A 41,465-nucleotide genomic window follows, 5' to 3' on the forward strand; every position below is an offset into this window, starting at 1 on the left:
GCAGCGCGCCCTGCGCGTGCAACGCACGTGCGCAGTCTTCGGCCTGCACCAGCAGCAGGCCCAGCCGCGGTCGCCACGTGTCGCTGTCCAGCTGGTGCTCCACGTCGCGGCCCAGCAGGCGCCCCCACCAGCCGGTCTGCCGGCGCAGCTGGTCGGGATCCGCCGACTGCAGCGTCCGCGCGATCTGTGCCAGCACCGCAATCAACCCGTGCCCGCCAGCGACGTCTGCGGCGGGACATGCCACATCACGTGCGGCCATTGCCTGCAGCAGCACGTCGCCGTATCGCGACAGCACCGCCGCGTCGGCGGCCACCGTGGCCGGCGGTGTTGGCAGCGCAGGCAAGGCGGGCGTGCTCATGCAGGGGGGTCACCGCCGCCGCGCTCCCAACGGGGCGGCAGGCTCGATTCGCCATAGAAATGACGCATCAGCGCCTCATCCAGGGCGCGCTCCTCCGGCGTCGCGGCGCGCTTGGGGCGGGCGCCGATGCGTGGGGCCGGCCCGTTCTCCATCTGCTGACGCACCCAACCGGCCAACAGCGCCAAGGTCTCCCCCGTGCGCTGCTGCTGCTGATGCGAGTCGCCGAGCAGCTGCACCAGCGGTGCCAACCCGGCCTGCAGTCCGTCGGCGAGCGGTTCGGCCAGCGGCGGTGCCGCTACCGGCGCCACCGGCACGGCGGCGGCCGGCACCGGTTCCACGCGTGCGGCCGACAGCCGTTCCAGCGCGGCCAGCAGTGCCGGCCAGGGTGCCGGTTCCGCGGCGGCCACCGGTGACGGCGGCGGCAGCTGCAGCGCGCTGGCGATGTCGGCCAGCTGCGCCACCACGCGGCCGCCGACATCGGCGTCGCCGGCCCCCATCGCCTTGTTGCGCAGGAAATCACGCTTGATCTGCTGCCAGCGCTGCGCCTGCTCCGCGTCGAGCGTGGCGCGCAGTTCGCTTAGCTTGAGCAGGTTCTCCTCCGCGCCAGTGGTCAACAGCTGCGCTTCGCCCGTGTAGTGGTCGGAGAGCAGCTGCTGCAGCTCGGCATCGTTCATCACCGGCGAGATCTTCTCGGCCAGCTTGTTCATGTTGCGGTAGCTGCCCTGCAACCGGAACGGCGGCTCGGTACGGTAGCGGTCGTCCTGCGCGGCGCTGGCGATGTACTGCTGGTTGACCCGGTAAACCACATCGCGCACACGCAGCATGCGCTGCAGGGTGGCGACGATCTCGTTGATCTCCGCACCGCTGTAGGCGTGGCTGAGCGCGTTGGTCGACACCTCCTTGCCCATCGCACGGTCCACCAGCAGGTACAGGTCGGCCATCTCGCGGGTGGCCAACGGTGCCAACACCGGGTTGGAGGTGAGGCTGTTTTCGATGTAGCTCAGGGTGAAGGCATCTTCCATGCCGCCCAGCACGTCGCCCAGGTTGTAGATGTCGGCGCGGTTGGCCAGCATGTCTGGAATCTTGAACACCTCGCCAGACTCGGTGTACGGGTTGCCGGCCATCACCACGCAGAACTTCTTGCCGCGCATGTCGTAGGTGCGCGTGCGACCCCGCCACACGCCTTCGATGCGGCGGGTGCCGTCGCAGAGTGAAATGAACTTCTGCAGGAACTCCGGATGGGTGTGCTGGATGTCGTCGACATACAGCATGGTGTTGTTGCCCATCTCCAGCGCCAGGTTGAGCTTCTCCAGCTCCTGCCGCGAGGTGGCGTCCGGGGCCTGTGCCGGATCCAGCGAACGTACCTCGTGGCCCAGCGCCGGGCCGTTGATCTTCATGAAGACCAGGCCAAGGCGGTGCGCCACGTACTCCATCAGCGTGGTTTTGCCGTAGCCCGGGGGCGAGATCATCATCAGCAGGCCCATCAGGTCGCTGCGCTTGTTCTCGCCCACGGTGCCCATCTGCTTGGCGAGGTTGTCGCCGATCACCCCGAGGTAGACATCGTTGATCAGCTTGTTGCGGACGAACGACGACAGCGGGCGCGCCTTGAACTCGGACAGCCGCAGGCTGTCGCGCTCGCGGCCGATGATGCGCTGGCGTACCCCCTGGTAGGCCTGGAAGGCCGGCACGAAGGTATCCACATGGTGCTGGAAGCGCGCCAGGAAATCGTCCAGCGACAGCGACAGGCGCCCCTGCACCACCCGCGCATGTTCGCCCAGCAGGCCGTCCACCTGCACCAGCAGGGCGACGTCGCTGGGGCGGTGCCGCACCGAGCGCTGCACGAGCAGCAGCGCGGCCGCTTCGTCGACATAGCCGGCATGGTCGGCGAACGCCGGCAGCCGGCACAGTGCGCGCAGCCATTGCCCCGCCAGTGCCCAGCGCAGCGCCAGGGGGTCCTGCTCGCGCTGCAGCGCGCGTTCGAACGCCTCGCGCTGCCCCGCCGCCTGCAGGTGCTGGGACAGTGCCTCCAGCAGCGCATGCGCATAGCGGCTGGTGCTGAACACCGGTTCGCCTGCCGACAGCTCCGCGCCCAGGTAGGCCGCGGCCGCCTGCGGATCGGACGTGTCCAGCGCCAGCTGCCGCGCGTCAACGAAGGCGGACAGCGCGGTGGTCATTTCCGCGCGCAGCGCCTGCTGGCCCTCGCGCGAGCCAAACAGCTGGGCGATGGCGTCAGCGCCGGCCTGGCGTGCCGGCCACTGCGCCACAGCGTCGCTACGCTGCTGCGCCGCCCAGAACAGCAGGGCCAGCGCACGTGCACGCGGCGCGTGCAGCAGGGTCCCGGCCGCCTGCTGCAGCGGCAACAACGCGCGCAGGATCAGGCACGCGTCGTGATCGTGGATGCCGCGTTCGTAACCTTCGCGGTAGCGGGGCGCGGCGAAGTCGCGCACGATCCGCTCCAGCGCCTCGGGCTCGGCCGTCGCATGCTGCAGCGCCGCCAGCTCCAGGCCATCGCGGCCGTCCATGGCCGCCTGCAGGACGCTGCCGGCCAGGTATTCGCCGCGGTACAGCGCCGCCGATTCCGAATCCAGCCCGACCTGCCAGTACGCCTTGAGCGCGGCAAGCTCCGGGTCGTGCAGCGTCTCCAGGAAGTCGGTGCCGGTCAGGTGGATGGCGAGCTCGTCGCCGCGCGGCAGCAGGGTCAGGTCCAGCGGCTGGGTGTTGACGCTGAAGCGATGGCGCGGCCCCAGCCGCACCACGTTGCCGCCGGCCTCGAACAGATCGCTGCGATCGCGCAGCGCGCGCACCGCCTGGTCACGCACGCCCTTCAGGCGCGACTCGATGTCGTCGGCCTTGACGCTGTCGCGCAGCTCGCGCAGACGCTCGGCCAGTTCGCGCAGTTTCAGTACCAGCGGGTCGCCGGCGAAAAAGGCATTGAGCTCGTCGGCGCTGGCGAAGCGCTCGGTACGCTTGGCCAGGCCGTCCAGAATGCGGCTGGCCGCGTCCAGGACCGAACGGGCCTTGCGCTGGCGCTCGTCGAGCAGCGCCTGCTTGTGGGTTTCAAAGGCCTCGATCAGCTCCTCGCGCTTGGCCAGGATGTCGCCCAGGAACTGTTCGTGCTCACCGAACTGGCTCTCCAGCTCCTCCAGCTGCACCAGCAGCCGCGACATCTGTTCGTCGGCACGCTCGGGATCGGTGGCCATCGCCAGCGCGCTGGTAATGGCCTGCGAGAACAGCGCGAACTGGGCCGCGAACTGGGCCACGGCCTCGGCCGAACCCAGGCTGCGCCGCCGCTGCTCGGCGCGGGCACGGGTCTGGTTGAGGCGGGCATAGACGGCGGAGATGGCCTCGACCACACGCGTACGTGCGGTGGCATCGTCCACTTTCAGCCCGGCCATCAGGCCAGACAGCATGTCCAGGTCGGCCGCCATGTCGCGCATGCCGGCCAGTTGTTCGTCCAGCACCCGCGCGCTCTGCGCCTGCTGCGCCGCCTCGTCCAGCACCTGCAGGCGGTCGACCAGCGGGGCCAGCGCGGCGTCGCCGGCAAGGAAGCTGCCGGTGGCCGCACCGATCGCATCGTGCGCCTGTTGCAGCGCCGCGGTCATCGCATCGATCAGGTCGGTGTCGATGTAGCGGAAGTCGCGGATAGTCAGCAGATGCCCACGTTGGGTGGAGATCGCATTGAGCGCCTCGACGAAGGCCTGCACCTCGGTCCAGTTCTCCGGCTGCAGGCGCGCGAGCAGGGCCTTCTGGCTCGACTGGGCCTGCGCCATGGCCTGCGCCGACTGCTGCCGGATCGACTGGACCTTCTCGTACTCGTCCAGGACCGACTCGCCGGTACCGCTGATCTCACGCAACAGGCCGGCGGCGCCATCGCACTGCGCGTCGTCCAGCCAGTGGTGCGCATCGAACAGGCGCCGGGTGTCCTGCACAAGCCGCTGGTAGCGCTGCACGGAGACGTCGTCGCCTTCGATGGTGCGGGCCAGGTCGAACAGGTTGGAAATGCCGCGAACCAGTTCGGCATTGCCGATCCGGCCCATGAAGGTGTTGCCCGGCGGCCGGCTGGCGGCGAACTCGTCGCTGCTGAAGGGGGTCTGCCAGACCTGCATCGGGTGGATGCGGGTCGGCTCGGTGCCTTCGGCATGGAACAGCACCATGCGCCCGTCGTGCATGAAGGCGTAGCCATGGCCGAACACCGGCACCTGCAGGATGCGCTGGATGGTGTTGTACACGAACAGCGCCGAGCGCCCGCCTTCGCGCTCATAGAAGATGTACAGCACGTCTTCGCCGTTGGGCGAACGGATGGCGCGCTTGAACTGCATGCCCTGCATGGCCGCGTCGAACGCCTTGTGCTCGCCGCTCTGCAGGTAGTAGCCCCCGGGGAAAATGATGCCGTGGTCTTCGGGCAGCTGCACGCAGGCCTGCACGATCGCATCGTTGCGCACCAGGGTGCCGGTGAGCGTGTTGTAGATCAGGCCGCGCCAGACGGTCTCGCGGTACGGCAGCACCTTGAGCAGGACCAGCGAGCCCACCCGGGCGAAATCGAACTGGGCGTCATCCAGCGACTGGGTGCTGTCGTCCACCGGCTCGCTGTAGATGCCCTGCCCGCTTTCGGTGTTGTTCTCGACCTTGATGGTGAGGTCGCCACCGGTGGTTTCGACGAACAGGGTGTCGAGGATGTTCAGGTGCGCATGGCGGCCGTTGACGGCCATGTCACGCGTGGCACGGGTCCATTCGAAGTCGAACGGCGGCGGCAGCGCAATGTCACGTTCGCCGCGCGCGTCCAGGTAGGTCAGCGCACCGTCGCGGGCCAGCGCCCAACGGAACACGCGCACGTCGCTGCTGCGCTCGCCGATCTGGAAGGCGGCCAGCAGCTTGTCGCCAATGACGATCAGCTGCAGCAGGCGCGCATGCTTGTAGTACGCATACAGCTCGCTGAAGTCGTGGACGAAGCCGGGTTGGGCCAGGAAGCTGCCCTTGGCTTCGACCGGCACCACGTCGTAGCCCTCGCCGGTCTGCACCAGCCGGTACAGGCCGAACACATCTTCGACCCGGGTCTGGGTCTTGAGACCCAGAAAAACGTTGTAGCCGAACAGCAGCAGATCGGGGCCGACCTGCACGATGTCGCGGCCAACACAGTTGTTCTCGCTGCGGATGCGGAAGCGCCCGATGACCTCCAGGCGGCTGTCGCCGAACTCGGCCAGCCGCTGCCGGTTCAGGGCATCGGCAAGCCCGCGCAGGCGGGTGCCCTGCTCGCCCAGGCGGCGGCGCAGCACTTCATAGGCACCGCCCTGGGCAACGGCCTGGTCGACGGTGGCAGTGGCAGTGGCATCCGGCGACGACGGCTCGGGACGGTTGGCGTTCTCAGACATCGGCTTCCTTCCGGCTCACGGACAACCGGCCGGACAGGCCGGCCGGAGGTGGTGCGGCGGTGGCCCGTGGGCCACCGGCTGTTTTCAGCGGGCGTCGACCACGGTCGCCGACACCGTCTCGACCGCGACGGCGGCCTCGTCGGTGATCTGGCGCGGGCCTTCTTCGCGTGGGGCGACGCCGAGATAGCGCTGCATCAGGTCCTGCACGATCGGGCTCTTGCCGGCCAGGCCCTCGATCGACTTGCCCAGCGACACGGCCTTGATCAGGCTCTCGAACATGCCGCCGTCGCCGCCCACCAGGTCGATGTCGGCATTGCGCAGCGCGCTGGCGATGACGCCGGCGTTCTCGCGCGAGACTTCCTTGCCTGCCTCGATCGAGGCCAGTGCCTGCTTGAGGCTGTTGTCGAGCATCATGCGGAACTCCTCATGACCGCGCGCGGTGTCGCTCAGCGAGGCAATGGCCTCGAACTTGCGCACCAGGCCTTCGGCTTCGGCCAGCAGCTTCTTCTGCACGACGCCGGCCTCGGCGCCGCCCACCGACTCGGTCGCGGTGGCGCGGGCACGGCCCATCTGTTCCTCGCCCTGGGCCTGCGCCTGCAGGGTCTCGGCGAGCACGCGGGCCTCGTTGGTGCCCTGCTTGAGGTGGGCCTCGGCCTTGGCCTCGATCACGCGGGCCTCGGCGATGCCAACCTTTTCGATGGCCAGTGCCGATGCCTCACGCACCTGCGCCTCGGCCAGGCCGGGGGCGGCCTGTTCGGCACGGGTACCGTCGGCAAGCAGGCGCTTGGCCTCGGCCTGCTTGCCGGCCGCTTCGTGTTCGGCCTGGGCCAGCGTGGTGATCTCCACGGCACGGTGCTTGGCGGCGGTCTCGGCGGCCTGCGCCTCCTTCACCTGCCGCACCAGCTGTTCCTGCGCCTTGCCTTCGGCGTCCAGGATCAGCACCTGCTTCTGGCGGTCGGCCTCGGAGACTTCGCGCACTTCCTTGATGCGCTCTTCTTCCTGCGCCACGGTCTTGTCGATGGCGATGCGTTCGCGGGTGATGTTGGCCACGTCCATCTTGCCGGACTCGACCACCTTGTCGCGCTCCACGCCCTGCAGCTGCACTTCACGCTGGGTGGTGACCTGCTCCAGCTGCCGCGCGCGCTCGACGCGCTCGGATTCGATGGCCACGGCGCGCTGGCGGTTCTGTTCGGCCACTTCCACTTCGCGCATGCGGTTCTGTTCGCGGATGTCGATGACTTCCTGCGCTTCGATGCGGGCCTGCTCGGAGAGCTGCCGCTGTTCTTCCTGGACCTTGGCGGTCTCGGCTTCTTCGCGCGCACGGATGGTGTCGATCTCGCGCTTCTGGCGCGCCTCGGCCTCGGCCTGCTGGCGCTCGAGCGCCAGCAGCGCCTCGCGCGCCTCGACATTCTTCTTGGTGATGGCCAGCTTCTCGTTCTGCTCCAGCTCGTTGGTGACCACGTTCTGGGTAGCGGTGAGCTCGGTGATCTTGCGGATGCCCTGGGCGTCGAGGATGTTGTTCTGGTCCAGCAGCGACTTCGGGGTCTGCTCCAGATAATCGATGGCGACATCTTCCAGCGCGTAGCCGTTGAGGTCGTTGCCGATCACGGCAATGATCTCGTCGCGGAATTCCTGGCGCTTCTCGAACAGCTCGGTGAACTCGAACTTCTTGCCGACCGTCTTCAGCGCCTCGGAGAACTTGGCATTGAACAGCTCGTCCACGGCGTGCTTGTCCGAGGCGCGGTCGGCGCCGATGGCCTTGGCCACGCGCAGCACGTCGGCCTGGGTTTCATTGACGCGCAGGTAGAAGGCGACGGCGATGTCGGCACGCATGTTGTCGCGGCAGATCAGACCTTCCTTGCCACGGCGGTCGATCTGCAGGGTGATGAGGCTGATCCGCATGAGCTCGGCGCGGTACAGCACCGGAATGATCAGCGCGCCGGTGAAATGCACCTTGGGCTGGGCGCTCATGTCGTTGACGATCAGCGCCACGCCTTGGTCGACCTTGCGGTAGAAGGCCTTGAACAGGCCGGCCAGGCCGAGCAACAGCACCAGCAGGGCGCCAACGCCGATCAGGAAGGGGGCCAGGGTCGCAACACTCATCAGTGGATCTCCTTGTCGCCCGCGAGCAGGCTGTCTTGGAACGAAAGCGCGGGGTGGCCGTGTTCGCGGGCCACCAGGTAATGGTTGTGTTCGGGCAGGTAGTCGAGCAGCACCACGCGCTCACCGCGCGGCAAGGCAGCGCCATCCTCGCGCAGGCGCACCTGCAGGATGAGCCCGGCGCCGCCATCGTCGACGGTGGCGTAACCGGTCTGCGCGGTGACCTGCGGCGACGCGACCACGCCGACGCGGCCCAGCAGCGAGGTCTGGGGAACCGGACGCAGGCGCAGCAGCAGGCGGCGGATGGGACGCAGCAGGACGACGGTGATCGGCACCGCAGGCACCAGCGCCAGCAGCGCGGTGGCGCTGCCGGCCAGCCAGCGCATGGCGTCCGGCAGCGGCTGCAGCAGGAACAGGTGCACGAAATAGGTGGCGGTCCAGCCGAAGAAGGCCAGCAGCGCGATCACCAGCATGACCGGTGCGCCGCCCAGGCCCAGGCGCGAGAACATGCCGGAGATGCCATGCAGGCCGTCGTCACCGACGTGCAGGTCCATGCCGTCGCCGCCAATGCCGTCATCGACCACGCCGCACGCGGCCAGCAGCCAGTACACCATCGCGAACGCCAGCACGATGCTGTACGGCAGCGTGGGAAACGTCAGTGCAACATTGAGGAATTCCGCCATTCCACTACTTCCCTGCATCGATGCCGCCCCCGCGGCGTCCTGCGCAACGCACTCCGGCGTTCCGCGACTACGCGCCGTGACGGCCGCGCCCTGTCCTGTCGATGCTACGTGAAATCGGGGTTAGCGCCCATAGGGGTTTTCCGACGCGAAGCGCTCCCGACCAACGGTCGGGAGCTGCCGCGGAGCAGGCGCGTGGCGCCTAATCGGCCTCGTGGCAGTCGGCCCTGCGGACCTCTTCGACGAATTTGCGCATCTTGTAGCCGTCCTTGATGCCCGGCTCGATTTCGATGCCGCTGGAGACATCCACGCCCCACGGCAAGGTGGCGACGATGGCGTCGAAGACGTTGTCCGGGGTGATCCCGCCCGCCAGCAGGAACGGGCGGTGCAGGCCGGTGGGCAGGCGGGTCCAGTCGAACGCCACGCCGGTGCCGCCACCGCCGCCCGGGGCATGGCTGTCGAACAGGAAACCGGCCGCGCTGGGATAGCGCAGCTGCAGCTGGCGGGCGTTGACTTCTTCACGCCCGCCCATCGCCACCGCCTTCAGGTAGGGCATGTTGAAGCCGCGGCAGAACGATTCGTCCTCGTCGCCGTGGAACTGCAACAGGGTGGGACGGACCGTGCGCAGCACCTCGCGCACCTCTTCCTTGCTGTTGTCGCGGAACAGCGCGACCACGTCGACCATCGGCGCGATCGCCTGGCGCATGGCGCGGGCCTCGGCGGGGGCGACGCGGCGCTTGCTCTCCCGCGCGAAGATGAAACCCACCGCATCCACGCCGAGCTCGCCGGCCAGGCGTACATCGCCGGCGCGGGTCATGCCGCAGAACTTGATGCGGGTGCGGTAGAAAGAGCGGCTCATAAAGTGACCTCGGCGGGCAGATGCCAGTTGTCGGGGTATAGCGGACCAACAAACACCAATCCCTGCGGCGGCGCAGTGGGGCCGGCCACGGTGCGGTCCTGGCCAGCCAGCAGCTCGGCCATCCAGGACACCGGCTTTTCCCCCGTTCCGATCAGGATCAGTGAACCGACGATATTGCGCACCATGTGATGAAGGAATGCATTGGCCTGAACGCAGACCTCCACCACGTCGCCCTGGCGGGTCACGCTGATCGCCTGCAGGTCGCGCCGCGCATGCAGTGCCTCGCACTGGACGCTGCGGAACGCGCTGAAGTCGTTTTCCCCCAGCAGGGCCTGCCCGGCCGCGTGCATGCGCGCGGCATCCAGCGGGCGGCGCTCCCAGCTCAGGGTCTGCCGGTACAGCGCCGGGCGGATGGTCCGGTTCAGCAGGCGGTAGCGGTAACGGCGTGCCCGGGCGGAGAACCGCGCGTGGAAGTCGTCGGCCACCGGCACGCACCAGCGCACCGCGATGGAGCGCGGCAGCCGGGTGGTGGTGCCCAGGGTCCAGCCGCGCGGGTCGCGCACCACGTCGGTCTCGAAATGCACCACCTGGCATTCGCCATGCACCCCGGCGTCGGTACGCCCGGCGCAGACCACCTGGATGGGCGCGTCGGCCACCGACGACAGGGCGTCCTGCAGACTGGCCTGCACGCTGGGGCAGCCGCTCTGGCCCAGCTGCTGCCAGCCCTTGAATTCGCTGCCGTCGTATTCCACGCCCAGTGCGTAGCGCATGGTCAACCTCTCACCCCAGCCGCGCCAGCAGCTCGCGGGCCTGCAGCTGGCTGTGCAGGTCGCCGGCGGTCGCCACTTCCTGCAGCAGGGTGCGCGCGGTGTCGGCGTCGCCCAGGTCCAGGTAGGCGATCGCCAGTTCCAGGCGGTCGCGGCCCGGCGCACCCAGCGGCGCGGCAACGGGGGCAGGCGCCTCGGCGACATCCTCGGCAGCGGCAGCGGACACCTCGGGGGTCTCTTCCGGGAACTCGAACACGCCGCGGTAGGACGGCTGCTCGGCCGCCTCCAGTGCGTGCGCCGGCACCGGGTCCAGGTCGGCGACGCGCGGCTCGGCGGCGTCGATCAGCGGCTCGGCGGCGAATGCCTCGCCCCGACCGGGCTGCGGCTCCAGGGTGAACATCGGCTCGCGGCGGCCTTCCTCTACGGCGCGCTCGTTGGCGAGGACGTAGTCCGGGGCATCGCGCAGGTCGTCGCCCTCCTCCTCGACGTCCTGCTGCGCGGCCAGTTCGTCCACGTAATCGGCGGCGGGCACCGCAGCGGCCAGACTGACGGCGTCCAGCCCCTGGCGGCGCAGCGGCGGCAACGGCGACGGCTTGCGGCGGCGGGCCAGTGCCCAGCCGGCGACCACCAGCAGCAGCACCCCCAGCCCCAGCCAGTACCAGCCCCCACCGCCGGCCTCGCGCGCGGCCGGCGCATCGCCAAGGCGTTGCTGCGCGGCGGCCAGGTCGCTGTCCTTCATTGCGATCAGCGAGGCCTGCTGCTGCTTGAGTTTCTCCAGATCGGCCACGCGGTTGCGCAGTTCCTGGATCTCGGCGTCGCGGGTGGCCACATCTTCCTTGGCCTGCCGCAGTTGTTCATTGCCCAGCATGTCACCCTCGCTGCCGGCGGCAGTGCCGGTGGTTGTCCCTGCATTGTTGTCGGTGGCGGCGACCGCCGGGGCGATCTCCAGGCGTCCGCCGCTGGCGGCTGGCGCGCTGGCCGCAGCCAGCGCAGGCGCGGCCGGCGTGGCAGCGACGCCGCTGCTGGCCGGCTGCGGAATCGCCGAACGGGCCTGGCGCCACTGCGCGGCATGCTCGCGCACGATGGCGGCAGCTTCACTCGGATCGATGGGGGCGCCGGCGTCACTGCCCGGGCTGCGCAGCACCGCGCCCTGCTTGAGCAGGTTCACGTTGCCGCGGATGAAGGCATCGGGGTTGGCGCGCAGCAACGCGATCATGGCCTGGTCGCGGCTGAGACCCTGCTCACGCGCCATGCCGCCGGCGATCTGCGACAAGGTCTGGCCGCGCTGCACGGTGATGCTGCCGTCGGCAGCCGCCGTCGGTGCAGGCGAAGCCGTGGCCTGGCGGCGCGACGGCGCGGCATTGCGCGGCGGCACCGGACTGGTGCGAGAGGGTGTGGTCTCGGCGGCCACGGGCTCGGTGGGTGCCGGGGCCGGCTCGGGCTCCCGCACGATCGCGTTGGACATCGCGCCGGCCGGGGCGACGATCTCGGGCTCGGCCACCGCCAATGCGCTGTCCGGCGCATCGACCAGCGCCGAATACTCCCGGACCAGGCGGCCCTGGCCCCAGTCGGCTTCGATCAGGAAATTCAATGAGGGCGTGGTGACCGGGGCCTGCGAGCTCACCCGCACCACGGCACGCCCATCGGCGTTGCGGGTCAGTTCGAACTGCAGTTCGCTGACCAGCCCGGTCGGGCGGTCCAGCCCTACCCGTGCAAACGTCACCGGCGAGGCCAGCGCCACGCGCAGGTTCTGCAGCTCGGCCGGGTCGGCCGAGATCACCGGGATTTCAGCCAGCAATGGCTCGCCGGGTTTGGAAAGCACCCGGATATCGCCCAGCCCGAGGGCCATGGCGGAACTGCTGGCCAGGGCCAGCAGCAGGGTCGACGCATACTTGATCGGACGCAATGCGCCCGGAACCCGGTTCTTCATGGCGGGCAATATAGCGATTCCCGACCAATACAGCCACGCAGGAATCCCGGCCACGCACGACGTGGCGCTACGCATGCCCACCGGGAAGGAGGTACCACGCCCTGCGCGGTACCTTCGTCCGTCAGCCTTCGGCAGCCACCAGCTCGGCCAGCTGCACCGCATTGAGCGCGGCGCCCTTGCGGATGTTGTCGGACACGATCCACAGGTTCAGGCCGCGCGGATGCGACAGATCCTCACGGATGCGGCCGACGTAGACCGCATCATTGCCCGAGGCGTGCGTCACCGGGGTCGGGTAACCGCCGGCTTCGTGCCGGTCGACCACTTCCACACCCGGCGAGCGCGACAGCAGCTCGCGTGCGGCATCCGGGGTGACCTTGTCGCGGGTCTCGATGGTCACCGCTTCGGAATGGCCGTAGAACACCGGCACGCGCACGGCGGTGGGATTGACCAGGATGCTGTCGTCGCCAAGGATCTTGCGGGTCTCCCAGACCAGCTTCATCTCTTCCTTGGTGAAGCCGTTGTCCTGGAAGTCGTCGATATGCGGGATCAGGTTGAACGCGATCTGCACCGGGAAGCGCTGCGGATCGATTTCCTGGAAGCTGAGCAGCTGGCCGGTCTGCTTGCCCAGCTCCTCCAGCGCGGAGCGACCACCACCGGACACCGACTGGTAGGTGGCCACGTTGATGCGCTGGATGCCGTACTGGCGGTGCAGCGGGGCCAGCGCCACCAGCATCTGCATGGTCGAGCAGTTCGGATTGGCGATGATGCCGCGCGGACGGTTCTTCAGCGCCTCCGGGTTCACTTCGGAGACCACCAGCGGCACGTCATCGTCGTAGCGGAAGGCCGAGGAGTTGTCGATCACCACCGCACCTGCGGCGGCGAACTTCGGGCCGAACTCCTTGGAGACGCTGCCACCTGCCGAGAACAGCGCGATGTCCACGCCGGCCGGGTCGAAACTGGCCAGGTCCTGGACCTTGACCTTGCTGCCTTGGAAGTCGATCTCGCCGCCGGCCGAACGCGAGGACGCGAGCAGGCTCAGCGTGGCGATCGGGAAGTTGCGCTCGGCCAGGATGGCCAGCATGGTTTCGCCGACGGCGCCGGTAGCACCGACGACTGCGACGTGGAAACGACGATCAGGGTTGTTCATGGAAACCTCGTTTGATGGTTTGCCGACCAACAGTCGGCACTACCGGGATGTATACCGACCAACGGTCGGTACCTACCGTGGTGAAGAGGGGACACGCGCTGCGGATTGGGTTCGGGGAACCTCACGTGATGACCGCGCGGTTCCCTATCGTTTTGCGTCGTCGATTTTTTTCGCGCCCACGGCCTGGCCACCGGCTTTCACGGCAGCAACGGCGTCGGCGTTGATCGCGCTCGGCGGGTGGCCGGCGTGCGGCCCCTGCCCCAGCGCGGCAGTCAGGTTGTCCACCGCCAGCTGCACCATGGCCCGGCGCGTGGCCTGGCTGGCGCTGCCGATATGCGGGGTCAGCACGATGTTGTGCAGGGCCAGCAGTTCCGGGCGCACCGTCGGCTCGCCTTCGAATACATCCAGCCCGGCGGCGGCCAGGCGGCCATGGGCCAGTGCGTCGGCGAGCGCCAGCTCGTCGACGATGCCACCGCGCGCGATGTTGACCAGGGTGGCGGTCGGCTTCATCTTCGCCAGTGCATCGGCATCGATGATGTGATGCGAGGAGGCGTTGTACGGCAGCACCAGCACGAGGTGGTCGGCCTGCGCCAACAGGCTGTCCAGGTCCACGTACTGCGCGCCGACCTCGGCCTCGGTCGCCTCGGGCAGGCGCGAGCGGTTGTGGTAGAGCACGCGCATGCCGAAGCCGTGCGCGCCGCGGCGGGCAATGCCCTGGCCGATACGGCCCATGCCGAGGATGCCCAGCGTGCTGCCGTGGATGTCCGCGCCCAGCATGGTCTGGAAGGACCACTGGCCCCACTGCCCGTCACGCAGCCAGCGCTCGGACTCGGTGATGCGGCGGGCGGTGGCCATCAGCAGCGCAAAGCCAAGATCGGCCGTGGTTTCAGTCAGGACATCCGGTGTGTTGCTGGCCAGGATGCCGGCCGCGCTGAGCGCGTCGACATCCAGATTGTTGTAGCCCACGCCGACATTGGCGATCGCGCGCAGCTGCGGCGCGTTGGCGATCTCGGCCGGGCCGATGCGCTCGTTGAGGGTGATCAGCGCGCCGTCGACGCCGGCCAGCCGCTCGGCCAGCACCTGCGGCGTGTAGCGGGTGACATCGGCGGTCATGGTCAGGTCGAAATGCTGCCCGAGCTGCTCGATGACATCATCGAACAGCGGCTGGCTGACCCACACCTTTGGCCGCGTCTCAGCCATCGATCGACCCTGGAATGCGCGGGGTGATGTCGCCGACATCGCCGCACTGGGCGCGGTGGCGCAGCGCCTGGTCCATCAGCACCAGCGCCATCATCGCCTCGGCGATGGGGGTGGCACGGATGCCCACGCAGGGGTCGTGGCGACCGGTGGTGATCACCTCCACGGCGGCGCCGCTGGCGTCCACGGTCGCGCCTGGCAGGCGCAGGCTCGAGGTCGGCTTGAGTACGATCGACGCCGTGACCTGCTGCCCGGTGGAAATGCCGCCGAGGATGCCGCCGGCATGGTTGCTGGCGAAGCCCTCGGGCGTGATCAGGTCGCGGTGTTCGGTGCCCAGCTGCGCGATGCTGGCGAAGCCGTCGCCGATTTCCACGCCCTTCACCGCATTGATGCTCATCAGGGCCGCCGCCAGCTCACCATCGAGCTTGCCGTAGATGGGTTCACCCCAACCGGGCGGCACGCCATCGGCGACCACGTTGACGCGCGCACCGACCGAATCGCCGGACTTGCGCAGCGCATCCATGTAGCTTTCCAGCGCCGGCACCTGTTCGGCCACTGGCCAGAAGAACGGGTTGTCTTCCACCGCCGACCAGTCATGCCCGGTCGGGGTGATCTCGCCCAGCTGCGAGAGGTAGCCTCGCACGGTCACGCCGAAGCGCTGCAGCAGCCACTTCTTCGCAATCACGCCGGCGGCCACGCGCATGGTAGTCTCGCGCGCGGACGAACGGCCACCGCCGCGCGGATCGCGGATGCCGTACTTCTGCCAGTAGCTGTAGTCGGCATGCCCGGGACGGAACTGCTGGGCGATGTTGGTGTAATCCTTGCTGCGCTGGTCGGTGTTGCGGATCAGCAGGGCGATCGGGGTACCGGTGGTGCGGCCCTCGTACACGCCCGACAGGATCTCGACCTCGTCGGCCTCGCGCCGCGCGGAGGTATGCCGGCTCTTGCCGGTGGCGCGGCGCTGCAGGTCGTGGGCGAACTCGTCGACGCTGATCTCCAGCCCCGGCGGGCACCCGTCGATCACGCAGCCGATCGCCGGACCGTGCGATTCGCCGAAGGTGGTGACCGTGAGCAGTCTGCCGAAGCTGTTGGAACTCACGGCCGCTGCGCCGCCAGTTCGGTGATGCGGGCGCTGTGGGCGATCAGTTCGCGGCACTCGACGGCGAAGATGCCCATCTGGCCGACCTTGAACTCGACCCAGGCGAAGTCCACTTCGGGCAGCAGCTTGATCAGGTGCTGCTCGGACTCGCCCACTTCGCAGATCAGCAGGCCGTCTTCGCTGAGGTGCAGCGGGGCGTCGCGCAGGATCTTCAGGACCAGGTCGAGGCCGTCGTCGCCGGCACGCAGGCCCATCTCGGGCTCGTACGAGTATTCCTTCGGCAGCGCGTCGGTCTCGTCGTTGGTGACGTACGGCGGGTTGGTGACGATCAGGTCGTAGTGACGGCCGGTAAGACCGTTGAACAGGTCGGACTTGAGCAGGGTGACGTTGTGCGCCCGCAGGCGTTCCTTGTTCTCTTCGGCCAGGCTCAGCGCATCGTCGCTGAGGTCCACGCCGTCCACCTCCCAGTTGGGGTAGTAGTGGCCCATGGCGATGGCGATGCAGCCCGATCCGGTGCACAGGTCGAGGGCGCGCTGGACGTCACGACCGGCCAGCCAGGGCTCGAAGCCGGTCTCGATCAGTTCGGCGATGGGCGAACGCGGCACCAGGGCGCGGCTGTCGCTCTTGAAGCTCAGCCCCGCGAACCAGGCCTCACCGGTAAGGTAGGCGGCCGGCAGGCGCTCGCTGATGCGGCGCTCGAACAGGGCCAGCACCTCGGCCTTCTCCGGCGTGGTCACCCGCGCCGCACCGTAGGCCGGGCCCAGGTCATGCGGCAGGTGCAGGGCATGCAGGACCAGCTGGGTGGCTTCGTCCAGGGCATTGTCGTAGCTGTGCCCGAACGTCAGCCCGGCGGCGTTGAAACGGCTGGTGCCGTAGCGGATCAGGTCGATGATCGTATGGAGTTCGGCGGCCGTTTCGGCAGTCATGGCAAGGCAACAGACAAAGTGGTCCCCGATTATAGGCGCTGCGGCGCAGCACGGCATCCGTTGCAGCCGAAACGGTGAGACCGGGGCCCCATCCCCTATCATGGTGGCCCCTTCCGGGAACGGGCTTCCATGTTCAATCGCAACGTCGGCATCATCCTGCTCATCGCGCTGGCCGCCGGGCTCGGCCTGGTGGTTGCCCAGAAGGTGTTCGCGCCCAAAGCGGCCGGCAACCGCCCCGCGACCGAGTCGATCACCTTCTATCCGCAGCCGCGGCCGCTGCCGGACTTCAACCTGGGCCAGTCCGACGGCACCCGCCTGATTCCCGGCGAGCTGAAGGGCCACTGGACCCTGGTATTCCTGGGCTTCACCGCCTGCCCGGATGTCTGCCCGACCACTCTGGTTGACCTGGCCCAGGCCCAGAAACAGTGGGAAGCGCTGCCGGAGACCCTGCGCCCGCGGCTGGTGTTCGTTTCCGTGGACCCCGAGCGCGACACCCCCGCCCGGCTGGGCGAGTACGCGCACGCCTTCCACAAGGACACCCTGGCCGCCACCGCCGACGTGCCGTCGCTGGAGCGCTTTGCGACCTCGCTGGGCTTCGTGTTCCAGAAGGTGCCAGGCAGGGACGTCGATACCAACCCGCAGGATTACACCCTGGAACACTCGGCCAGCCTGGCCGTGCTGGACCCGGACGGCAAGCTGGCCGGCCTGATCCGCCCCCCTTTCAACGCGCAGGCCATTGCCCGCGACCTGAACCTGTTGACCGAGAAATCCGCCCCATGAGCCTGACCACCACGCTGAGCTACGCCCTGCCCCACCGCCTGCTGTCGTCCATGGCGCGGCGCCTGGCGTATTCAAGCAACCCGCGGGTCTCGCGCTGGCTCATCGACACCGTGACGGCGAAGTTCGGCGTGAACCTGGCCGAGGCCGCCAACCCGGACCCGCGCAGCTACGCCACCTTCAACCAGTTCTTCACCCGCGCCCTCAAGCCCGGTGCACGCGTGCCCGACGCCGGTGCGCGCACGCTGGTGATGCCGGCCGACGGCCGGATCAGCCAGCTCGGTGCCATCGAGGACGGGCGCATCTTCCAGGCCAAGGGCCAGTCGTTCACCGCCGCCGAGCTGCTCGGCGACGCCGCCGACGCCGAGGTGTTCCACCACGGTCTGTTCGCCACCGTGTATCTCTCGCCGAAGGACTACCACCGGGTGCACATGCCCTGGACCGGCACCCTGCGCGAGACCGTTCACGTCCCGGGCCGGTTGTTCAGCGTCGGCCCGGCCGCGGTGAACAACGTGCCGGGACTGTTTGCCCGCAACGAGCGGCTGGTCTGCCATTTCGACACCGATTTCGGCCCGATGGTGCAGGTGATGGTCGGCGCACTGCTGGTATCGGGCGTGGAGACGGTGTGGAGCGGCGAGGAGATTCCGCGTTACGGCGACACCATCACGCGCAAGGATTACCGCGGCAAGGGCATCACCCTGGAGCGCTTCGCCGAGATGGCGCGCTTCAACTACGGCTCCACCGTGATCGTGCTGCTGCCGCCGGGCGTGGCCGATTTCGCGCCGCACCTGGATGCCGAGCATGCCGTGCAGCTGGGGCAGGCATTGGCCACCCTTCGTTGAAACGCAGATACGCCATGCGTGTCAACGCCATGACCCTGCGCACGTAAACCCGCAACAAAAAACGCCCCGCTTTCGCGGGGCGTCTGTTTTCAGGCATTGCCCGCGCCGTGCGCGAACTCGACGGGTCCTACATCCATCCCGTCGTAATCTTCCACGCCGTTGGCTTCGGCCAGTGCCTGCAGCTCGTGGTTGCGGGCATCCAGCGAGTCTTCGGTGTGCACCTCGGCGCGCTCCACGTGCAACACGTGGTACGGCGCCTCGCCTTCTTCCAGCTCCGGCTCGAACACCTCCACCAGGGTGTAGCCCAGGCCGACCAGCTTCTCGCCCAGACCGTGCAGCGGCTCCGGGGTGGTGTTGACGAAGAAGTAGCCCCACAGCATCGGGCCATTGAGGTCCCAATCGGTGTTTTCACGGATGTTGGCGAACATCTCGTTGATTGCGGTGATATCCATCCGTATTCCTCTGGTGTGCTGCTGCCGGTCGGCGCAGGCGCGATGGGGCCGAGCCTACCGGGTTCAGGTGTTATTTGCTGCATCCCTGCAGTTTGATGGCCTGGCCCTGGCGCAGCGCATAGGCCGGTGCCTTGAGCCCGTTGGCGCGCGCCAGTTCACGCACGTCGCAGTTGAACTTGTCGGCAATCCGGCCCAGGGTCTCGCCCTTGCCAACCTTGTGGCTGCGCACCGGCTTGGCCTTGGGCCTGGCCGCCGGCACGGCCACCGGGGCAACCGGGGTCGTGGCGGGCACCGTGGGCTGCACGCCGGCCACCGGCACCACGCTGCCCACCGCAACGTTGCCGGTGTAGCTGGCCGCAGTGGGACGCACGATGGCGGCATTGAGGTCGGCGGTGATCAGCGTACGGGCCAGGTCGGCGCGCGGGCCGCTCACGCAGTAGCGGTTGTACAGCCCGGCAATGCGGGTGGTGGCATTGATGATCGTCCCGGCCGGAATCCAGCCGTCCGCCTCGTAGCGCGGGTTGAGGTTGCGCAGCGCGCGCATGTAGCCGTCGCGGGTGCCGGTGCTGCCCAGGCAGATGGTGAGCTCGTAGATGGTGGTCGACTTGGCCAGGCGGATCGTGGCCGGCTGCGCGCTGACCTTGGGGAAGTCCACACCGTACTGCTGTGGATGCAGGTAGATCCACGCCGCGGCGATCACCATCGGCACGTAGTCCTTGGTTTCTGCCGGGAACTGGTTGTAGACGCTGTCGACCCAGAAGCTCTGCCCCGCGTTCTGGCGATACACCCGCCCGGCACGGCCTTCGCCACCGTTGTAGCCGGCCAGCGACAGTTCCACGTTGTTGTTGAGTTCGCGCATGCGCTCGTTGAGGTAGCTGGCACTGGCCTCGGCGGCACTGCGCGCGTCGAAGCGGGTGTCGAAGCCGGTGCCGTCCGGGCCGAGCCCGAAGCGGCGGCCGGTGGCCGGCATGAACTGCATCAGCCCGGCGGCGCCCGCGCGCGAGGAGGCGTGCACGCGGCCGTTGGATTCCTTGGCCATGATCCCGAACAGCAGCGCCTCCGGCAGGCCACGCTTCTCCCATTCCGGCCACATCACCGCGCGCAGGGTCTGGTAGTTCTCATAGGTATTCATCAACGCCGGGCGCATGTCGGTCAGCCAGCGACGGATGCCGGCCTGCACGGCCGGGTTGTATTCGACCATGTTGTCGAACGCGTGGCGCTTGTCGTTGAGCAGCGCGGCGGCACGCGCCGCCTCTGGCACATCGGCAGTCAACGGGCCGACATGGTCCGGGTCGGCCTCGAGCAGACCGCCATCGCTGGCGATCGCGTCGCTGTCGTCGCCATCGCGCGCATCGGCATTGTTCTTGAGCAGGCGCTTGTAGGTGACCAGCAGGTTGCTGACCTGGCAGCCCTTCTGGGCCACGCAGGCGCTGATCACGTCTTCCATGTCCTCCAGCGCGGCATCGCCTTCGTTCTTGCCCTTCGGGTCGGCGTTGTTCACCAGCACCAGCGCATTGGCATAGCGCTTCTCGGCGGCCGCCATGCGCTGCTCGAGCGCCTCGATCTTCACCCGGTCACGGGAGGAGACGCGCTGGGCATGGGCCTCGGGCACGAACGACAGCACGGCGGCCAGCGCCAACAGCGGCCAACCACGGACAAGCAAGACAGGAACGGGCATTTTTGGCACTGTGGGCGAAAGAAGAGGCAGAGTAGCCGCGCCACTCGCATCGGGGCAACCCGGTCAGGCCACCGACACCCGCCGACGTTTAGAATCCCGCCCATTCACATAGCCCGTCCACAGAGCGAGTTGACCATGGATCCGATCCTCCTCGGCAAAGGCATCACCGACGATATCGCCGTGACCCTGCTACCCCGGCTGGGCAATCGCCACGGCCTGGTGGCCGGCGCGACCGGCACCGGCAAGACCGTCACCCTGATGACCCTGGCCGAAGGTTTCTCGCGGATCGGCGTGCCGGTGTTCCTGGCCGACGTGAAGGGCGATGTCTCCGGTCTGGCCGTTGCCGGCGCCGGCACCGAGGCGTTGCTGCAGCGCGCGCGGGATCTTGGCGTGCCCGACTACGCGCCCGCCGGCAGCCCGACGATCTTCTGGGACCTGTACGGCAAGCTGGGCCATCCGGTGCGCACCACCGTCAGCGAAATGGGCCCGACCCTGCTGTCGCGCATCCTGGAGCTCAACGACACCCAGGCCGGCGTACTCGACATCGTGTTCAAGCTGGCCGACGACCGTGGCCTGCTGCTGCTTGACCTGGACGACCTGCGCGCCCTGCTCGGCCTGGTCGCCGATGAGCGCAAGGACATCTCCACCGAGTACGGGCTGGTCAGTGCACAGACCGTGGCGGCCATCCAGCGGTCGCTGCTGCGCCTGGCGCAGGACGGCGGCGAGTCGTTCTTCGGCGAACCGGCGCTGGAGCTGGCCGACCTGATGCGCGTCAACCACGAGGGTCGCGGCGTGATCGGCATCCTCGCCGCCGACCAGCTGGTGCTCAAGCCGCGCCTGTATTCCACGTTCCTGCTGTGGTTGCTGTCCGAGCTGTTCGAGACGCTGCCCGAAGTGGGTGACCTGGAGAAGCCCAAGCTGGTCTTCATCTTCGACGAGGCGCACCTGCTGTTCGACGACGCGCCGGCCGCGCTGGTGCAGCGCATCGAACAAGTGGTTCGGCTGATCCGTTCCAAGGGCGTGGGCGTGTACTTCTGCTCGCAGTTCCCCGACGACGTGCCGGCCAACATCCTGGGCCAGCTCGGCAACCGGGTGCAGCATGCGCTGCGCGCATTTACCCCGCGCGACCAGAAGGCAGTGAAGATCGCCGCGGAAACATTCGTACCCAATCCCAAGCTGGACGTCGCCGCCGCGTTGGCCAAGCTGGGCACCGGCGAGGCGCTGGTCTCCACGCTCCAGGACAAGGGCATTCCCTCGCCCGTGCAGCAGACCCAGATCGCGCCACCGCGCTGCCGCATGGGCGCGATCACCGAGGCCGAACGCGCGCAGGTGCGCGCGGGCAGCCCGGTGGGCAGCCGTTACGACACCGCCGTGAACCGCGAGTCGGCGGCGGAGCTGCTGGCCCAGCGCGCGGCCAGGGCCGTGGAACAGGCCGACGCGCCCAAGGCGCGTACCCGCGACCAGGACGAGCAGCAGGAAGGTGGGTTCGGGCAGTCGATCAAGGACGCCATCTTCGGCACGAAGCGCCGCCAGGGCATGATCGAGACCATGGCCAAGCAGACCACCCGCACCGTTGGCACCCGGCTGGGCAACCAGATCGTGCGCGGTATCCTGGGTGGCATTTTCGGCGGCAAGCGCTGATTTTCCTGCCGCGCCCCGGCGCGGCACTTTCACGAGTACCCGTGTCCGATGTCGCGTTGGCGTCCCCCTGCGGAAAAAAGTACGGCCCTGATCACCGCGCAGGGCCACCAGCGGCTGAAGACCGAGCTGGACGAGCTGTGGCGCATCCGGCGCCCGGAGGTGGTCAAGGCCCTGGCCGCGGCCGCTGCGGAAGGCGACCGCTCGGAGAACGCCGAATACACCTACCGCAAGAAGCAGCTGGGCGAGATCGACCGCCGCGTGCGCTACCTGACCAAGCGACTGGAATCACTGCGCGTGGTGAACACCGTGCCCACCGACCCGCAGGCCGTGTTCTTCGGTGCGTGGGTGGAGCTGGAGAACGTGGACAGTGGCGATACCAGCCGCTATCGCATCGTGGGGCCCGACGAGACCGACGCGGGTGCGGGCTGGATCAGCATCGACTCGCCGCTGGCGCGCGCATTGCTGAAGAAGCGCGTGGACGACGAATTTGAGGTGGAGCTGCCGAGTGGGCGCACCGGATTCGCGATCCTGGCGGTGGAGTACGAGGCCGCGACTGGGTAGAGCCGACTGTTAGTCGGCTGCTTTCCACGCGGAACGCAACCTGCATGAAGACCGTCGCGCGTTGCGCGACCAGCCGACTAACAGTCGGCTCTACCCAGTCAGCTCTACTCAGCCGGCTCTACCCCGTCGGTATTACATGGCTCGCCGGATACGCCCTGCCGTCGCGGACGGGCCGGAAATACCCGGCGTTCCGATAGAACGCCTCGTCCTGATCCGAATGCCACCCTGGAATGCCCATCAACGGCAGCGGCCGCAACTCCAGCGGGTCATTGAGCATGGCACCAAGCGCAATCGCCCGCGCCACCTGCTCTACCGCCTGCGCATCATCATCGCCCCGCACCACCAGGCACTTGCCTACCAGCAGTCGCGAAGGCAACAGCGCCTGCTCCATCAGCGCATGCCCGAACACGGCAGCCACCGCGATGGCACCGCTGCGCCAGTGCTCCGCGCCCTGCAGAAACAGCTCGCCCCACGCATGCCGGTCCCACGCCCGCAGCATCGCCGCATCCCACACCCGCACGATGACGCCGGTTTCGTCGAACTGGGTCAGCGCGGCCTGCGCGCGGGTACGGCCGCCCGATCCTTCGCGATCCAGGTCGCGGCACTGTCGCGCGTTGAGCGCCTGTTTGACTGCCGGGTAGCGCGCCCACACCAGCGCATTGAACAGGTCGTGCCAGTTCTCCGCGCGGGTGGCGATACGCCCCTGTGCAATGCGCTGCTCGTAATGCAGGCCGTCGGCCAGCAACGCATCGTCCTGCTCGACCAGCTGCCTGCCAGGAATGGACAGCCGCTGGTCCAGCGCTGCCACGTCGGGCCAGTCGCCTGCGATCATCAGATCATTGACGTCCGCGAACGCAGCGAACACGGGATGCGTGAACCGCACCCGGTCCACGTCACCGCGTGCCGGCGCAATGAAACGCCGGCGGCCGGCCGCCGGGCTGGCGGCCGTTCCGGTCACAGCACCTTGAGGTCGAGCAGCTTCTTTGCCGGGCTCTCGTCGATCAGCGCGTCGCCGTACAGATCGTGGTCGTCGCTTTCGGTGATCTCCACGTCCACGAACTGCCCCACGCGCAGGCGCGCCTCGTCGGCATTCTGGATGTGTACCAGGCCGTCGATCTCCGGCGCATCGGCCTTGGAACGGGCCACGGCGATGCCGTCTTCAATGGCATCCACCAGGCACTGCTGCACCGTACCGATCTTGGCTTCCAGGCGCGCGGCCGAGATGTCGGCCTGGCGGGCCATGAAGCGGGCCAGGCGTTCCTGCTTCACTTCCTCGGGCACCGCATCGGGCAGGTCGTTGGCCGTGGCGCCGGTGACCGGGGAGTACGCGAAGGCACCCACGCGGTCCAGCTGCGCCGCGTCCAGGAACGACAGCAGCTCCTCGAACTCGGCCTCGGTCTCGCCCGGGAAGCCGACGATGAAGGTCGAGCGCACGGTGATGTCCGGGCACAGCTGGCGCCAGCGCTGCACGCGCTCCAGGGTCTTGTCGACGGCACCGGGGCGCTTCATCAGGCGCAGGATGCGCGGGCTGGCGTGCTGGAACGGAATGTCCAGGTACGGCAGGATCCGGTTCTCGGCCATCAGCGGCACGACGTCGTCCACGTGCGGATACGGATACACATAATGCATGCGGGTCCAGGCATCCAGTTCGGACAGGCCTTCGCACAGCGACTTCATGCGGGTCTGGTAGGCCTTGTCGCGCCACATGCGCTCGGCGTACTTGACGTCCACGCCATAGGCCGAGGTGTCCTGCGACACCACCAGCAGTTCCTTCACTCCGCCACGCACCAGCCGCTCGGCTTCGCGCAGCACTTCATCGACCGGGCGCGAGACCAGCTTGCCGCGCATCGAGGGGATGATGCAGAAGCTGCAATGGTGGTTGCAGCCTTCGGAAATCTTCAGGTAGGCGTAATGGCGCGGGGTCAGCTTGATGCCGTAGTCGGGCACCAGATCCACGAACGGATCGTGCTTGGGCGGCAGCGCGGCGTGCACGGCCTCCATGACGCTCTGGTAGTCCTGCGGTCCCGAGACGGCCAACACGTCCGGATACGCCTCACGGATCTGCTCCGGGCGCTTGCCCAGGCAGCCGGTGACGATCACCTTGCCGTTGGCGTTCATCGCCTCGCCGATCGCGTCCAGCGACTCGGTCACCGCCGAATCGATGAAGCCGCAGGTGTTGACCACCACCACGTCGGCCGAGTCGTAGGAGGGAACGATGTCGTAGCCCTCGGCCCGCAGCTGGGTGAGGATGCGCTCGGAATCGACAAGGGCCTTCGGGCAGCCAAGGCTGACGAAGCCGACTTTGGGGTTCAGCTGGGACATGGAATCGCGGGACTCTGGGGGCCTGGGCCCACGCCGGAATGACGCGGGGACCTGGGGGCCGGAAACGGCGGCAAGTATACCGGGCGTTGGGCTCCAGACCTGAATTGACCGGTGCACAGGGCTGCGGGACAAGGGCACCGGCCGCCGCCCAAGCCCCCTTGCCCGCACGCGTTGACGGCCCGGGCGAGCAGCCCCCAGCAACCGGCTCAGTTGTCCTGATTGGGAACGCCGGGCTTGTTGGGACTTGGGCCGCCAACCGTGACCGTGCCGGAGCCCCCGCCCGAGCCACCGCCGGTCCAGCCGCCGCCGGCCGGCGGACGGTTGTCGTTGCTGCTGCCATTGCCATCACCGCTACCGGCCCCATGACTCCCCCCGGGAGGGGTTGTTTCCTGCGGCCTGAAATTGCTGCCGTCGTAGCTGGAATGCGTCTTCTGGTAATCAACGCAACCTTGTGAGTTGCAGATCACGACCACGTCCCCAATGGCCGGAATCGAGTCACTCAACGGCCCGAGCGAACCAGCAAGTGCCGACTCATATCGACTCAGGAACGCACGAGTACTCACATCGGGTAGGGGGCGACCCAACTGACACTGGTCGCAGGTTAGCGGACCAACACGTTTCGGCCCTTCTGCCGTTGCCAGGCACATGCCACTCCCCAATCCGACCGCCACCAACGCAGTCGCCATCCATATCTTCCGCTGCATTTGTTTAGTTCTTCCCACAGCAGCTGTCATAAATGATCCTTGCCTTGTCCATGCCACGCCGCCGAGCCGCTGGTACAAGGCCGCGCTCGTACGAATCAATTAGCTGATCCAATCCATGTATGGGATGCATCCTCTGTGCGACCACCGCATACGCGTACTGAAGTTCATTGTCCTTCTCCACATACATGCCGTCGCCGTAAGCGTTGGAGAGCGCCAGCATTGCGTCCTGGCTGCCCACTTTCGCAGCGGCCTCCAGGTAATGGCGCGCGCGTTGCTTCCATTCGATGGCCCGCTCCGGATACCTGAACCAGTCTGATTCGTTGTCACCGAGCACGTAGGCGGGGTTGTTCGGGTACGTCAGCATGGCTTCAATGCTTCCCTGCTCGGCCGCTAGCGTGATCCACTCGCGCGTCGAGAGTTCACTGTCCTCCAGCAGTGGCTGGCACTCCGCAAGTCGCGTGAGTACCTGCTCTGCAACCTCTGAGGGCTGCGCCGGCCCATGCAGCAATCTGCGGCAATCCAGAACAGCCAGAAAAATCCTGTAAGTAGCAAGCGCATCACCGCCTTCGGAAGCGGCAAGCAGTGATCGCACGAATGCGAGCGCATCACCGGGAGGCCGCAGATCTCCATTTCGCAGCACCGCGAACGCGCCCCCGCCTCGCGGGACCTTGACTTGGCTGTCAATAACCATGGGGACGACCAGATTCGGCAACGGGCCCATTGACGTGGGGGGAGCATTTTTCGTAACCAAGGTAACGGCGGCAAAAGATGCACCTGAGGCGCCAGCCGGCCCGTTCCCGGCCGACAGGGCTACACCCGCAACGACGATGGCTACCAATGCGGCGATGAGCATGACCAATGAACGAGACACTGTTTATCCAGGGTGTTTTCTGAGAGGCGCGCGGCTGTAGCCACTGGCTGCGCCGGCGTCGGCGTCGGCGTCGGCGATGCTGGAGATAAAGAATAGAGACGGCACCGCGCTCTTCACATCAGTGAAGTCTGGCCGCGCATGTAGGCCAATCCGCAGCCGGACCGTGGTGGCAATCCGAGGGGGCGCCCTCACCTCACCCGTCGAGCCGCAAAGACAACACACGTGTGCAACTGCACAATTCTGGGGCTGGCTGCCAGATCGTGCACAGTTGCTGACACCCCACTAACCCGTTGCGCGCGGATAATGAACGCCTGAACCAACAGGAGTACCGCAATGGGTGAGTGGGTCACGCTTGATACGCATCATGGTCCGGTCCGGGCCTGGCAGGCCACGCCGCAGGGCAAGCCGCGCGGGGGCCTGGTGGTCATCCAGGAGATCTTTGGCGCCAACGCGCACATCCGTGAGGTGGCCGAAGGCTTCGCCGCGGAAGGCTATGCCGTGCTGGCCCCCTCCTTCTTTGACCTGATCGACGGCACCGAGGCCGATCCCGACACCCTGCCCTATGACCCGGACGGGGTGAAGCAGGGCCTCGACCACGTGAATGCGCTGGGCGTTGAGAAGGCGCTGGAAGTGGTGCGGGCCGCCGCCTCGCGACTGGCCCCGGCCGGCAAGGTCGGCACCGTGGGCTATTGCTGGGGCGGCAGCATCGCCCTGCTCTCGGCGCTGCGGCTGGGCCTGCCGTCGGTCAGCTATTACGGCGCCCGCAACGTGCAGTTCCTGGACGAAACCCCCAAGGCCCCGGTCATGTTCCACTTTGGCGCGCACGACAAGAGCATCCCCCCGGAGGCCATCCAGGCCCACCGCGAGAAGCTGCCGAAGATGGACACCTTCGTCTATCCCGCCGACCACGCCTTCAACCGCAGCGTCGGACATGCGTATGATCCGGACAGTGCCGAGCTGGCACTGAAACGCACCCTAGTCTTCTTTGCGGAGCATCTTGGATGAGCGATTTCGAACTGGATTCACGTCTGGCCGCCAACAGTGTGCTGGTGGACCAAGGCCCGTTGTCGCAAGTGCGGTTGATGAACGACGAACGTTACCCCTGGCTGGTCCTGGTGCCGCGCGTCACCGGCATCACCGAATGGCTGGAGCTGGACGGCGATCAGCAGGACAAGCTGCGCACCGAGTTGAACCGCTGCTGCAAGGCCCTCAAGGGCACCGACGGGGTCGAGAAGATCAATTTCGCCACGCTGGGCAATATCGTGCCGCAGCTGCACTTCCACGTGGTCGGCCGGCATGTCGGCGACCCGGCGTGGCCGGCACCGGTGTGGGGCAATGGCCAGCCTCGCCCCTTCGATGAGACGGTCCTGCAGGAACGTGTCGCGATGTGGAAGGAACGGCTAGGATATTCGCCCCAGCCCTAAGCGGACCCTGCCCCTGATGCGCTCCAACCTTGTCGCCGCCATCGTCCTGATCCTCGTCGGCCTGTTTCTGCTGGCCAGCAACCTGGGCTGGACCAACATGAACCTGGGTCGCCTGATCCTTACCTGGTGGCCGGTGATCCTGGTGGCCGTGGGGATCGGGTTGTTGTTCGGGCGGAAGTGATCGGACGGGCAGCGGACTAACAGTCCGCTCTACCGGTAAGGACCGGTAAGAAGAAGCGTTCCTCCGAAACAAGGAAAGGCGCGGACATGTCCGCGCCTTTTCCTTGTCCGGTGTCAGGTGCCGCCGCTTACGTACGCGGCAGCGTCACGCCGGTCTGGCCCTGGTACTTTCCGCCGCGGTCCTTGTACGAGGTCTCGCAGACGTCGTCCTGGTCAGCCTGGAAGAACAGCATCTGCGCCACGCCTTCGTTGGCGTAGATGCGCGCCGGCAGCGGCGTGGTGTTGCTGAATTCCAGGGTGACGTGGCCTTCCCACTCCGGTTCCAGCGGTGTCACGTTGACGATGATGCCGCAGCGCGCGTAGGTGCTCTTGCCCAGGCAGACCACCAGCGTGTCGCGCGGAATGCGGAAGTACTCCACGGTGCGCGCCAGCGCGAAGCTGTTCGGCGGGATGATGCATTCGTCGCCGACGATGTCGACGAAGCTGCCCGGATCGAAGTGCTTGGGGTCGACGATGGTGGAGTTGATGTTGGTGAACACCTTGAACTCGCGCGAGCAGCGCACGTCGTAGCCGTAGCTGGAGGTGCCGTAGCTGACGATGCGCTGGCCGTTGGCCTGCTTGACCTGGCCGGCCTCGAACGGCTCGATCATCGCGTGCTGCTCGGACATGCGGCGGATCCAGCGGTCACTCTTGATGCTCATGGGGGGTCCTGTGTGCGGGTAGGGACGATTCTAAAGCGATCAGAGCAGCGATGAGAGGATCGGAATGCTGGCGCGCGGGCGCTTGTCCACTTCTTCCACCAGCCGCTCGGCGGCACGCAGGTAGGCCTGCGCGGCGGGGGAATCGGGCGCGGCCGCGGTGATCGGGGTGCCCTTGTCACCCTGCTCGCGGATGCCGATGTCCAGCGGCAGCGAACCCAGCAACGGCACGCCGTACTGCGCGGCCATGCGCTCACCACCGCCGTCGCCGAACAGGTGCTCGATATGGCCACAGTTGCTGCAGGTATGCACGGCCATGTTCTCCACGATGCCCAGCACCGGCACCTCGACCTTCTCGAACATCTTCAGTGCCTTCTTCGCATCCAGCGTGGCGATGTCCTGCGGCGTGGTGACGATCACCGCACCGGCCAGCGGGATCTTCTGGGTCAGGGTGAGCTGGATGTCGCCGGTGCCCGGCGGCAGATCGATCAGCAGGTAATCCAGGTCATCCCAGAGGGTATCGTTGAAGAACTGGGTCATGGCCGAGGTCGCCATCGGGCCACGCCAGATCATCGGCGTCTCGTCTTCGATCAGGTAGCCGATCGACATGGTTTCCACGCCGAACGCGCGCAGCGGTTCGATCGACTTGTTGTCCGGGCTTTCCGGGCGGCCACTCAAGCCCAGCATCATCGGCACGCTGGGGCCGTAGATGTCGGCGTCCAACACCCCGACGCGCGCGCCCAGCCGGGCCAGCGCAACCGCCAGGTTCACGGCAGTGGTGGACTTGCCCACCCCCCCCTTGCCCGACCCCACCGCGATCACGTTGCGGATCCGCGGATGCGGGGTGAGCCCCTTCTGCACCTGGCTGGCGTGGGGACGACGGGACGGACTGGTGCTCACTGCGGGGACTCCGGGAATGCCAAACGGGGGACCCGCCACTATACAGGCCCCTTTTTCCCACCCCGCCGGAAACGCCTGTTGGCCGCGATACGCAGCGATCCAGTCCGCACGATGTCCTGGGGCTGTCCCGGGGCTGTCCCGGGGCTGTCCGAGTCAGCCATGCCCGCCCAATCTGAATGCCAAATGCACGCCCGACGAGAACTCCGCCACAGACCGGCCAAGGTTCATGACGAACAAGTTGCCGATGAAACCAGTTTTAGATCCTTTTAATTCAGATACTTATAGAGCAAATGAGAACGAAAGCTCGGCTTTGCCTAGCTTGTCTTTATGACCTCTTGATGAACAGTTGACAGGTCGCGTTAAGGCCATGTTAACCTCGGGTCATCAGCTCGTGAAGCTGGTGAACAGGGGAAGCATTCAACGCCAAGACCTGTTCCGAGGGCACACGGAGACGCCTGCTGGTCCATGTCACCGGTGTTTGACGCAATCGATCGTTCCAAGGGGATCCACTCATGATGAATCGCAAGTCGCTCAGCCGTAACCCGCTGAGCTTCGCCCTGGCCACCGCGATGGTCTTCGCGGCTTCGGCACCGGTGTTCGCACAGGACAGCACCACCTCGACCGAAACGAAGGAAGAAGCCGCGGCCAAAAAGAAGGCCACCGACCTGAGCACCGTCACCGTCACCGGCTCGCGCATCAGCCGTGACGTGTTCAACTCGGTTTCGCCCGTCCAGGTCGTTACCCGCGAAGAAACCACGCTGGCCGGCTTCAACTCCACGGCCGCCGCCCTGCAGAGCAACAGCGTTACCGCCGGCAGCTCGCAGATCAACAACTCATTCGGTGGCTACGTCACCAACGGTGGCCCGGGCGCCAACACCCTCTCGCTGCGTGGCCTCGGCGCCACCCGTACCCTGATCCTGCTCAACGGCCGCCGCGTAGCGCCGGCAGGTTCGCGTGGTTCGGTCGGCTCGGCCGATCTGAACGTGCTGCCGAACGCCATGGTCGACCGCATCGAAATCCTGAAGGACGGTGCATCGTCGATTTACGGCTCTGACGCAGTTGCCGGCGTGGTGAATATCATCACCCGCAAAAACGTCGACGGCGTGGAAGTGGAATTCCAGCACAATGCGACCGAGAGCGGCGGCGGCGATGAAACCCGCTACTCGCTCGTCTTCGGCAACACCGGCGAGCGTTCGCACTTCTCCGGTTCCTACGAGCACTACCAGCGCAACGAAATGACCGTGGGCGACCGCGGCTGGGCCAGCTGCCCGACCGACAACCTGCGTGACATGGATGTCGGCAACTACTTCGGCAGCGGCGACTACATCGATCCGACCACCGGCAAGTCCAAGTGCTTCACCCTAGATTCCGGCGGCGTGACCATCAATACCTTGGGTACGGCCACTTTTGGTGGTGCGAACCGCTGGCGCCCGAACCCGGCCGTCACCACCGGCCGCCTGCCGGGCTATGAAGCCGTCGGTTATTACGACCGCGACACCTTCGACCCGGGTCTGCTTAAGGAATCGCTGGTCTCCCCGGCTACCACCCACACCCTGTTCTTCCAGGGCGGCGTGGACACCGGCGTGATGGGCGATGCCGAGTTCTACTACGAGTTCCTGGGCAACAAGCGCAAGTCAGAGCAGACCGGCTACCGTCAGCTGTCCTACGACTACTCGGTGGGCAACCCGCTCCTGGGCGGCTTGTCGACCCTGCCGGCCTTCGCCCTGCCGACAGAAACCTCCAACGGCCAGAACGTCGCAGCGCGTACCTTCATCGGTTTCGGCAACGATCGCAGCAAGCAGAGTGTCGACTTCTTCCGCGCTACCGCTGGCCTGCGCGGTGCCCTTAGCTCGGAGTGGAACTATGACTTCATGGTCAGCCACGCCCGCTCGGACGCCGACTACACCTTCAACTCGTTCCTGACCGACCGTCTGGCCCAGAGTTTGAACGTGGTCTCCAACGGTGCAGGCGGCTTCAACTGCGTCAACCCGGCCAACGGCTGCGTCGCCGCGCCGATGCTCAATGCCCAGACCCTGGCCGGCAACCTGCCGTACGCGTGGAAGAACTTTGTCTACACCTCGGTTACCGGCAACACCAAGTACCAGGAATCGACCGCCAACCTGAACGTTAATGGTCCGCTGTTCGACCTGCCGGGCGGCACTGCCGCTGGTGCGTTCGGTATCGAGTACCGCCGCGCGAAGATCGATGACACGCCGAGCATCGAGTCGATCAACCGCAACCTGTACAACCTGACCAGCTCCGATCCGACCCGCGGCAGCGACTCGGTGATGGAAGCCTACGGCGAAATCGAACTGCCGCTGCTGTCCGGCGTCACCGCTGCTGAAGAGCTGACCTTCAACGCGTCTGCCCGCTACACCGACTACAAGTCCTACGGTTCGGACACCACCTGGAAGCTGGGTGGCCTGTGGACCCCGGTCAAGTGGCTGTCGCTGCGTGCCTCCTACGGCACCTCCTACCGCGCCCCGGCGTTGTTCGAGCAGTTCCTGGGTGCCACCAGCGGCTTCCTGGCCGCGTCGAACGATCCCTGCAACAACTACGGCTCGCGTAACCCGACCACCCCGCGCTACATCAACTGCGCCTCCGAAGGCCTGCCGACCACCTTCACCGCCACCAACTCGGTGCGCGTGGACTCGATCGGTGGCGGTCTGGTCGGCGCGAACCTGAAGGCTGAAACCTCCGACGCGTTCACCGTCGGTGCGGTGTTCCAGCCCGAGTTCGGCAGCGGCTTCGGCGATCTTTCCTTCGCGGTTGACTACTACGACATCGAAGTGGAGAACGGCGTCGCGCAGATGGGTGCAAGCTACATCCTGAGCACCTGCTACAACGGCACCACCGGCGACTTCGCCGCCAACAACGGCGTCTGCCGCCTGATCAGCCGCTCGGCCAACAACACGCTGACGGTTCAGAACGGCTATGCCAACCTGGCCACCGACAAGGTGCGCGGCCTGGACTTCACTACCCGCTTCGTGCGTGACATCGGGCCGGGCGAATTCCGCGCCAACGTCCAGGTCTCGCGGTTCCTGGAGCAGTCCGGCAAGGTCTTCCAGGATGATCCGCTGGTCGACTCCAACGGCCTGATCAACAACCCGAAGTTCACCGGCCAGCTGGACCTGACCTACAAGTTCAAGGAATGGCGCGTGCGTTACGGCCTGAACTGGGTCGACGACATGTCCAGCTACGAGTACTACGAGGAAGATCCCGCAACCTCGGCTTACGATCTGTCGGTGCCTAACTACATCACCCAGGACTTCTCGGTGCAGTACACCGCCGACAAGTGGCAGGCCACTGCCGGCGTACGCAACTTCGCCGACAAGGAACCGCCGACCATCAGCCCGGGTGCAGGCATCTACAACACCATCGGCAACTCGCCGCTGTACAGTGGCTATGACTACTTCGGCCGTACGTTCTTCGTGAACCTCAGCAAGAAGTTCTAAGCCCGCACTACCGGCCGCCGCCCTTCGGGGCGGCGGTCGCGTTTCAGGCAGGCTGCGCGCCTGCCTTCCCACTGCATGGACAAGTGAGACGTCGCATGAAGCATTACCTGCTGTTGGCCGCGCTGGCCGTCGCCGCGCCGCTGCATCTCAACGCCAAGCCGGCCGTCCCCACCATCGAGCAACTGGCCGCGTTCCCGGCCATCTCCAGCCTTTCCCTATCTCCAGACGGCACGCAGATCGCCGGGCTTCAGGCCCGTGGCGAGGAACGCGTGATCCTGGTCTGGAAGACCGCCGACCTCAATGCCCCGCCCAGCACCATCGGTGCGGGCCGCATGAAGTTCCAGAGCGTAAGTTTCATCAAGAATGGCCTGCTGGCTGTCACCCTGTGGCAGCCCTATGACCTGCGTACCGATCGCGTCAACAAGACCTTCATCAGCAAGTTCTTCATCACCGATACTGAAGGCAAGCAGTGGAAGGAGCCGATCAGCGTCCCGCGCGCCACCAGCCGCAATGAGGAACTTGAACAGGCGTTGTCCAATTCCACGGTGCTGGACACGTTGCCCAACGACCCGGACCACATTCTGGTGGTGAACGGGTCGGGCAGCAATTCCGGTGACGTGTACAAAGTCAACCTTCGCAGCTTCACCTCCCAGCGTATCCAGAAGACGGAAGAGCGCGTGGCGGGCTATGTCACCGACCTCAACAGCGAACTGCGCGCGCGCCTGCGCCAGGACGTCGACGGAACCGGCGCCTACATCTCGACCGAATTCCGCAACCCGGCCACGAATACGTGGGAGGAGCACTTCCGCTCGCACGTGAAGGACCGTGACATCACGCAGGTGGTGGGCTTTGCCGATGATCCGAACATTGCTTTCATCCAGAGCAACGTGGGTCGCGACAAGACGGTCATCTACGAGTACGACATCGCCGCGCGCAAACAGAAGGAAGTGCTGTTCGAGCACAAGTTCTTCAATGCAGGCAACGTGCTTCTGAACCGCTACAAGGGCGTGGAGGGCGTACCGTTCGGTACCCTGCTGGGTGTGGGCTACAGCGGCCCGCGCCAGAATGAGATCCAGTGGACAAACCCGACATTCAAGTCGCTGGAACAAGGCCTGCGCCAGGCGCTGGGCATCACCGCCAGCGAAGTGGCCTTGGTCGACCCGGCAACCGGTCAGCGTGCCGCGACCCAGCTGGATACCGGCAAGGCCATCCGCCTGGTCGACTACAGCGCTGACCTCAAGACATTCCTGGTGGTCGTTTCCGGCCCGGCCAACCCGCCCGAGTACTATCTGTTCAGCAACGGCAAGCTGACCCTGCTCGCCAAGTCCTACCCCCAGCTCGATCCGGCCGCGCTGGGCGACACGAAGCTGGTGTACTACAAGGCGCGCGACGGCCTGGACATCCCGGCCTTCCTCACCACCCCCAGCACCGAACTGTGCGGTGCCGGCCCGTGGAAGGCGGTGGTGCACCCGCACGGCGGCCCGTGGGCACGCGACGGCATGGACTTCGACGGTTCCATGTGGGTGCCGCTGATGGCATCGCGCTGCATGGCGGTGCTGCGCCCGCAGTTCCGCGGTTCGGCCGACTGGAGCCGCAAGCTGTGGATGGCCGGCGACGCTGAGTGGGGCCAGAAGATGCAGGACGACAAGGATGATGGCGCCAAGTGGATGATCGAACAGAAGATCGCCCAGCCCGGCCACATCGCCATGTTCGGCTTCTCCTACGGCGGCTACTCTGCGTTTGCCGCCTCGGTGCGCCCGAACGGCCTGTACAAGTGCGCCATCGCCGGCGCCGGCGTGTCGGACATCAAGAAGATCTGGTCGCGCTTCTACACCAACCCGTTCTTCCGCCAGGCCCAGGCCAAGACCGTGGACGGCCTGAACCCGCTGGACAAGGCCGGCGAGATGAAGATCCCGCTGATGGTCTACCACGGTGATCGCGACCGTACCGTGCCGATCGAGCAGTCCGAATGGTTCGTGGACAAGGCCAAGAGCTCCGGCCAGCCGGTCGAGTTCCACGCCATCGCCGATTACGCGCATGGTCCGGCCTGGACCCGGGAGATCATGGGCGACCAGCTGAAGCTGATCGACGATTACCTCGGCAAGGGCTGCGGCGGCGGCGGCTTGTAACGAACGGTCACCTCACCCACGGTGGGGTGCCACCGGCATGTATATCGGCCACCTTCGGGTGGCCGATGTCGTTTCACCGGTTTCAATCGCGCAGGATCACCTTCGCCGCGTTGTGCCCCGGCGCGCCGGTCACGCCGCCGCCTGGGTGCGTACCCGACCCGCACAGGTACAGGCCAGGCAGCGCGCCGCGGTAATTGGCCTGGCCCAGCATCGGGCGTGCGCTGAACAGCTGGTTGAGGCTCAGCGCACCATGGAAAATGTCGCCGCCGATCAGGCCGAAGGTCCGCTCAAGGTCGAGCGGGCTGAGCACCTGCCTGCCCAGCACCAGTTCGGCAAATCCCGGTGCGTGCTGCGCCACGGTGGCGATCATCAGATCGGCGACTTCCTCGCGGTGGTCGTCCCAGCTGCGCCCACCGGGCAGCACCGGTGCCACGTGCTGGCAGAACAGACTGGCCACGTGCTGACCTGGCGGTGCCAGCGAATCGTCCAGCGTGCTTGGAATGAGCATTTCCACGATCGGCGCGCGCGACCAGCCATGCGTGCGCGCATCGCTGTAGGCGCGGTCCATGTACGCCAGGCTGGGCGCCATGATGATGCCGGCGGTGAGATGGTCCCCTGCCCCGGGCAACACCGTGAACGAGGGCAACGCGGACAGCGCCACGTTCATGCGGAACGTGCCCGACCCGCAGCGCCAGTGCGCCATGCGTTCGCGCGTGGCCGCAGGCACCTGTTCGGGCGCGAGCAGCTGCTCATAAAGCAGCTTGGGATTGACGTTGGCCACCACCGCATGCGCGCGGATCACCTCGCCCTGCAGCGTTTCCACGCCCACCGCGCGGCCCTGCTCGACCAGCACCCGGCGTACCCCGGCCCCGGTGCGTATCTCGGCGCCGGCGGCGATCGCCGAGCGCGCCATGGCCTGGGTGATCGCGCCCATGCCACCGATCGCATGTCCCCATGCGCCTTTGACGCCGTTGCTCTCGCCGAAGGCGTGGTGCAGCAGCACGTAGGCAGAACCCGGCGCGTCCGGGCTGGCGTAGTTGCCCACGATGCCGTCGAAGCCGAACAGCGCCTTGATCGGCTCGCTCTCGAACCAGCGATCCAGGTATTCCGAGGCAGAGATGGTGAACAGGTCCAGCAGTTCCTGGCGCAGCGCCGGCGCCAGCCCGTGCAGCCGCCGCCCGAGCCGACCGGCCTGCCACAGCGCCGGCAGCTGGCTCAGCCAATGGCCTTCACCCACGTTGGGCGGCGCCTGCAGCGCCAGGTCGCGCAACACGTCGGCGAAGGCTTCCAGCCGCTGTTCGAACGCCGGCAGGCGCTCGGCATCGCGCGCGGAAAAGCGTGCCACCTGCGACTGTGTCAGCCCGGCCCCTGCCAGCAGGTAATCACCTTCCAGCGGCAGGAAGTTGTTGATGCGCCGTGGCACCACGCGCAGCCCATGCTCGGCCAGCGCCAGCTCCTGGATGATGCGCGGCTGCAGCAGCGACACCGTATAAGAGGCCACCGAATTGCGGAAACCCGGGTGGAACTCCTCGGTGACCGCCGCCCCGCCCACGACCGCCCGGCGCTCCAGCACCAGCACACGCTTGCCGGCGCGCGCCAGGTAGGCCGCGCAGACCAGGCCGTTGTGCCCGCCGCCGATGATGACCGCATCCCACCCACGTGTCGTTGAAGTGCCCATGTGCGGTTGTATACACCGGTGCCCGGGCGCTTGTCCCGCGCTGGCGGGCGGCTGTGCCGCAACAGGTCTTCCGGCGCATGGGGGCTGAACGCCGGCACCGCTTGCCTTCGTCCATGACCTTCGACACCCTTGCAGGCCGGGCCAGCGGCGTATCGTCTGGCCCACGGCCCCATCGGGGCCCATCCTGAAAGATTCTTCGGCCCGGAGGCCAAACCAGTGATCTCTCGTACTCCCAAGATTGTTCTGCTGACCCTGGCCGTTTCGGCCGCGCTGGTCGGCTGCGGCAAGAACGAAACCCCGGCTACGGACAGCGCGGCCTCCACCGCCACCCCGACGGCCGCCGCCCCGGCCGCCACCGAGTTCAAGCTCGACGAAGCCAAGCTGCCGGCCTACAACGCCTTCCACCCGTCCGACCTGGACAAGAGCCTGGACGCGTGCACCGCGTTCGGCGACTACGTCAACAGCAAGTGGCTGGCCGCCAATGAAATTCCGGGCGACCGCACCAGCTGGGGCGCCTTCACCATCCTGGACGAGCGCTCGGTCGCCGTGCAGCACCAGCTGGCCGAACAGGTCGCGGCGGTGAAGAACCCGACCGGCATCGAGAAGATCGTCGGCGACTTCTGGGCCACCGGCATGGACGAGGCCAAGATCAACGCGCAGGGCATCGAGCCGATCAAGGCCGACCTGGCCGCCATCGACGGCCTGCAGAGCAAGGACGCCATCGCCGATTACCTGCGCAGCAGTGCCGCCAAGGGCGACAACGTGCTGTTCGGTTTCGGTCCGGAGGCGGACTTCAACGATCCCGGCATGAACATTGCCTACGCCAGCCAGGGCGGCCTGGGCCTGCCGGATACCACGTACTACACCGACGCCAAGAACGCCGACAAGCTCAAGGCCTACCAGGCCCACGTTGCCAAGGTGCTGGAACTGTCCGGCGTGGCTGCGGCCGACGCCGCCAAGCAGGCCGCGGACGTGGTGAAGTTCGAAACCCGCCTGGCCAAGGCATCCAAGTCCAGCGAACAGCTCTCGCGTGATGTCTCGCTGTTCTACCACCCGGTGAGCCTGGCCGACGCCGACAAGCTGACCCCGAACTTCAGCTGGACCAAGTTCTTCGAAGCGCAGGGCATTGCCGCGCCGGAGAAGTTCTCGCTGGCCATTCCCAGCTTCCACCAGGAAGTGAGCAAGGCGCTGGCCGACACCGACCCGTCGGTGTGGCGTTCGTACCTGCGTTTCCGCACCATCGACGGCGCCTCGCCGTACCTGGCTGACGCCTTCGTGCAGGAAAACTACGACTTCTACGGCAAGACCCTCAACGGCCAGAAGGAAATGAAGGCGCGCTGGAAGCGCGTGCTGGGCACCATCGAAAACGATGCCGGCGAAGCCTTCGGCCAGCTGTACGTCAAGGTCGCCTTCTCGCCCGAAGCCAAGGCCAAGATGGAAGAACTGGTCAAGAACCTGGCCGCCGCACTCAAGGAACGCATCCAGGGCCTGACCTGGATGAGCGATGAGACCAAGGCCAAGGCCATCGCCAAGTGGGAAACCTTCACCCCGAAGATCGGCTACCCGGACAAGTGGCGCGACTGGAGCGGCCTGACCACCGCCCGTGACAGCTACTTCGGCAACGTGCGCGCCGCCAACGAGTTCAACTACAAGTTCGCGCTGGGCAAGATCGGCAAGCCGGTGGACAAGACCGAGTGGGGCATGACCCCGCAGACCGTCAATGCCTACTACAACCCGCTGCAGAACGAGATCGTGTTCCCGGCCGCCATCCTGCAGCCGCCGTTCTTCGACCCGAAGGCCGACGACGCGCTGAACTATGGTGGCATCGGCGCGGTGATCGGCCATGAAATGACTCACGGTTACGACGACCAGGGCAGCCGCTTCGGGCCGACCGGCAAGTTCGAGAACTGGTGGACCGACGGTGACACCAAGAACTTCAGCGGCCTCACCGGCAAGCTGGTCAATCAGTTCGACGGCTACAAGGTCGGCGACCAGGCGGTCAACGGCAAGCTGACCCTGGGCGAGAACATCGCCGACCTGGGCGGCCTGGCCACGGCCTACGACGCCCTGCAGAAGGCCAGCGCCGGCAAGGAAGACGCGAAGGTCGACGGCTTCAGCCGCGATCAGCGCTTCTTCTTCAACTGGGCCACCGTGTGGCGCACCAAGTACACCCCGGAAAACGCCAAGGTCCGCCTGGCGACCGATCCGCACGCACCGGCGGCGTTCCGCGCCATGGGTGCCCCGTCGAACCTGCCGACCTTCGCGGCTGCGTTCGAGTGCAAGCCGGGTTCGCCGATGGTCCGCGCCGGCGACAAGCAGGTGGTGATTTGGTAATCCATCGCGCCCTGGCGTGATGTGTGAACAAGCAAGGCCCGGGGGAAACCCCGGGCCTTTTTGTTTGCATGCCGCGTTTTCATCGCAGCTTGCTATAGTTCCGCGGTCTTCAATCCTTCCGGATTTGTTTCACATGCCCAACCTTCGTCCGCTTGCCATTGCCCTCGGCCTGGGCCTGGCCACCCTGGTCGTCACCGACGCGTCCGCCGCTCCGAAGAAGAAGGCCGCCAGCCGCGCGCCTGCCGCCAGCGCCCAGTGCAGCGACTTCTACGAAGCCAACAACGCCGCCTGGCTGAAGGCCAACCCGGTCCCGCAGACCGGCGCGACCACTGCGATGGGCCAGCTGGCCGAGCGCGCCCGCGTTCAGCAGCGCGAGCTGCTCGACAGCGCGATGAAGGCACCGCAGGGCAATGTGCAGAAGCTGCTGGGCGACTTCTGGGCCAGTGGCCTGGATGAGGCCGCCGTGGAAGCCGACGGGTCCAATCCGATCGCCCCGCTGCTGACCCGCATCAACGCCATCAAGAAGCCGAAGGATGTGCCGGCGTCGATCGCGGCGCTGCACCAGGTGGGTATCCCGGTCGCGTTCAACTTCGCTCCGGACGTGGACCTGAAGGCGCTGGACCGCCACATCGGCTACTTCATGCAGGGCGGCATGGGCCTGCCGGACCCGGCCTTCTACACCCGCACCGACGCCGACACCGTGGCCCTGATGGCGCGGTACCGCAACTACGTCAAGCAGATCCTGGCCCTTACCGGCACCAAGCCGGCCCTCCTGGACGCCGAGTCGCAGGCGGTGATCGCGCTGGAAACCGAACTGGCACGCAACGCGCAGTCGCTGGCGGGCATCAACAACCCGTTCAACAACTACGCGCCGATTTCCACCAAGGACCTCAACAGCCGCTTCCGCAACCTGCAGCTGGATGCGTTCCTGAAGGTGCAGGGCGTCAACGACGACCTGGTCTCGCTGTCCGACCCGGAGCTGTTCAAGCAGCTTGATGGCATGGTCACCCGGATCAAGCCGGACCAGTGGAAGGCCTACCTGCGCTGGCGCGTTGGCGATGCGATGGCACCGTACCTGTCCAAGGCGTACCGCGATGCGGAGTTTGAATTCCGCGGGCGCGTGATCCGTGGCGAGACCCTGGCCCCGGCACGCTGGGAGCAGGTGCTCAATGCGATGAACGTCGCAGCGGGCCCGATGGTGGGTCGTGAGTACGCGTCGCGCTACCTGGCCGCCGACGACCGTCGCCAGGCGGCGGTCATCGTCGACAAGATCCGCGAAACGCAGATCGAGGCGGTCAAGCGCAGCGCCTGGCTGAGCCCGGAAGCCAAGGCCGAGGCGCAGGCCAAGCTGGCCGCATTGAAGATTGAAATCGGCACCCCGCTGCGCGACCTGGACTACAGCGTGCAGCCGATGGGCCGTGGCAGCTTCGGCGGCAACATGCTGATCGCCTCCACGTGGCGCCACCGCGAAGAAATGAAGCGCATCGGCAAGGGCAACGCCGACCGCCGCTGGGACGTGCTGCCGCAGCAGCCCGCACTGGCCTACGACATCGCGCAGAACCGCCTGATCGTTACCGCGGCGGTGCTGCAGGGCCCGGTGTTCAATGCGAAGGCCGACACCGCCGACAAGTACGGCAGCTACGGCGCGCTGGTGGCCCATGAGCTGAACCGTGCGGTCGACGCCAAGGGCGCGCTAGTGGATGCCAACGGCACGCTGCGCAGCTGGTGGACGCCGGCCGACAAGACCGCTTGGAACCTGCTGGGCAACCGTGTCGCGGCGCAGTTCAGCGGCTATGAGTTCCCCGGCGTGAAGGGCGCCAAGGTCAACGGCGAACTGACGCGCGAAGAGAACCTGGCCGACCTGGCCGGTGTCGAGCTGGCCTGGGAGGCGTACAAGTCCGCCGAACCGAGCGCCAAGCCGGTCGCTCAGCAGGGCTTCTTCCGCGCCTGGGCGGCGCTGTGGCCGCAGCAGTTGTCGCCGAACGAGGCTGCCCAGCGGCTGACCTCGGACACGCTGGCACCGGGCAAGTGGCGCACCAACGGCGCGCTGTCCAACCTGCCCGCGTTCGGTGCGACCTTCAGCTGCAAACCGGGCCAGCCGATGCAGCGCGTGGACAACGACCAGATCAAGATCTGGCGCTGAGGCGAGCGTTGATCCGAAAAAGGGGCGCCCATTGGGCGCCCTTTTTTTGGTTCTTCCCCCATCGAGCGGAGCGCCTCATTTCAAGGGCTTTGGAAGCTTGGTGCACGGTCTTCGATCAGGTTCATCGCGAGCGTTGAGGGCCCCGCCGCGGGCGGCAGGCCCCTATGCAAATGTCCCCCGGCGTCGGCATGCGCCGCCGCCTCCTCCTTTACTTTGCCAGGGACCTACCGCCCGCGACGGGGCT

At 66.9% G+C, this 41,465-nt stretch carries 30 protein-coding genes and 1 pseudogene; 11 read left to right on the forward strand and 20 right to left on the reverse strand.

Going from position 1 to position 41,465, the window contains the following annotated elements:
* The 11 genes and pseudogenes from RT456_RS17100 to prmB all read right to left on the reverse strand — a co-directional run.
* A pseudogene (locus RT456_RS17100) lies at positions 1-358 on the reverse strand (hypothetical protein); the annotation flags it as partial.
* Entirely contained in the window at positions 355-5,727 is a 5,373-nt protein-coding gene (locus tag RT456_RS17105) for a DNA repair ATPase (protein ID WP_313348340.1), read from the reverse strand. The pseudogene RT456_RS17100 and the gene RT456_RS17105, both read right to left, overlap by 4 nt.
* Positions 5,728-5,811: 84 nt before the next feature.
* On the reverse strand, positions 5,812-7,830 hold the full coding sequence (locus RT456_RS17110) for a hypothetical protein (protein ID WP_313348341.1): 2,019 nt from the start codon (positions 7,828-7,830) through the stop codon (positions 5,812-5,814).
* Positions 7,830-8,510 (reverse strand): hypothetical protein, encoded by a 681-nt coding sequence (locus RT456_RS17115; RefSeq protein WP_313348343.1) that lies wholly within the window; start codon positions 8,508-8,510, stop codon positions 7,830-7,832. Before RT456_RS17115 ends, RT456_RS17110 begins: the two co-directional genes overlap by 1 nt.
* A gap of 199 nt (positions 8,511-8,709) precedes the next feature.
* Complete coding sequence (locus tag RT456_RS17120; RefSeq protein ID WP_313348345.1) at positions 8,710-9,366, reverse strand: phosphoribosylanthranilate isomerase; 657 nt, start codon at positions 9,364-9,366, stop codon at positions 8,710-8,712.
* A complete protein-coding gene (truA, locus tag RT456_RS17125; protein ID WP_313348346.1) occupies positions 9,363-10,136 on the reverse strand; it encodes a tRNA pseudouridine(38-40) synthase TruA in 774 nt (257 codons plus the stop codon). The genes RT456_RS17120 and truA overlap by 4 nt, the downstream gene beginning before the upstream one ends.
* A gap of 10 nt (positions 10,137-10,146) precedes the next feature.
* Entirely contained in the window at positions 10,147-12,063 is a 1,917-nt protein-coding gene (locus RT456_RS17130; RefSeq protein ID WP_313348347.1) for a FimV/HubP family polar landmark protein, read from the reverse strand.
* Between the two features lie 121 nt (positions 12,064-12,184).
* On the reverse strand, positions 12,185-13,210 hold the full coding sequence (locus tag RT456_RS17135) for an aspartate-semialdehyde dehydrogenase (RefSeq protein ID WP_313348348.1): 1,026 nt from the start codon (positions 13,208-13,210) through the stop codon (positions 12,185-12,187).
* Between the two features lie 144 nt (positions 13,211-13,354).
* Positions 13,355-14,410 carry a D-glycerate dehydrogenase gene (locus RT456_RS17140; protein ID WP_313348349.1) on the reverse strand — a complete coding sequence of 352 codons (1,056 nt, stop codon included), beginning with the start codon at positions 14,408-14,410 and terminating at the stop codon, positions 13,355-13,357.
* Positions 14,403-15,506 (reverse strand): chorismate synthase, encoded by a 1,104-nt coding sequence (aroC, locus tag RT456_RS17145; protein ID WP_313348351.1) that lies wholly within the window; start codon positions 15,504-15,506, stop codon positions 14,403-14,405. Before aroC ends, RT456_RS17140 begins: the two co-directional genes overlap by 8 nt.
* The gene (gene prmB, locus RT456_RS17150) at positions 15,503-16,432 is read right to left on the reverse strand and encodes a 50S ribosomal protein L3 N(5)-glutamine methyltransferase (protein WP_313348353.1); all 930 of its coding nucleotides are present in this window, start codon (positions 16,430-16,432) and stop codon (positions 15,503-15,505) included. The genes aroC and prmB overlap by 4 nt, the downstream gene beginning before the upstream one ends.
* Before the next feature lie 129 nt (positions 16,433-16,561).
* On the opposite strand from prmB, the gene RT456_RS17155 reads away from it, so the two are divergent.
* Positions 16,562-17,212, forward strand: coding sequence for an SCO family protein (locus RT456_RS17155; protein ID WP_313348355.1), 651 nt, complete (start codon positions 16,562-16,564; stop codon positions 17,210-17,212).
* A complete protein-coding gene (asd, locus tag RT456_RS17160) occupies positions 17,209-18,051 on the forward strand; it encodes an archaetidylserine decarboxylase (RefSeq protein ID WP_313348357.1) in 843 nt (280 codons plus the stop codon). Before RT456_RS17155 ends, asd begins: the two co-directional genes overlap by 4 nt.
* Positions 18,052-18,140: 89 nt before the next feature.
* On the opposite strand, the gene RT456_RS17165 is transcribed toward asd, so the two are convergent.
* Positions 18,141-18,503, reverse strand: coding sequence for a ribonuclease E inhibitor RraB (locus tag RT456_RS17165; RefSeq protein WP_313348359.1), 363 nt, complete (start codon positions 18,501-18,503; stop codon positions 18,141-18,143).
* A gap of 70 nt (positions 18,504-18,573) precedes the next feature.
* Positions 18,574-20,181: a transglycosylase SLT domain-containing protein gene (locus RT456_RS17170; RefSeq protein ID WP_313348360.1), complete on the reverse strand. Its 1,608-nt coding sequence runs from the start codon at positions 20,179-20,181 to the stop codon at positions 18,574-18,576.
* A gap of 135 nt (positions 20,182-20,316) precedes the next feature.
* On the opposite strand from RT456_RS17170, the gene RT456_RS17175 reads away from it, so the two are divergent.
* Together RT456_RS17175 and greB are read left to right on the forward strand one after the other, a co-directional pair.
* Positions 20,317-21,822: a helicase HerA-like domain-containing protein gene (locus tag RT456_RS17175; protein ID WP_313348361.1), complete on the forward strand. Its 1,506-nt coding sequence runs from the start codon at positions 20,317-20,319 to the stop codon at positions 21,820-21,822.
* Between the two features lie 48 nt (positions 21,823-21,870).
* The gene (greB, locus tag RT456_RS17180) at positions 21,871-22,383 is read left to right on the forward strand and encodes a transcription elongation factor GreB (RefSeq protein ID WP_313348362.1); all 513 of its coding nucleotides are present in this window, start codon (positions 21,871-21,873) and stop codon (positions 22,381-22,383) included.
* A gap of 118 nt (positions 22,384-22,501) precedes the next feature.
* Here the strand turns inward: greB and RT456_RS17185 are convergent, their stop codons facing one another.
* The 4 genes from RT456_RS17185 to RT456_RS17200 form a co-directional block, all read right to left on the reverse strand.
* Positions 22,502-23,248, reverse strand: a complete 747-nt coding sequence (locus RT456_RS17185) for a DUF3025 domain-containing protein (protein WP_313348364.1) — start codon at positions 23,246-23,248, stop codon at positions 22,502-22,504.
* A gap of 89 nt (positions 23,249-23,337) precedes the next feature.
* Positions 23,338-24,705 (reverse strand): 30S ribosomal protein S12 methylthiotransferase RimO, encoded by a 1,368-nt coding sequence (gene rimO / locus RT456_RS17190; protein ID WP_313348365.1) that lies wholly within the window; start codon positions 24,703-24,705, stop codon positions 23,338-23,340.
* Positions 24,706-24,911: 206 nt separating this feature from the next.
* Positions 24,912-25,208: a hypothetical protein gene (locus RT456_RS17195; protein ID WP_313348366.1), complete on the reverse strand. Its 297-nt coding sequence runs from the start codon at positions 25,206-25,208 to the stop codon at positions 24,912-24,914.
* Between the two features lie 205 nt (positions 25,209-25,413).
* Positions 25,414-26,262, reverse strand: coding sequence for a hypothetical protein (locus RT456_RS17200; RefSeq protein WP_313348367.1), 849 nt, complete (start codon positions 26,260-26,262; stop codon positions 25,414-25,416).
* A gap of 351 nt (positions 26,263-26,613) precedes the next feature.
* Between RT456_RS17200 and RT456_RS17205 the strand changes: the two genes are divergently transcribed.
* Genes RT456_RS17205 through RT456_RS17215 form a run of 3 tightly spaced genes read left to right on the forward strand, consistent with a single transcriptional unit; the run spans position 26,614 to position 27,885 of the window.
* Entirely contained in the window at positions 26,614-27,285 is a 672-nt protein-coding gene (locus RT456_RS17205; protein WP_313348368.1) for a dienelactone hydrolase family protein, read from the forward strand.
* Positions 27,282-27,704 carry an HIT family protein gene (locus RT456_RS17210; RefSeq protein ID WP_313348369.1) on the forward strand — a complete coding sequence of 141 codons (423 nt, stop codon included), beginning with the start codon at positions 27,282-27,284 and terminating at the stop codon, positions 27,702-27,704. Before RT456_RS17205 ends, RT456_RS17210 begins: the two co-directional genes overlap by 4 nt.
* Before the next feature lie 16 nt (positions 27,705-27,720).
* A complete protein-coding gene (locus tag RT456_RS17215; RefSeq protein WP_313348371.1) occupies positions 27,721-27,885 on the forward strand; it encodes a DUF5668 domain-containing protein in 165 nt (54 codons plus the stop codon).
* Positions 27,886-28,012: 127 nt separating this feature from the next.
* Here RT456_RS17215 and dcd read toward each other — a convergent pair whose 3' ends face one another.
* Both dcd and apbC read right to left on the reverse strand, forming a co-directional pair.
* Positions 28,013-28,585 (reverse strand): dCTP deaminase, encoded by a 573-nt coding sequence (gene dcd / locus RT456_RS17220; RefSeq protein ID WP_313348372.1) that lies wholly within the window; start codon positions 28,583-28,585, stop codon positions 28,013-28,015.
* Between the two features lie 39 nt (positions 28,586-28,624).
* The gene (apbC, locus tag RT456_RS17225; RefSeq protein ID WP_313348374.1) at positions 28,625-29,482 is read right to left on the reverse strand and encodes an iron-sulfur cluster carrier protein ApbC; all 858 of its coding nucleotides are present in this window, start codon (positions 29,480-29,482) and stop codon (positions 28,625-28,627) included.
* 512 nt (positions 29,483-29,994) lie between these two features.
* Here apbC and RT456_RS17230 point away from each other — a divergent pair.
* Positions 29,995-32,937, forward strand: a complete 2,943-nt coding sequence (locus tag RT456_RS17230; RefSeq protein WP_313348376.1) for a TonB-dependent receptor — start codon at positions 29,995-29,997, stop codon at positions 32,935-32,937.
* Positions 32,938-33,032: 95 nt separating this feature from the next.
* Positions 33,033-35,066 carry a prolyl oligopeptidase family serine peptidase gene (locus tag RT456_RS17235; RefSeq protein WP_313348378.1) on the forward strand — a complete coding sequence of 678 codons (2,034 nt, stop codon included), beginning with the start codon at positions 33,033-33,035 and terminating at the stop codon, positions 35,064-35,066.
* 82 nt (positions 35,067-35,148) lie between these two features.
* On the opposite strand, the gene RT456_RS17240 is transcribed toward RT456_RS17235, so the two are convergent.
* Positions 35,149-36,744: an NAD(P)/FAD-dependent oxidoreductase gene (locus RT456_RS17240; protein WP_313348380.1), complete on the reverse strand. Its 1,596-nt coding sequence runs from the start codon at positions 36,742-36,744 to the stop codon at positions 35,149-35,151.
* Between the two features lie 219 nt (positions 36,745-36,963).
* Here RT456_RS17240 and RT456_RS17245 point away from each other — a divergent pair, with 219 nt between their 5' ends.
* Together RT456_RS17245 and RT456_RS17250 are read left to right on the forward strand one after the other, a co-directional pair.
* Positions 36,964-39,078 carry a M13-type metalloendopeptidase gene (locus RT456_RS17245; protein WP_313348383.1) on the forward strand — a complete coding sequence of 705 codons (2,115 nt, stop codon included), beginning with the start codon at positions 36,964-36,966 and terminating at the stop codon, positions 39,076-39,078.
* Between the two features lie 133 nt (positions 39,079-39,211).
* Positions 39,212-41,221 carry a M13 family metallopeptidase gene (locus RT456_RS17250; protein ID WP_313348381.1) on the forward strand — a complete coding sequence of 670 codons (2,010 nt, stop codon included), beginning with the start codon at positions 39,212-39,214 and terminating at the stop codon, positions 41,219-41,221.
* The last annotated feature ends 244 nt before the right edge of the window (positions 41,222-41,465 follow it).

The organism is Stenotrophomonas sp., assembly GCF_032099025.1.
Taxonomy (GTDB): domain Bacteria; phylum Pseudomonadota; class Gammaproteobacteria; order Xanthomonadales; family Xanthomonadaceae; genus Stenotrophomonas.

Bases quoted from the DNA above. Each gene is read 5' to 3' on its own strand.
- RT456_RS17105 (WP_313348340.1), bottom strand. From the start codon at position 5,727: ATGTCTGAGAACGCCAACCGTCCCGAGCCGTCGTCGCCGGATGCCACT.
- RT456_RS17110 (WP_313348341.1), bottom strand. From the start codon at position 7,830: ATGAGTGTTGCGACCCTGGCCCCCTTCCTGATCGGCGTTGGCGCCCTG.
- RT456_RS17115 (WP_313348343.1), bottom strand. From the start codon at position 8,510: ATGGCGGAATTCCTCAATGTTGCACTGACGTTTCCCACGCTGCCGTAC.
- RT456_RS17120 (WP_313348345.1), bottom strand. From the start codon at position 9,366: ATGAGCCGCTCTTTCTACCGCACCCGCATCAAGTTCTGCGGCATGACC.
- truA (WP_313348346.1), bottom strand. From the start codon at position 10,136: ATGCGCTACGCACTGGGCGTGGAATACGACGGCAGCGAATTCAAGGGC.
- RT456_RS17130 (WP_313348347.1), bottom strand. From the start codon at position 12,063: ATGAAGAACCGGGTTCCGGGCGCATTGCGTCCGATCAAGTATGCGTCG.
- RT456_RS17135 (WP_313348348.1), bottom strand. From the start codon at position 13,210: ATGAACAACCCTGATCGTCGTTTCCACGTCGCAGTCGTCGGTGCTACC.
- RT456_RS17140 (WP_313348349.1), bottom strand. From the start codon at position 14,410: ATGGCTGAGACGCGGCCAAAGGTGTGGGTCAGCCAGCCGCTGTTCGAT.
- prmB (WP_313348353.1), bottom strand. From the start codon at position 16,432: ATGACTGCCGAAACGGCCGCCGAACTCCATACGATCATCGACCTGATC.
- RT456_RS17155 (WP_313348355.1), top strand. From the start codon at position 16,562: ATGTTCAATCGCAACGTCGGCATCATCCTGCTCATCGCGCTGGCCGCC.
- asd (WP_313348357.1), top strand. From the start codon at position 17,209: ATGAGCCTGACCACCACGCTGAGCTACGCCCTGCCCCACCGCCTGCTG.
- RT456_RS17165 (WP_313348359.1), bottom strand. From the start codon at position 18,503: ATGGATATCACCGCAATCAACGAGATGTTCGCCAACATCCGTGAAAAC.
- RT456_RS17170 (WP_313348360.1), bottom strand. From the start codon at position 20,181: ATGCCCGTTCCTGTCTTGCTTGTCCGTGGTTGGCCGCTGTTGGCGCTG.
- RT456_RS17175 (WP_313348361.1), top strand. From the start codon at position 20,317: ATGGATCCGATCCTCCTCGGCAAAGGCATCACCGACGATATCGCCGTG.
- greB (WP_313348362.1), top strand. From the start codon at position 21,871: ATGTCGCGTTGGCGTCCCCCTGCGGAAAAAAGTACGGCCCTGATCACC.
- rimO (WP_313348365.1), bottom strand. From the start codon at position 24,705: ATGTCCCAGCTGAACCCCAAAGTCGGCTTCGTCAGCCTTGGCTGCCCG.
- RT456_RS17200 (WP_313348367.1), bottom strand. From the start codon at position 26,262: ATGCTCATCGCCGCATTGGTAGCCATCGTCGTTGCGGGTGTAGCCCTG.
- RT456_RS17205 (WP_313348368.1), top strand. From the start codon at position 26,614: ATGGGTGAGTGGGTCACGCTTGATACGCATCATGGTCCGGTCCGGGCC.
- RT456_RS17210 (WP_313348369.1), top strand. From the start codon at position 27,282: ATGAGCGATTTCGAACTGGATTCACGTCTGGCCGCCAACAGTGTGCTG.
- RT456_RS17215 (WP_313348371.1), top strand. From the start codon at position 27,721: ATGCGCTCCAACCTTGTCGCCGCCATCGTCCTGATCCTCGTCGGCCTG.
- dcd (WP_313348372.1), bottom strand. From the start codon at position 28,585: ATGAGCATCAAGAGTGACCGCTGGATCCGCCGCATGTCCGAGCAGCAC.
- RT456_RS17230 (WP_313348376.1), top strand. From the start codon at position 29,995: ATGATGAATCGCAAGTCGCTCAGCCGTAACCCGCTGAGCTTCGCCCTG.
- RT456_RS17235 (WP_313348378.1), top strand. From the start codon at position 33,033: ATGAAGCATTACCTGCTGTTGGCCGCGCTGGCCGTCGCCGCGCCGCTG.
- RT456_RS17240 (WP_313348380.1), bottom strand. From the start codon at position 36,744: ATGGGCACTTCAACGACACGTGGGTGGGATGCGGTCATCATCGGCGGC.
- RT456_RS17250 (WP_313348381.1), top strand. From the start codon at position 39,212: ATGCCCAACCTTCGTCCGCTTGCCATTGCCCTCGGCCTGGGCCTGGCC.